The organism is Peribacillus sp. NPDC097675 (genome assembly GCF_050277655.1).
In the GTDB taxonomy this organism is placed as follows: Bacteria; Bacillota; Bacilli; order Bacillales; family DSM-1321; genus Peribacillus.
Genome location: NZ_JBNNSK010000016.1, coordinates 1 through 57,671, shown reverse-complemented (window position 1 = coordinate 57,671; position 57,671 = coordinate 1). Strand labels below are relative to the sequence as shown.

The 57,671-nt window shown below is 41.9% G+C and carries 58 protein-coding genes (1 of these 58 running past the window's edge); 19 read left to right on the top strand and 39 right to left on the bottom strand.

The features are described from left to right. Both ACQKL5_RS19470 and trmB read right to left on the bottom strand, forming a co-directional pair. Positions 1-712, bottom strand: partial view of a YtnP family quorum-quenching lactonase gene (locus tag ACQKL5_RS19470; RefSeq protein ID WP_427610521.1) — the 5' portion only. The gene continues 134 nt to the left of window position 1, outside the view; 712 of the gene's 846 nt are visible here — the first part of the coding sequence; it begins with the start codon at positions 710-712; its stop codon lies beyond the left edge, outside the window. Between the two features lie 148 nt (positions 713-860). Beyond that, positions 861-1,499: a tRNA (guanosine(46)-N7)-methyltransferase TrmB gene (trmB, locus tag ACQKL5_RS19465; protein WP_427610520.1), complete on the bottom strand. Its 639-nt coding sequence runs from the start codon at positions 1,497-1,499 to the stop codon at positions 861-863. 222 nt (positions 1,500-1,721) lie between these two features. Between trmB and ACQKL5_RS19460 the strand changes: the two genes are divergently transcribed. Beyond that, positions 1,722-2,000: a YtzH-like family protein gene (locus ACQKL5_RS19460; protein WP_427610519.1), complete on the top strand. Its 279-nt coding sequence runs from the start codon at positions 1,722-1,724 to the stop codon at positions 1,998-2,000. Here the strand turns inward: ACQKL5_RS19460 and ACQKL5_RS19455 are convergent. From ACQKL5_RS19455 to ACQKL5_RS19420, 8 genes are all read right to left on the bottom strand, one after another. Further along, entirely contained in the window at positions 1,997-2,779 is a 783-nt protein-coding gene (locus ACQKL5_RS19455; RefSeq protein WP_427610518.1) for a phosphotransferase, read from the bottom strand. The genes ACQKL5_RS19460 and ACQKL5_RS19455 overlap by 4 nt on opposite strands. A gap of 310 nt (positions 2,780-3,089) precedes the next feature. Next, the gene (locus tag ACQKL5_RS19450) at positions 3,090-4,025 is read right to left on the bottom strand and encodes a diacylglycerol/lipid kinase family protein (protein ID WP_427610517.1); all 936 of its coding nucleotides are present in this window, start codon (positions 4,023-4,025) and stop codon (positions 3,090-3,092) included. Continuing rightward, positions 4,009-5,019 (bottom strand): NERD domain-containing protein, encoded by a 1,011-nt coding sequence (locus ACQKL5_RS19445; RefSeq protein ID WP_427610516.1) that lies wholly within the window; start codon positions 5,017-5,019, stop codon positions 4,009-4,011. Before ACQKL5_RS19445 ends, ACQKL5_RS19450 begins: the two co-directional genes overlap by 17 nt. Positions 5,020-5,043: 24 nt before the next feature. Further along, positions 5,044-5,598 (bottom strand): RNA 2',3'-cyclic phosphodiesterase, encoded by a 555-nt coding sequence (gene thpR / locus ACQKL5_RS19440; protein WP_427610515.1) that lies wholly within the window; start codon positions 5,596-5,598, stop codon positions 5,044-5,046. Positions 5,599-5,850: 252 nt separating this feature from the next. Beyond that, on the bottom strand, positions 5,851-7,083 hold the full coding sequence (locus ACQKL5_RS19435; protein ID WP_427610514.1) for an Nramp family divalent metal transporter: 1,233 nt from the start codon (positions 7,081-7,083) through the stop codon (positions 5,851-5,853). Positions 7,084-7,286: 203 nt separating this feature from the next. Then, the gene (gene dat / locus ACQKL5_RS19430; RefSeq protein ID WP_427610513.1) at positions 7,287-8,141 is read right to left on the bottom strand and encodes a D-amino-acid transaminase; all 855 of its coding nucleotides are present in this window, start codon (positions 8,139-8,141) and stop codon (positions 7,287-7,289) included. A 21-nt stretch (positions 8,142-8,162) separates the two neighbouring features. Continuing rightward, on the bottom strand, positions 8,163-9,575 hold the full coding sequence (gene pepV, locus ACQKL5_RS19425; RefSeq protein ID WP_427610512.1) for a dipeptidase PepV: 1,413 nt from the start codon (positions 9,573-9,575) through the stop codon (positions 8,163-8,165). Positions 9,576-9,801: 226 nt separating this feature from the next. Next, positions 9,802-10,287 carry a DedA family protein gene (locus ACQKL5_RS19420; protein WP_427610511.1) on the bottom strand — a complete coding sequence of 162 codons (486 nt, stop codon included), beginning with the start codon at positions 10,285-10,287 and terminating at the stop codon, positions 9,802-9,804. Positions 10,288-10,505: 218 nt separating this feature from the next. On the opposite strand from ACQKL5_RS19420, the gene ACQKL5_RS19415 reads away from it, so the two are divergent. Next, positions 10,506-11,198 carry a VOC family protein gene (locus tag ACQKL5_RS19415; protein ID WP_427610510.1) on the top strand — a complete coding sequence of 231 codons (693 nt, stop codon included), beginning with the start codon at positions 10,506-10,508 and terminating at the stop codon, positions 11,196-11,198. A 15-nt stretch (positions 11,199-11,213) separates the two neighbouring features. Here the strand turns inward: ACQKL5_RS19415 and lepB are convergent, their stop codons facing one another. The 6 genes from lepB to ACQKL5_RS19385 all read right to left on the bottom strand — a co-directional run bounded on the left by lepB (position 11,214) and on the right by ACQKL5_RS19385 (position 14,967). Continuing rightward, positions 11,214-11,762, bottom strand: coding sequence for a signal peptidase I (gene lepB / locus ACQKL5_RS19410; RefSeq protein WP_427610509.1), 549 nt, complete (start codon positions 11,760-11,762; stop codon positions 11,214-11,216). A 248-nt stretch (positions 11,763-12,010) separates the two neighbouring features. Beyond that, positions 12,011-12,442 (bottom strand): DUF4064 domain-containing protein, encoded by a 432-nt coding sequence (locus tag ACQKL5_RS19405; protein ID WP_427610508.1) that lies wholly within the window; start codon positions 12,440-12,442, stop codon positions 12,011-12,013. Between the two features lie 90 nt (positions 12,443-12,532). After that, the gene (locus ACQKL5_RS19400) at positions 12,533-12,709 is read right to left on the bottom strand and encodes a DUF4083 domain-containing protein (protein WP_427610507.1); all 177 of its coding nucleotides are present in this window, start codon (positions 12,707-12,709) and stop codon (positions 12,533-12,535) included. Between the two features lie 54 nt (positions 12,710-12,763). Further along, on the bottom strand, positions 12,764-13,579 hold the full coding sequence (locus ACQKL5_RS19395; RefSeq protein ID WP_427610506.1) for a uroporphyrinogen-III synthase: 816 nt from the start codon (positions 13,577-13,579) through the stop codon (positions 12,764-12,766). Between the two features lie 157 nt (positions 13,580-13,736). Next, a complete protein-coding gene (locus ACQKL5_RS19390; RefSeq protein WP_427610505.1) occupies positions 13,737-14,441 on the bottom strand; it encodes a DsbA family oxidoreductase in 705 nt (234 codons plus the stop codon). Between the two features lie 76 nt (positions 14,442-14,517). Further along, positions 14,518-14,967, bottom strand: coding sequence for an Rrf2 family transcriptional regulator (locus ACQKL5_RS19385; protein ID WP_427610504.1), 450 nt, complete (start codon positions 14,965-14,967; stop codon positions 14,518-14,520). 145 nt (positions 14,968-15,112) lie between these two features. Here ACQKL5_RS19385 and ACQKL5_RS19380 point away from each other — a divergent pair, with 145 nt between their 5' ends. Beyond that, positions 15,113-16,003, top strand: coding sequence for an EamA family transporter (locus ACQKL5_RS19380; RefSeq protein ID WP_427610503.1), 891 nt, complete (start codon positions 15,113-15,115; stop codon positions 16,001-16,003). Positions 16,004-16,041: 38 nt separating this feature from the next. Here ACQKL5_RS19380 and ACQKL5_RS19375 read toward each other — a convergent pair whose 3' ends face one another. Further along, entirely contained in the window at positions 16,042-16,431 is a 390-nt protein-coding gene (locus ACQKL5_RS19375) for a ferritin-like domain-containing protein (RefSeq protein WP_427610544.1), read from the bottom strand. A gap of 256 nt (positions 16,432-16,687) precedes the next feature. Between ACQKL5_RS19375 and ACQKL5_RS19370 the strand changes: the two genes are divergently transcribed. From ACQKL5_RS19370 to ACQKL5_RS19355, 4 genes are read left to right on the top strand one after another with little or no spacing between them, the layout of a single operon-like run. After that, on the top strand, positions 16,688-17,440 hold the full coding sequence (locus ACQKL5_RS19370; protein WP_427610502.1) for a carotenoid biosynthesis protein: 753 nt from the start codon (positions 16,688-16,690) through the stop codon (positions 17,438-17,440). Then, a complete protein-coding gene (locus ACQKL5_RS19365; RefSeq protein ID WP_427610501.1) occupies positions 17,437-18,099 on the top strand; it encodes a lysophospholipid acyltransferase family protein in 663 nt (220 codons plus the stop codon). Before ACQKL5_RS19370 ends, ACQKL5_RS19365 begins: the two co-directional genes overlap by 4 nt. Before the next feature lie 11 nt (positions 18,100-18,110). After that, positions 18,111-19,214: a glycosyltransferase gene (locus ACQKL5_RS19360; protein WP_427610500.1), complete on the top strand. Its 1,104-nt coding sequence runs from the start codon at positions 18,111-18,113 to the stop codon at positions 19,212-19,214. Then, positions 19,211-20,686, top strand: a complete 1,476-nt coding sequence (locus ACQKL5_RS19355) for a phytoene desaturase family protein (protein WP_427610543.1) — start codon at positions 19,211-19,213, stop codon at positions 20,684-20,686. The genes ACQKL5_RS19360 and ACQKL5_RS19355 overlap by 4 nt, the downstream gene beginning before the upstream one ends. Before the next feature lie 38 nt (positions 20,687-20,724). On the opposite strand, the gene ACQKL5_RS19350 is transcribed toward ACQKL5_RS19355, so the two are convergent. The 4 genes from ACQKL5_RS19350 to ACQKL5_RS19335 form a co-directional block, all read right to left on the bottom strand. Beyond that, the gene (locus tag ACQKL5_RS19350) at positions 20,725-21,558 is read right to left on the bottom strand and encodes a phytoene/squalene synthase family protein (RefSeq protein WP_427610499.1); all 834 of its coding nucleotides are present in this window, start codon (positions 21,556-21,558) and stop codon (positions 20,725-20,727) included. Continuing rightward, positions 21,551-23,011, bottom strand: a complete 1,461-nt coding sequence (locus ACQKL5_RS19345; protein ID WP_427610498.1) for a phytoene desaturase family protein — start codon at positions 23,009-23,011, stop codon at positions 21,551-21,553. Before ACQKL5_RS19345 ends, ACQKL5_RS19350 begins: the two co-directional genes overlap by 8 nt. Next, on the bottom strand, positions 23,011-24,534 hold the full coding sequence (locus ACQKL5_RS19340) for a phytoene desaturase family protein (protein WP_427610497.1): 1,524 nt from the start codon (positions 24,532-24,534) through the stop codon (positions 23,011-23,013). Before ACQKL5_RS19340 ends, ACQKL5_RS19345 begins: the two co-directional genes overlap by 1 nt. A 332-nt stretch (positions 24,535-24,866) precedes the next feature. Continuing rightward, the gene (locus ACQKL5_RS19335; protein ID WP_427610496.1) at positions 24,867-25,931 is read right to left on the bottom strand and encodes an ABC transporter ATP-binding protein; all 1,065 of its coding nucleotides are present in this window, start codon (positions 25,929-25,931) and stop codon (positions 24,867-24,869) included. 299 nt (positions 25,932-26,230) lie between these two features. Here ACQKL5_RS19335 and ACQKL5_RS19330 point away from each other — a divergent pair, with 299 nt between their 5' ends. Continuing rightward, positions 26,231-27,697: an NAD(P)-binding domain-containing protein gene (locus ACQKL5_RS19330; RefSeq protein WP_427610495.1), complete on the top strand. Its 1,467-nt coding sequence runs from the start codon at positions 26,231-26,233 to the stop codon at positions 27,695-27,697. Positions 27,698-27,862: 165 nt separating this feature from the next. Continuing rightward, entirely contained in the window at positions 27,863-28,363 is a 501-nt protein-coding gene (locus tag ACQKL5_RS19325) for a DinB family protein (protein WP_427610494.1), read from the top strand. A gap of 31 nt (positions 28,364-28,394) precedes the next feature. Here the strand turns inward: ACQKL5_RS19325 and ACQKL5_RS19320 are convergent, their stop codons facing one another. From ACQKL5_RS19320 to ACQKL5_RS19270, 11 genes are all read right to left on the bottom strand, one after another. Beyond that, positions 28,395-29,360: a nucleoside hydrolase gene (locus ACQKL5_RS19320; RefSeq protein WP_427610493.1), complete on the bottom strand. Its 966-nt coding sequence runs from the start codon at positions 29,358-29,360 to the stop codon at positions 28,395-28,397. An 86-nt stretch (positions 29,361-29,446) separates the two neighbouring features. Next, on the bottom strand, positions 29,447-29,779 hold the full coding sequence (locus ACQKL5_RS19315; protein WP_427610542.1) for a zinc ribbon domain-containing protein YjdM: 333 nt from the start codon (positions 29,777-29,779) through the stop codon (positions 29,447-29,449). A gap of 129 nt (positions 29,780-29,908) precedes the next feature. Further along, on the bottom strand, positions 29,909-30,514 hold the full coding sequence (locus ACQKL5_RS19310) for a hypothetical protein (protein WP_427610492.1): 606 nt from the start codon (positions 30,512-30,514) through the stop codon (positions 29,909-29,911). A gap of 259 nt (positions 30,515-30,773) precedes the next feature. Then, positions 30,774-30,965: a hypothetical protein gene (locus ACQKL5_RS19305; protein WP_427610491.1), complete on the bottom strand. Its 192-nt coding sequence runs from the start codon at positions 30,963-30,965 to the stop codon at positions 30,774-30,776. Between the two features lie 75 nt (positions 30,966-31,040). After that, positions 31,041-32,645, bottom strand: a complete 1,605-nt coding sequence (locus ACQKL5_RS19300; protein ID WP_427610490.1) for a glycoside hydrolase family 43 protein — start codon at positions 32,643-32,645, stop codon at positions 31,041-31,043. Between the two features lie 38 nt (positions 32,646-32,683). Next, positions 32,684-33,316 (bottom strand): YesL family protein, encoded by a 633-nt coding sequence (locus ACQKL5_RS19295; protein ID WP_427610489.1) that lies wholly within the window; start codon positions 33,314-33,316, stop codon positions 32,684-32,686. A gap of 60 nt (positions 33,317-33,376) precedes the next feature. Next, on the bottom strand, positions 33,377-34,276 hold the full coding sequence (locus tag ACQKL5_RS19290; protein WP_427610488.1) for a carbohydrate ABC transporter permease: 900 nt from the start codon (positions 34,274-34,276) through the stop codon (positions 33,377-33,379). A 16-nt stretch (positions 34,277-34,292) separates the two neighbouring features. Next, complete coding sequence (locus tag ACQKL5_RS19285) at positions 34,293-35,168, bottom strand: carbohydrate ABC transporter permease (RefSeq protein WP_427610487.1); 876 nt, start codon at positions 35,166-35,168, stop codon at positions 34,293-34,295. A gap of 71 nt (positions 35,169-35,239) precedes the next feature. Beyond that, positions 35,240-36,556 carry an extracellular solute-binding protein gene (locus ACQKL5_RS19280; protein WP_427610486.1) on the bottom strand — a complete coding sequence of 439 codons (1,317 nt, stop codon included), beginning with the start codon at positions 36,554-36,556 and terminating at the stop codon, positions 35,240-35,242. Positions 36,557-36,652: 96 nt separating this feature from the next. Continuing rightward, positions 36,653-37,447 (bottom strand): response regulator transcription factor, encoded by a 795-nt coding sequence (locus ACQKL5_RS19275; RefSeq protein ID WP_427610485.1) that lies wholly within the window; start codon positions 37,445-37,447, stop codon positions 36,653-36,655. A 2-nt stretch (positions 37,448-37,449) separates the two neighbouring features. After that, a complete protein-coding gene (locus tag ACQKL5_RS19270) occupies positions 37,450-39,111 on the bottom strand; it encodes a sensor histidine kinase (protein ID WP_427610484.1) in 1,662 nt (553 codons plus the stop codon). Between the two features lie 355 nt (positions 39,112-39,466). Between ACQKL5_RS19270 and ACQKL5_RS19265 the strand changes: the two genes are divergently transcribed. Together ACQKL5_RS19265 and ACQKL5_RS19260 are read left to right on the top strand one after the other, a co-directional pair. Continuing rightward, entirely contained in the window at positions 39,467-40,870 is a 1,404-nt protein-coding gene (locus ACQKL5_RS19265; RefSeq protein ID WP_427610483.1) for a tetratricopeptide repeat protein, read from the top strand. 59 nt (positions 40,871-40,929) lie between these two features. Further along, positions 40,930-41,067 carry a hypothetical protein gene (locus ACQKL5_RS19260; protein WP_427610482.1) on the top strand — a complete coding sequence of 46 codons (138 nt, stop codon included), beginning with the start codon at positions 40,930-40,932 and terminating at the stop codon, positions 41,065-41,067. 148 nt (positions 41,068-41,215) lie between these two features. On the opposite strand, the gene ACQKL5_RS19255 is transcribed toward ACQKL5_RS19260, so the two are convergent. Together ACQKL5_RS19255 and codB are read right to left on the bottom strand one after the other, a co-directional pair. After that, the gene (locus ACQKL5_RS19255; RefSeq protein ID WP_427610481.1) at positions 41,216-42,496 is read right to left on the bottom strand and encodes a cytosine deaminase; all 1,281 of its coding nucleotides are present in this window, start codon (positions 42,494-42,496) and stop codon (positions 41,216-41,218) included. After that, positions 42,486-43,754, bottom strand: a complete 1,269-nt coding sequence (codB, locus tag ACQKL5_RS19250) for a cytosine permease (RefSeq protein ID WP_427610480.1) — start codon at positions 43,752-43,754, stop codon at positions 42,486-42,488. Before codB ends, ACQKL5_RS19255 begins: the two co-directional genes overlap by 11 nt. A gap of 410 nt (positions 43,755-44,164) precedes the next feature. On the opposite strand from codB, the gene ACQKL5_RS19245 reads away from it, so the two are divergent. From ACQKL5_RS19245 to guaC, 6 genes are all read left to right on the top strand, one after another. Then, positions 44,165-44,854, top strand: a complete 690-nt coding sequence (locus ACQKL5_RS19245) for a response regulator transcription factor (RefSeq protein ID WP_427610479.1) — start codon at positions 44,165-44,167, stop codon at positions 44,852-44,854. Continuing rightward, on the top strand, positions 44,851-45,855 hold the full coding sequence (locus ACQKL5_RS19240) for a sensor histidine kinase (RefSeq protein WP_427610478.1): 1,005 nt from the start codon (positions 44,851-44,853) through the stop codon (positions 45,853-45,855). The genes ACQKL5_RS19245 and ACQKL5_RS19240 overlap by 4 nt, the downstream gene beginning before the upstream one ends. A gap of 101 nt (positions 45,856-45,956) precedes the next feature. Continuing rightward, entirely contained in the window at positions 45,957-46,718 is a 762-nt protein-coding gene (locus ACQKL5_RS19235; RefSeq protein WP_427610477.1) for an ABC transporter ATP-binding protein, read from the top strand. Beyond that, on the top strand, positions 46,708-48,654 hold the full coding sequence (locus ACQKL5_RS19230) for an FtsX-like permease family protein (RefSeq protein WP_427610476.1): 1,947 nt from the start codon (positions 46,708-46,710) through the stop codon (positions 48,652-48,654). The genes ACQKL5_RS19235 and ACQKL5_RS19230 overlap by 11 nt, the downstream gene beginning before the upstream one ends. Positions 48,655-48,700: 46 nt before the next feature. Then, positions 48,701-48,880 (top strand): hypothetical protein, encoded by a 180-nt coding sequence (locus ACQKL5_RS19225; RefSeq protein WP_427610475.1) that lies wholly within the window; start codon positions 48,701-48,703, stop codon positions 48,878-48,880. A gap of 128 nt (positions 48,881-49,008) precedes the next feature. After that, entirely contained in the window at positions 49,009-49,992 is a 984-nt protein-coding gene (guaC, locus tag ACQKL5_RS19220; RefSeq protein ID WP_427610474.1) for a GMP reductase, read from the top strand. Between the two features lie 71 nt (positions 49,993-50,063). Here the strand turns inward: guaC and ACQKL5_RS19215 are convergent, their stop codons facing one another. From ACQKL5_RS19215 to ACQKL5_RS19205, 3 genes are all read right to left on the bottom strand, one after another. Further along, positions 50,064-51,728, bottom strand: a complete 1,665-nt coding sequence (locus tag ACQKL5_RS19215; RefSeq protein WP_427610473.1) for an FAD-binding protein — start codon at positions 51,726-51,728, stop codon at positions 50,064-50,066. A 28-nt stretch (positions 51,729-51,756) separates the two neighbouring features. Beyond that, positions 51,757-52,173 (bottom strand): MarR family winged helix-turn-helix transcriptional regulator, encoded by a 417-nt coding sequence (locus ACQKL5_RS19210; RefSeq protein WP_427610472.1) that lies wholly within the window; start codon positions 52,171-52,173, stop codon positions 51,757-51,759. Between the two features lie 254 nt (positions 52,174-52,427). Next, positions 52,428-52,778 carry a hypothetical protein gene (locus tag ACQKL5_RS19205; RefSeq protein WP_427610471.1) on the bottom strand — a complete coding sequence of 117 codons (351 nt, stop codon included), beginning with the start codon at positions 52,776-52,778 and terminating at the stop codon, positions 52,428-52,430. 563 nt (positions 52,779-53,341) lie between these two features. Here ACQKL5_RS19205 and ACQKL5_RS19200 point away from each other — a divergent pair. Then, positions 53,342-53,563: a DeoR family transcriptional regulator gene (locus ACQKL5_RS19200; protein ID WP_402874705.1), complete on the top strand. Its 222-nt coding sequence runs from the start codon at positions 53,342-53,344 to the stop codon at positions 53,561-53,563. 83 nt (positions 53,564-53,646) lie between these two features. On the opposite strand, the gene ACQKL5_RS19195 is transcribed toward ACQKL5_RS19200, so the two are convergent. Together ACQKL5_RS19195 and ACQKL5_RS19190 are read right to left on the bottom strand one after the other, a co-directional pair. Then, the gene (locus tag ACQKL5_RS19195; RefSeq protein ID WP_427610470.1) at positions 53,647-54,369 is read right to left on the bottom strand and encodes a pseudouridine synthase; all 723 of its coding nucleotides are present in this window, start codon (positions 54,367-54,369) and stop codon (positions 53,647-53,649) included. A gap of 122 nt (positions 54,370-54,491) precedes the next feature. Further along, on the bottom strand, positions 54,492-56,093 hold the full coding sequence (locus ACQKL5_RS19190) for a putative polysaccharide biosynthesis protein (protein WP_427610469.1): 1,602 nt from the start codon (positions 56,091-56,093) through the stop codon (positions 54,492-54,494). Positions 56,094-56,297: 204 nt separating this feature from the next. Between ACQKL5_RS19190 and ACQKL5_RS19185 the strand changes: the two genes are divergently transcribed. Continuing rightward, complete coding sequence (locus ACQKL5_RS19185; protein ID WP_427610468.1) at positions 56,298-57,563, top strand: NAD(P)/FAD-dependent oxidoreductase; 1,266 nt, start codon at positions 56,298-56,300, stop codon at positions 57,561-57,563. Positions 57,564-57,671: the final 108 nt, after the last annotated feature.

Sequence of the window (57,671 nt, the reverse complement as noted above, 5' to 3'; positions counted from 1 at the left end):
CCGAAATGGAGGTCATCGGGTAATCATCATAAGCTAAGACCCAAAGCACATTCGCATGGGCGTGTGTGGGCATGATGTCTGCCATATGAATCAGTTTGTCTTTACCGTCTTCGATCAAGATGATGGCATGTCCGTCACTATGTCCGCCCGTATGAATCATTTTAATACCTGGCGTGATTTCACATTCCCCTTCAAAGGGGTGTACGAGTTGGGCAATTGCCTCCCAGTTTTCCTTCCAATATGTACTTTTTGAACGGATGTTCGGGTATTGCATTTCATCCCATTCGATTTGAGTCGTGATGATTTCAGCACGTTCGAATACCGGTACCTCTACGTCACCCTCACGCTTCGTTAACCCGCAGGCATGGTCGAAATGCAGGTGGGTCATCAAAATGTAATCGATTTCATTCGGTTCAATTCCAAGTCGAGCCAAATCTTCAATAACCCCGGATTCTTCCGTCACACCAAAATTCCGTTTCTGCTTGTCGTTCATCTTGCCATTGCCAATCCCGGAATCTATCAGCATATTTAACCCGTTCGCTTGAACAAGTATCGGATCTGTCCGCAATTCTATCTGGTTATTTTCATTGACAGGATATTTCCTGGACCAAAGCGGTTTCGGTACAACACCAAACATCGCGCCACCATCCAAGTGAGTCACTCCGCCATTTAGCCAAGTAAGTTTAATTTCCCCTATTTGTAAAGTTTCCATTTTATCCCCTCCCCTTCCAGTTTAACACCTGCTTCCATTTATTGAAATTGATATCATGTAACTCTTTTGCAAGCGCTGTGAGGTGATAACCACCATTCAGTTACTAAGAAAAAAAACCAGGCGCCATCGCCTGGTTTTCTTTGAAATCTTATTGGAATTTGGCTTCCATACGATAAATCACATTGCCTTTACTTGAGAATTTCTCTTCATATTCCGTCATGATATTGCCTTCAAAATCACTGTTATGCAGATCAAGGCTCACATATTTCAGCAGCATGCCATATTCGGAAATGCTTTTCAAGGAAGACTCGAACAGACCCTGATTATCCGTTTTAAAGTGAATTTCTCCCTGATCCGGAAGAATGCTTTCATACGTTTCCAGGAAGGTTTTATACGTTAACCGACGCTTCGCATGACGGGATTTCGGCCATGGATCGGAGAAGTTCAAATACACGCGAGCCACGTCGCCCTTTGCAAAATAATCGGCCAGATTCGCTGCATCAACATTCAACAGCTTTAAATTTGGCACTTCTGCTTCAATAAGCAAATCCAGTGCCGCAACGATGACGCTTCTATATACTTCAATTCCAATGAAATTCACATCAGGATGGGCTTTTGCCATTTCTGTAATAAAACGGCCCTTACCCGTACCTACTTCAATATATAACGGATTATCGTTACCGAATACTTCATGCCATTTACCTTTATGGCTCACTGGCTGCTGAATCACATATTGTGGAAATTCATTCAAACGGTCTTCAGCCCAAGGTTTATTTCTTAAACGCATGATGACACCCCTATTTATATTATAATCGTTCAAACCATAACACGGGAATATGGATTCCCGCAAGTTGATTTTTCGGTTAATGGATGGCACCTTTCCCGATTGTAGAAAAAAAACTGCCGGCCATCCAGGCGGCAGTCTGCGATTATCATGTATAAAACTTTTTGCAACACACACCATAATCATGAGAACCTTTGATTTTACTATTTGAAAGGAGAGATAGCTATGCCACTTTCCCATGAAAACCAATTAAATCTGTTAAAGGATATCCTGTACAACCAAAACACGGACTCCAGTGGTTCCGTTGCTGAATGTGAACAGGTTGAAAGACTGGTCAAATCATTGATGATCAATGCGGATATTGATCAAAATGTAAAAACGATACTGAAAGAAATATACCAATACAGTCAAAGGGGCATCGGATCCCCAGACTTGGAAGCACATATTACTTCCCATCAGGACAACTTGTCCCAATGGGTCGATGACATCGATCAATTTAATTAATCGACCATTAGAAGGGCTTCCAGTTTCGTTAGTAAATCATCTCTTTCTTGATAACGTTCTCTGTCATGATGCCATTGGATGGAAAGCACCAGTTGGGAAACTGTATGCCATTTCATCCTCATCTCCAAGCCTGCATCAAGTTTCTTACCATAGCGGGCTAACCACTGTCCCCACTCACTGCGTGGAACATAAGAATAAAGCAAAATGCCCAGATCGATGGCTGGATCAGCGATTACCGGCCCATCCCAATCAATTAAAAACAAGCCATCGTTTTCGGTCATAAGCCAATTATTATGGTTTACATCACCATGGCACACGACTTTTTCATCGCAGTCAATCAATAGTAGATTGTTCTCTAGAAAATGAACAGCGTGTTTAATAATCAGAAGGTTCATTACTTCTGTAGATAATCCGTCTTCTATGTCTGTAAGTATACTTTCAGGTCGTAAAGGATTTTTACCAAGCCTTTTAAGCATGCTTAATAAAGGGTCGGATTGATGTATTTTCTGAAGCAGTTTGGCAACCCTTTCTTTGGCCATTTCTGCTTGAGTTAGCTCCCTACCTTCCATCCAATGCTGGGCCGTAATTACATCGCCATTTGCGAGGCGTTTTGTCCACACTAATTTCGGAACAATGCCCTCAGCTGAAAGAACAGCTAAAAATGGCGATGAATTTCGTTTCAGGAACAGCTTTTGCCCGTCTTTCTCGGCAATAAAAGCTTCTCCTGTAGCTCCTCCAGCAGGGGATATATCCCACTCCTGACCTAATAAATGTTCCAACTGGCTCACCTTCGATTTCCTCGCTTAATCATACAAATGTAAGTACGTTCACCTAGTGTATGTAATACCACTAACTAATGTTTATTAAAAAGCCCGCCACCTGGCAAAGCTGCATGTATACGTGCATCGGAATCAGATTCCGTAATTAAAAACATCATCTGTTTTATAAGAAAATAAAAAATAGCTATTGAGCAATCTTACAATAGCCATAAATTAAATTTTAGTTGAAAAATGGTTTCTTCGTCAAGTACTATAAAACGATTATACTCATAAAACAAGTACAAAGGAATCATTTCCAAACGCCTAACCATCAGCGACCCTTGAACATGACACAAATTTTCTCCTTCAAGACCCTTACTTCTACCTCATCCATCCCCACATTTTCTCCGTCTGCCTGAACTTTGGCAGCCCGAAAATCCTTAACGGATATCACGTTTCCAGAAAAAGAATCCACATTTTTGATATTGAGGTGACCTCCCCATAAAACAGTCAAAAACACCGTCAATACTTTCAAAAGCGAAAGGTCATGAACTGCGAGTACTTCAAATATGCCATCATCTAGCTTTGACTTTGGGGAAATTTTCATCCCGCCTCCAAAATAAGGCTGGTTTGCGATGACAATGAACCATACTTTTTCGAACCTGCGCCTTTTCCCATCAATCGTCAATTCCATAGGGCCCGGTTTATATGTAAATAATTTTCTAATGAAAATGAATAGATAGATTAATTTACCCGCTTTGAGAAAGTTAAACCATTTTTTAAGAGGGGACCGGTCCACTTCATAGGTAATTTCGGCATCAATCCCTATCCCTATGCTATTCATAAAATATCCGGTATGACCTTTTGTCTTGTACTGTCCGATGTCCAAGCTCTTGCTGACATCACAGAAAAATAGAGAAAGGGCTTCTTCGAGGTCTGTCGTTTTCTGTACCCCTCTTACATAATCATTGCCGGAGCCTCCTGGGATGGAGCCAATGACTGCATGAGGAAATGCTGCCGCGCCATTTATGACTTCGTGTAAGGTTCCATCTCCTCCAACCGCTATAATCCTTGTTTTCTGATTTGTTTGCATGAGAATCTCTTTCGTCCATCTTAGGGCTTGCCCTTTTGCTTCTGTGAAAAAGACCTCATAGGAAACATTTTCGGATATCAGTATGTCTTCGGCTTTTTCCCATATAATCATGCTCCCCTTATTTCCAGCCACTGGATTCACTATGAAATAAATGGTTTCATTTAGGTTCTGCATGCTCATTTCCCTCTGGTTGTTGTTGATCAGCATCCCATTCCGGTCGCATGCTTGAAGTCGTTTGGCAATAATCCAGCAACGCCTGCGCCCCTTTTAATTGTTGCGCCTTAAGCGGAGATGAAATGGACCGCATCTTGTCAAACCATTCTGGGAAACGCCGTTTATCCAAAAGGTCGATGTCATATGGAGTCTCCGGGTAATCCACATAGCCATTCCGGGAAAGGACCACCTTTTTAATCGGCAAATTCACCTCGTATAGCTCAAATAACTGAGTAACGATACTTCCCATCCGGTTAACGGCCAAGAAAGGATTGAGAACTTTTTTGTCCGGATACTTATGATGCCGGCGTAGCCAAAAGCGATCGCTCGATCCAATAAAGGCCGCATCCTCTTCCGCTTCCAAAAAAGTAATGCACCAAGCATCGACCGGCGTTAATAAAATGACGTCGACTTCGATAGGAGCATTTTTCAACAGAAAAATAGGTTTATATAAGACTAGAAATGTGTCGGGAAAACGCTGCAGGAAAAAGCGGAGTTTTTCTTCTAGAAAGAATGACTGGTCCACATATGACTTTTCACGAAGCGTCGAGCTGCCCCATTTCATTTGAAAACGAAGTAACTGGTTTAAGAAATTCTGTTTAAGCTCATCCAAATTGGCTGGATTCGCCGGAACTCTTAGAGAAAAGACATTATGATTGATCACCGGATTCGGGATATGTATGTCTTCGACGGCTTTCTCTTGGTTGTTCGATCGGTTGAATAACCCTTTTACTTTACGGAAGATCCCCTTTGGATCTTCCTCTGCGGTATCATTTTTGAACAGAGTTTGCTCTTCCGCTGGTTGACTGTACAAATTCTCTAGCTCACCTGCGTGATAGGCAGCCTGCAGTTTATCCCACTGCTGTTTTTTTAACTTTGCAAATTGTGACGGATATCGATAAATATCCTGCTCATACCGGGAAATGTAATCCTGTATTTTTATGAGCTGTGCCATTCGACCACCACCCATCTTCCTCTATTATTTAAGATTTATTGTATAGACCGGTTCGTATGAAGGGGACGCTCCAAGATGTGTCTGATAGAGAGCAATTTGGGAAGCTTGAAACCTTTTCTCCTCCGGGTTTACTAGCTGACGGACTTTGTTGATAGAAAAAGTTGGCTCACCCTCGAATTTCCTGGCCAATGTAATATGCGGTTTAAATGGTTTTTTGTCCAGTTCAAAGCCCGCCTGTTTACATGATTCATATATTTTCTTCTGGATGGCGTTTAGCCTTTCCTCCTGCTTGACGCCTGCCCACAAAATACGGGGGCTTTCTTTTTTGCCAAAAACATCGATTCCATCAATATCAAGTTCAAAGGCCTGTTCATTGGCGAGTGAGTGTTTTATTAACTCCAATGCCTCTTCTTTCATTGTAGCTTCGGCATTTCCCAGAAATGCCATTGTAATATGATAATCGGCTGGATGTAACCATTTCTTAAATGGAAACGTGGATTTCAGTTCATCTGTCTGGGTATGTAAATGACGCTTAATAGAATCTGGCAGTACTAAAGCAAAGAAAAAATGAGTATTCATCGGACACAAACATCCCTTTCTATTTTCTATATGATTTTACCATAATTCAAATGCATAAACTTTCCTGTTAGCTTCAAACATCGCACGCGGACCCCCTTCTCATTCTCCCCCCTTCCCTCTTCTTCATGCCATTTTATGACTGAAACAAATCCTATATTATATTCTAATACCCCGCTCTGGGCTTTCATAGAAAGAGCAAAGGGAAGGACCATCAGCTGGTCCTTCCCTTTGCTTTATTCGGTATGAATGGCATTAGCCAAGAAGTGTCTCATATAGCAAGAACAGGTTCAGCCCGATAATAAGGAAAGCGATGATCCAGGCACAGCCCGAAGTCAATTTGTGATTGACTAGATTCCCCATGATTTTCTTATCACTTGTAAACTTGATGAGTGGAATGAGCGCAAAGGCGATACCAAATGATAGTACGACTTGACTCATTACGAGCGCTTTGGACGGATTCACTCCCATCAAAATGATCACTAATGGAGGAATCGTCGTGATCAGCCTTCTCAAATAAATTGGGATATGCCTTTTAATGAATCCCTGCATGACCACATCTCCTGTGAGCATACCGACGGACGAGCTAGATAGACCGGCAAACAATAGGCCGATTCCAAAAAACATGGCAACAGATGGCCCCAGCATCAAGGCAAATTGGTCATAGGCCACATCCAAATCCTCTACAAGCACCCCACTTTTATGAAACAGCGCTGCCGAAACCACTAGCATGGCAGCATTGATGGCACCCGCTATGAGCATGGCAATGACGATATCGATAAACTCAAAACGAAAAATTTGTTTTCGTTCTAATTCGTTCTTCCCAACGATTCGCTTTTGCGTTAGAGAAGAATGTAAGTATATCGCATGTGGCATGACAGTCGCTCCAAGCATCCCAGCTGATAATAAAATGCTATCGACTCCTTCGAATTTGGGGGTTAGAAGGCCCATAAGGAGCTCTGAGGTATCCGGTTTCGCATAAAAGACTTGAGCCCCAAAAGCAAGCACCACAACGAATATCATCCCAGTGATCAACGCTTCGAATGTACGATACCCTCTTCGCTGAAACTCTAAAATGGCAAATGACCCGATTGCTGCAATAATCGCAGAAGTGATCAGCGGAAGATCAAATAGTAAATAAATCCCCAGTGCCGCTCCGATGAACTCGGCTAAATCAGTCGCCATAATGACGATTTCAGCTTGAATCCATAATAAGAACGAAGACTTTTTGGAAAATGTCTCACGGCATAGTTCAGGTAGGTTTTTCCCTGTTGCTATTCCTAATTTTGCAGACAAGGACTGTATCAAGACCGCCATTAAATTGGACGCAAGAATAACCCATAATAACGTATAGCCATATTTCGAACCCGCGGCAATGTTCGTAGCGTAATTCCCTGGATCAATATAAGCCACGGCGGCAATAAAAGCTGGCCCTAAAAAGGGGAGTAGCTTTTTGAATCCTCTTGTATCTCCATGTAAAGAAGACATACACTTCAGCTCCTTTTTTTATACACGACTTAAAAAGTTGCACAAGGTAAACTTTTGATATGAAAAGTATATGCCTGAAGTTTGCAAAATGTCAAAACGAATGCTTAATAAAAATGAATGTATAGGATGCAGGGGTATGTCGCGTATCGAAAATGCACACATAAAAATCCCCCTGACTCCAATCTGGCAGGGGGATTTGGAAGTTATTCAGTTAGACTACCACATTGCCGTTCAATTTCCTCAACAAACAATTTTTGCAGTCGGACTGTGACTTCACCTGATTTTCCATCCGCAATCAATTGACCATCGATTGCGGTAATCGGTGTGACTTCAACGCCTGTACTAGTATACAGAACTTCATCTGCATTCATCATGTCCGAGAGGGTGAAGGGTTCTTCGACATAAGAGATGCCATTATCGTTGCACAGCTTAAGTAGGATCTGGCGGGTAATCCCGTTCAGGATCAGGTTCGTTGCCGGGTGCGTCTTCAGCGTACCCTTCACGATGATCGCCACATTGGATGAACTTCCCTCCGTAACTGTTCCATCCCGATGTTGAATCGCTTCTCCACAGCCCGCTTCAACGGCTTGCTGCTTAGCCAATATATTACCCAGCAAATTCAAGCTCTTGATGTTGCAACGTAACCAACGGATATCCTCGACCGTGACAGCTTTGACCGCTGGCTTACTTCCCGTATAAGGCATATCCTTGGTATAAGCAACAAAGACAGGATCCACTTTACCTACTGGAAATGCGTGATTACGGGGCGAAATGCCTCTCGTCAATTGCATGTAGACGATGCCATACTCCAGATTCTCTGAAGCAATTAGTTCTTTTGTCTTCTCCTTGATTTCTGCCACTGTAAAAGGGACCTTCAGTTGAATCAATTTCGCGCTGTCCATGAGTCGGTTTAGATGCATGTCAGCTGCAAATAGTTTTCCGTTATAAACACGGATGACTTCATAAACACCATCTCCAAACTGGTATCCTCGATCCTCGACATCTATCTGAATGGCAGACCGGTCTTTCATTTCACCGTTAAAAATGATCTTCCCCATGTCTTACTCCTTCTTAAACTCTTATTTGGCTAGTTCATGAATAGCACGGGCATAAATGGCCGTTGCCTTCAGCATATCTTCAATGTCGATATATTCATCCTTTTGGTGCGCGATGTCCTCACTGCCTGGGAATAGGGGACCGAATGCAACACCTTCCTTCAATGAACGGGCATATGTTCCGCCACCGATGGAAAGGAGTTCCGCTTGTTCGCCCGTTTCCGCTTCATACACTTCTTGGAGCGTCTTGATTAAGAAGCTATCGCTATTCACATAGTGAGGCGTTGAAAGCGAATTGGATTCCAAACGTAGATTATATGTGGAAAGCTTTTGTTCTAACGCTTCTTTTTGCTTTTCCCATTCATATGTAACCGGGTAACGCATACTAAAGCCGATGGAGCTATCACCTTGTTTAGAATAGTTGAATGTGCCCGCATTGATTGTCAATTCGCCTGTTTGTTCATCGGTATACGCGACACCCAATTTATTTCCACGGGAATCCTCGAACAGATAATCCTTAATGAAAGTGAAATAGGATTTCGCATGGGGATCTAGTGATAAGTCCGCCAAGAACATAGCTAAATGCAGACCCGCATTGACTCCATTTTTCGGTTCCATCGCATGTGCTGAAACGCCATTCAGTTCGAGAAGAACTTGATTCTTTTGTGGCACGGCCTGTCCGTTCAGCGAATACCTTTTCAAATAGTTCTCGTAGGTTGCCACGATTTCAGCAGGGTTGGCCGCTTCCACAATGGCCGTTGCGAAATCAGGTACCATGTTCGTTCTTCTGCCTGAAGAAAATTCCATTACATTCACCTCTGAATTCGTTCCAGGGCCTGCATCTGCTTGCTGAATGATGGAAAAATCCCAAATCCCTTTTTCCGCACTGATGATGGGGAAATCTGCATCCGGTGCAAAGCCCATGGATGGCATTTCCTCCACTTCGAAATAACGATCGACACAACGCCAATCTGATTCCTCATCCGTACCAATGATCATTCGAACACGCTTGTTCAATGGCTTGCCAAGCTCGCGGACAAGTTTCATGGCATGATAAGCGGCCATCGTCGGCCCTTTATCATCAATCGCCCCACGCGCATAGATGCGTCCATTGCGGATTTCAGCACCAAATGGGTCTGAGCTCCATCCATCTCCTTCAGGAACGACATCGACATGACATAGGATCCCGATTAATTCTTCACCCTCACCCATTTCGATATGTCCGGCAACATTATCGACATTTTTCACGGTGAAACCGTCTTTTTTCGCTAACTGAAGCATATAATCCAATGCTTCTTTGACTCCTTCGCCAAATGGAGCCTCCTCTGTTGCTTGACTCTCATCCAATACACTTTTAATCTTCAACAAGTTCTGTGTATCGACCAAAAGGTCCATTTTTCTTTTTTCCACTTCTTCGCGCCAATTCAATTCACTCAAATTATGACAACTCCCTTTTTCAGATATTTTTCATTTTATCACTATTTCTATATTTATCGCCAAGTGTTGAGACCATTCTTTCTTATTCCCGTAATTTGACGGCCATAAAACAGGTATATGATTCAATGGTTCCACTCATAAAAAATAGATCCGCTTCCATGAACAGAACGGATCTCCATCATCTATAAAAGAACTTCTCTTTCTGTAAGGCAAGGTCCATTATCACTTAAGTTAAAACACCAATGAAATAGCCAACAGCCGTAAACACCAAGCACCAACTGAATGCCCCTACACCTGCAAAGATAAAATATTTCCGTTTACCCATTCCATTCATTCCAGAAAAATAACTGGCAAAATGGCGGATGCCCGGAATGAAATAGGCGATGATAAGGGTCCACGGTCCGTATTTATTAAACCATCTCTCAAGATTCTCGAGCCTTGTGGGCGTCATCCGAATCCATTTCCCATGTTTTCTTAAAAAAGGCTTGCCAATCTTTTTGCCTATGAAATAACTGATGAGCATCCCTGAAATCGAACCTAGAAAACTGACAAAGAAGGCACCTTGTACATTCAAAACAGATATCGACGCCAAATACCCCACAAACGTCATCATAAATTCATCGGGTACCGGCAAACCAATGATCCCCAACGCCAGAAGTCCATATATCGCAAAATAACCATAGTTTGAAATTAACTCTTTTACCATGTCCATTCTTCGTACTCCATCTCAGACGCCCTATGTAAGAAGTAATCCAATTTCGGTACGGGTCTGGGTAACGTGATTACTTCTACCTTATAGAATAACCCAATTTAACCCATATGAGTGGTTTTTCTTAAAAAAACTTCAAAATACGCAGATAAATTTCCTTTTTACGCTTATCCAGCCGAATTGAATTATAATGGGAGGAAAAGGAAAAAGGGTGGGGACTTATGCTTATCAACAAAGTTAAACTCGCTTCGAATTCATTTGCAAAAACAAAAGCTTTTTATCTGAACCGGCTCGGGGCCACTTTGCTTAGGGAGACGCCAGATAGCTTTTCAATAAAGATAGGAGCAAGTGAACTAAGTTTCACTGAAACCAATAGCGGTAGCAAGCCATTCTATCATTTGGCCTTCAACATCCCTTCCAATCAATTTCAGGAAGCGAAGAGATGGATTAAGGCACTCACTCCTTTAAATACGGAAGATGGGGATGACGAGGTATACTTCAGTCATATCAACGCCCATTCGCTTTATTTCACTGACCCTAACGGCAACATTGTCGAGTTGATTGCAAGACACTCCATCTCACCCGAGAGTAATGAGCCCTTTTCCATGGATTCTTTATTGGCCATTGGAGAAATCAATGTAACGACAGGCGATATTGATGGGGTGGGTCAGAAACTGATTGACGTAAATATCCCAATTCGGGATCATGAGGCCCTGAATCCTGATGGCCTTACTTTCATGGGTAGTGATGGGGCGTTCTTGTTATTAGGCAAACCAGGACGACGGTGGTTTTTTTCAGAACAATATGCCGAAATCCACCCGCTCACGATAGAAGTCGATTTCAAGACAGAGATCACCCAAGATGGTACAGGCGACATCCATGTTTCTCCACTAAACGAAAAACGGACTCGATAATCGAGTCCGTTCGTTTTATTCTACCAATTTAAATTCCTTGATAGGCCAATACACCAAATTCGCTTTACCTACTATTTCATCTACGGACACGGGTCCGATTTCACGGCTGTCCAAACTATTCTGGCGGTTGTCGCCCATCACGAACAACTGATCGTCCGGTACCGTCATGCTACCTGATACTTCCTCAAGCTTGAAAGAACCAGTCAGTGGCTCCCCACCCATGTCTTCTTTATATTCATCTAAATAGGGCTCATCATATTTTTTTCCATTAATATAAAGGATGTCATCCTTATATTCAATATGATCACCTGGCAGACCAATCACCCGTTTTATATAATCTTTATCTTCCGTAGCGTGGAAGACGACGATATCAAATCGGTCGATGCTACCAATACTCGTGCCAAACTTAGTCAGTACGATTCTTTCGTGATCTTGTAAAGTCGGCATCATGGATTCCCCATCCACGACTATTGGTGCAAAAATATATGTTCGAATCAGGAATGCCAATATAACTGCAATTCCAATCGCTTTAACCCATGAAAAAACCTCTTTGCTTTTTTCCAATTGAAGTCCCTCTCTCTTGTGTTTTAGTCTAGCCATTATATCATAGTAAAATTATAATCACTTCATATAAATAACCACATTTCCCTAATTATACTTGGAATATTCGTCACTGCGGGTGGATTATCCTTTTTCGTGGTTGAATGATGAAAATTATTTTCTGATTCGCTTCATTACATTCGCCATATTAGTCAAGAAGCGCATTCGATATTTGAAATCGAATGCGCTTCTTAACTGGAGTTGGGTACTCATTATCCGAGCCTATTGTCAGCTTCGACCTCTTCGGTGCTAATGAATCTTGGCTTCCTTGCCAGACACATAATCCCCGGTATGATAAAAAAGATGAGGGGCCACAAATGAAATATTGTAAGAATGCCAGTAATGATGAATAAGATTCCAGCCGCTTTCACGTTGCCTTTTTTCAGTAGAATAATGGCTATCAATCCACCTAGCAAGGCCAATGATAAAGATACAATTCCAACCCATACCAATACATTGAATAGTTGTAACGTCATTTCCATATCAGTGGCCGCCATCTCCATATCTGGACCTAATGAGTCTTCAATCACTTCCGTAAGGTCGACCGTACTGACGTAGACAGTCGTGATGATTCCGATTATTAAAGAAATCATTGCGATAGATACGCCTATAATGCTTAACACAAATTCCCCTGTACGTTTCATAATAAGTCCTCCCAAGAAAAAGTTACTTAAGATTCACTACCCCATTTCGGTAGGGATTAAAGATTGTTAGGCAATTTTAGGCCCTAATTCTTACTCTTTCTCTTTATTTATTCCTCCATTTGATTCTTGCTGCTTCTTTTCTATGTCCGAAATTCCCTTCGTGTGTTTTTGAAAAAAACGAATAAGCTTCACGACCATAACAACCAGCAATACAAGAAGTCCAAGGAAAAATAATTGCCACAACACATCACCAACAGTCCATTCCATGTTAGACTCCCCCATGCCCTTCGGTTAACAGCTCAATAGCTTTCCTCCATCTTCCTACTTCGTTAAATTGCCTTGATAAAACTTCACCAGCTCAACCATCGCACTGCCCATCCGTTGATCTTCTGGATAGATGACCCGGCCGATTCCTTCCTCGATGATGACCTGTGCCGTCACTTTTCCGACAGCAAGGGCCACGACTTCCGAATCAAAGCGATTGATCAAATGACTTTCCACACCTAGGTCACGGGCAAACCTCATTAAATTGCGCGGCTGTGGAGCACTTGTAAACATCACCGCATCTATTTTCCCATCGAGTATTTCCTGAATTAATAGAGTCATCGTTTCTGTTTCCGGTGCAACATGTTCATAGGGCAATATTTCTTTATGCTCGATGTGCTGTTCATCCAACCAGTTCATCAGAAGCGGCGCCGGATCTCCGTGCAGCTGCAATGCAACTTTCACATTTCCGGACAGTTGTCCCTCAAGATTACGCACCAATCCTGCCATACTGCCATCATCGTCACGGACGGCCGATTCCAGCCCAAGCTTCTTAAGCAGATTTTTCGTTTTATACCCCCGAACGGCTATTTTCATCTTTTGCAAAGCTTCGATAAAACGGTCTCCCGCTTCCATTCTTACAGCCGTATTATATAAAAGTTCCGTACCCACTCCCGTCGTGAGAATGATCCAGTCAAACTCTCCTTCCATTAAACGGGTCACATCTTCCTCAAGATGAGAATCATTTAGATACACCGTTCCTTGTGCGGACCGGACAAGCGGGATGCCCCCTAGATTATGAACAATTTTACTGAGTTCTTCCGTTTTCCTTGCTCCCAATAGAGCAATGGTTCTGCCATTAAGCTTACTCATTCATGACCCCTCCATGTATGTTCCACTGTTTTCTCCCCTCATTATACAAATTTTCAATCTATTAAACTATAAAACAATGAGCTTCTGTATCCCTTCTCTTAATCAAACCTAAAAAAGGAGACTCAACATCCCGAGTCTCCTACTGCTTTTCAACTCTTTATTTTTCCGGCACGCCGCAAGAACCATCCGTGCATGCATCCCCTGTACCACTTACCATTTGCAATGGGTTTTCCTCTGCCCAAACCTTCCTCAACGTATCTAGAAACGCCTCAGGAGGCTGAGCACCGGAAATGCCATACTTGCGATTGATCACGTAGAATGGGACACCTGTTATCCCGAGCAAGCTTCCTTCTTGTTCGTTGCCCCTTACTTCTGCCGTGAACGCCGTGCCCGTTAACATACTTTCCACTTCTGACTTTTCCAGACCGACTTCTTCAGCTACATTCGCCAATGTGGCATGGTCACCGATATGCTTACCTTCCGTGAAGTACGCTTTGAAAAGCCGTTCATTCATTTCTTTCCCTTTTCCTTTTGATTCAGCAAAGTGCATCAAGCGGTGGGCATCAAAAGAATTCGTCAAGACGACTTTATCTAAATGATATTCAAGCCCCAACTCTGCAGCTTGTTGAGTCATATTTTGGCTGTTAGCTTCCACTTGGGCCTGCGACATGCCATATTTCTTCGCCAACATTTCATTTTGGCTCATATTGATATCCCGTTCCGCTTCCGGATTTAACTCAAAACTGCGGAATTCAACCTCTACCTGATCCTTATGTTCAAACTGGCTCAAGGCTTCCTCGAACCGACGCTTTCCAATATAACAAAACGGACATTGATAATCCGACCAAATTTCTACCTTCATCTAAAAAACCTCCTCTGAATCAAATGCAATCATAATAAGCACATTATATAGGGAGGGCTACCCTTCTGCAAGGATATTACCCTATATATGCACTTTCGGAAAAATCTATTTTGTACATGAACTGTTCTAACGTGTAGCCTTTTAATAACTTAAGTGTTTCCTGTTCGGCCTCAATCATGATTTCTTCCAAAGCATGATCGAGCTGTTTTCCGACTTCCCCACATTCACTCGTGACCAAACTATCCAGACATTCCGGTCGTACCGCTAGATATACATCCGCCAAGGTCAGCACATCGGCGGGTATATTGAGACTATATCCACCCTCGCGTCCTTCCTTCGTTTCCACTATTCCGGCTACCGCAAGCTGGGCCATCACCCTACGTAGAAATGTAGCATGCGAATCGACCTTAGACGCTATCACCGAACTCGTCAGCAGCTCTCCGCTTTGAGCCAACCAAACGAGAGAATGAATGGCAATGGAAAATCGAGCAGGTCCGATTTTATTATTTTTAGTAATTGAAGACATCCCCATTCCTCCTTACCAAACCGAAGATTTAAGACTAGTATACTATGTTCCTATCTCTGGAACAAATGGCCCTTTTACTCCTTAGCGCTTATATAATATGGTAAAATTATCAGAATAATAGAATTTCATTTACAGGAGAGAATGTATGAGAGGAAAATCCGCTTATCTATTCGTCATAATGGGTGCCATGCTGTGGGGAACGACGGGTACCGCCCAATCATTCTCCCCCGATGGCGCCCATCCCTTTGCCATCGGTTCAGTTCGCCTTGCTTTTGGAGGTATGGTGCTTGTACTGATCGCTTTCTTGCAAAAGAAATTAAAGGTTCATAATTGGCCAGTAAGAGAAACGCTCTTGGCGACACTAGGCATGGCATGTTATCAACCCCTATTTTTCATGGCCGTCAGTCTAACTGGTATCGCCATCGGTACCATCATTACACTGAGCAGCGCTCCCATCATTGCCGGTTTCCTTGAATGGATGGTTGAAAAAAGGCGCCCCACAGCGATCTGGTGGCTGGCAACGGGATTATCGATTGCGGGGTGCCTGCTTCTCTTTTCAAATGAAGGGTCAGGAGCAATCGACCCAATCGGGATCCTATTGGCACTTGGTGCGGGTATGGCCTTTAGCGTGTATACACTCGTCAGTAAAAAGATCCTGGACAGCCAGCCTCCAGAAGCAACGGCTGCCGTCATCTTCACGTTAAGCGCCTTGCTATTGTCCCCTATGCTATTCATCTTTGATAGTAGCTGGATCGTCACCACCAACGGATTGGCCGTCAGCCTTCACCTTGGTCTTTTTGCAACCGCATTAGCTTACTTGCTTTTCAACAAAGGCCTTACATCCGTCCCATCGTCAACCGCGGTTTCCTTGTCTTTGGCCGAACCCTTGGTGGCGGCGCTTCTTGGTGTCTTCCTTGTCGGGGAGAACTTGAGCCTGCTGAACTGGTTTGGTGTTGGATTGCTGTTATGCGGGATCTTTTCCCTGACCTTTTCACCGAAGGCATCTGCTCCCATCGAAAAGAGCACTTTATCCTAATTTGAAAATAGGGGTTTCAAGATACTCTTTCTCGTACATTATTTATTTTTTACGAAGTAATACAAAAACCATACGGCATGGTTTTGCTCATCTGCGGCAGCACGACGGAAAGCTTTTCTTACCGAGCGGTCTGCCGCACCATCTGCTGTTTCCAAATAAAAATCCACGGTTTCCTGTTCATCCTGAATGGCGAACTCCAACCCGTCTTTATATGAATTCGGGCATTCTTCCGTCACTTTAGGTTGGGGTTGAACTCCGGTCAGATTGATATACAGTTGTGAAAACATCTGAAAATGTTTAATCTCATCTTTCCTAATCTCAAGAATCCGCTTCCGCTCTATCTCATTAGGAGCCATCCTAGCTATTTTTTCGTAACATTGGATGGCGCTATACTCCCCATTGATCGCCTTTTCTAGCTTCCGTACCATGGCAGCCTGCTGCCTATCCTCTTCATGATTATTTCCTACATATTCATACATATTTAAGGACCTCCCATTCTTCTTTCAATCATCTTATGACAAATGTAGGAATAGGTGCCCATCTGTGCACTGCCTCTTCACGCTCAAGTAGAGAAAGCGCATCTTCCTTTTCCTTTACTTTGAATAAAACCATTTTCAATATTTGTATAATTATTGTACAATGTTTGTATATTTAATTTTCAACAAGGGAGGGTCTCATACATACATGACATTGGATGAAGTTTTATATAAAGTGTTCCTTTTTTGGTACGCTTGCGGAATCGTTCTGCTTAGCTTTGATTGGATACCATCATGGTTAGAATGGGCAAATGCCATGTTCCTGATATTGGCCGGATCGTTAGCGGTGATATTTTTTTTCAAGAAGTTCAATTGGCAGTACGGCATCTTGATTAGTAGTGTCATATTTTCTTTTTCCTTTCTAATAGAATACCTTGGCTCTGCCTATAATATTTTATTTGGACAGTATGGCTATACGGAAAAATTCGCCCCCAATTTATTCGAGGTCCCAATTGCCATTGGGTTTGCGTGGCTGATGGTGATGGGAACGTCTCATGTATTGGCAAGGAGAATCGTTCCACGGGGCAACCTTTTATATGCCATTGTCGGAGGAGGCATTGCAGTTGTCATCGATTTAATCATCGATCCCGTTTCCTATAAGGTGAAACAATATTGGCTCTGGGAAGAAACGGGCATTTATTACGGGATTCCCTTTAGTAATTTTTTCGGCTGGTTTCTTGTCGCCTTCATCCTTCATCTGTTTCTCTTGTTCGTCATCAAATGGAAGAACGGCACAAACGAAAATATACTATGGGAAAACCGGATGATTACTTTATTCGTACTGATGATCGTGATGTTCATCTTATTGGGCATACTCGGGAAGCTCTGGCTGGCAAGTTCGCTCACCTCTTTATTAGCCTGCTTACTTCTCATATTCGCCTTAAGAAAGACAACTAGATGATACAAGCCAATAAAAGTCGACTATTCCACTCGATGTTTTCCTTTTATCATCAATGTTTATTACGCCGATCCTTTGATCAAGTCTATCTATATTCCAAAGGGAATTTCCCCACAACCCCGGTTATCTATATAGCAAATCATAGTTCTTGGTGGGATGGACTCCTTTATTTTCACCTAGTTCGAACCGTCCTGCCTGAAGACGTCTATATCATGATGCATGAATCGGGGTTAAAGCAATATCCATATTTCAAAAGATTAGGAGCCTTTTCCATAAACCGCTCTAATCCAAAGGATATCTTGCGCTCCCTTCGCTATGCAGAGCAGTTAGTACAAGAAGGAAAGAGTGTCTGGATGTTTCCACAAGGAGAAGAATGCCATTTAGAGAAGCGTCCGCTTGGCTTTCAACCAGGCATTTCGTACATGTTGGAACGCTTGCCCCACATACAGGTCGTCCCGATTAGCTTTTATTATTCATTCGGCCATAAAAAAAAGCCGGAAGTGTACATTGAAGCTGGCCACCCTTTATATCATCATGATTTACCCGGTCGTTCGCGGACCGAAAAAACGGCTGGATTGGAACAAGTCTGCACCGAACAACTGAATGAACTGAAGGAGCTCGTCGTAACGAGGCAACTGAACATGTTTTCGAATTTACTTTAGGAGAGTGTTCCATGTTATTTATCTTGATCCCCTGCTTAACGATTTTTGTCATATGGACGATCCTGAATGCCCTATGCTTGCCAAGGTTACCAAAACAAGCGTCACTAGAAAGAACTCCGCTTGTTTCCGTAATGGTTCCCATGAGAAATGAGGAGCGGAACGCCCTTTCCATCGTCCAATGTTTAAAGTCCCTAACCTATCCGAATCTTGAATTCATTTTATTAGATGATCAGTCAACGGACCAAACATGTTCGATTTTGAAAAAACAAATCGAAGGGGACAGCAGATTTCGCCTCCTATCGGGGGGAAATCTGCCTAACCAATGGGTAGGCAAGGTTCATGCATGTCATCAGCTGCAACAAGAGGCCAATGGGGACTACTTCCTTTTTGTCGACGCGGATGTTCGCTTGAAGCCCCACTGTCTTGAAAAATCCATTTCGCTTATGCAAACAAGCCATGTGCAACTGTTAACGGGATTTTCTGCGTTTGAAGTCCCTTCTTTTCTTAGCAAACTACTAGTTCCGATGCAGCACTTTGTCGTCTTGTTTCATTTGCCCCTCATGATTGCCAACCGAACGAATATCCTAGCCACCACCGCTGCCCATGGAGGATTTATGCTGTTTGAACGAGTGGCATATAGGAAGATGGGGGGACACGAGACGGTTCGCTCATCTTTAGTCGAAGATGTCCATATTGCACGGAGGATGAAAGAAAAGGGGTTTAATGTATTGCTTGCCAACATTACCGATGAAGTGTCATGCCGGATGTATGAGACAAACCGGGAAGTATGGGAAGGGTTTTTAAAAAACATCTACAACGGCTTAGGACGATCTTTTCCCTTAGTCGTTTTATTGACAATTTTTTATGGTTTCTTTTACATAGGGCCACTTCTCTTGCTTGTGTTCGGGATTTTTCAGTTAGAGCCAATTTATTTCATTCCCTATATTCTCGTGACCTGCCAGCGTTACATTGTAGACCGAGTGACGAATCAACGAGGTTATCTATCACTCTTGATGCCCTTATCCGCTGCTTCATTCATTTGCATTATGCATGCCTCCATGTGGAGATCATGGTCCAAACAATCCTACGAATGGAAAGGACGGTTCTATTCATGAAAAAAGTGGCCATCATTGGCGGCGGTCTCGGTGGTTTATCTTCGGCCATCACCCTTGCTAACAAGGGATTTCACGTTGAACTATTCGAAAAGAATCAACATTTTGGTGGAAAATTAATGCCGATTCAACTTAGTGATTACTCGTTTGACTTCGGTCCCAATACCATCACGATGCCTTCTGTATTTAAGCGAGTGATCGAACAAACGGGTTCACGGTCTGAAGATTATTTTGAGATGATTAAATTGGATAATCATACACGCAACATATTTCCGGATGGAACCCAGTTCGATTTTTCAAGCAATCAGCAAGTAATGCTTTCGCAACTTCAGGAACTTGATCCTACCGGAGCAGGAAATTATCACTCTTTCCTTAAGGAAATCACTAGATTATTCAAGCTATCTGAACAATACTTCTTACCAAGAACGTTTCGTTCGTGGCGTGATTATGTCTCACCATCCTTAGGGGCGGCGATGTTGCGGGTACGGCCACTGCAAACATTGGATTCCTTTTTCCAATCTTACTTTTCCAACCCCCGTATCATCGAAGCTTATAATCGATATGCGACATATATCGGCTCATCACCATTCCAGGCGCCTGCGACGTTTGCAATGATTGCTTATCTAGAAATGGTCGAAGGGGTGTACTATGTAAAAGGCGGCAATGTGAAAATCGCCGAAAGTTTCGCTTCTCTTGCCATGAAGCTGGGTGTTGGTCTTCATAGTGAATCGGAAGTAAAGAGGGTCCTCGTGTCCGGTAAAAAAGCAACGGGAATTGAGTTACAAAGCGGGGAAAAAGTGATGGCTGACTATGTGATCATGAACGCAGATTTATTGAAAGCCTACCCGGAACTCGTACCCGAAAAGGAACGTCCTTCTTTCAAAAATGAAAAGGTGGATAAATTGGAACCGTCCATTTCGGCATTCGTTGTCATGGTGGGTATCAATAAACGGTTTCCTCAGTTGAAACATCATACCGTTTATTTTTCCGATGATTATCGACAAGAGTTTAACGACATCTTCATTCATAAAACATACAGCGACAAGCCGACCATCTATATTTGCAACTCATCCCATACGGACCCTGACCGCTCGCCAAAAGGGGATAATTTGTTCATCCTGGTGAACGCCCCTGCTCTTCCTCTTGATGGGAATCTGCAAATCGACCCTGTTGCCTATAAAGAACTGATTTTTGAAACGCTGTCTTCTCGTGGTCTCGATCTTACTGATCATATCGTGGAAGAGAAAATCATCACTCCTTCCGATATTGCCTCGCAATTCGGTGCCTATCGCGGGGCCTTATATGGAGTATCTGCCAATCGAAAAAAAGATGCCTTTCTACGCCCGCAAAACACCAGTAAAGATATCAAACACCTATTTTTTGTAGGCGGCAGCACTCACCCTGGCGGTGGCTCTCCAATGGTCACGATTAGTGGACTAAATGTAGCCCACGCTATCATTGAACTGGAGCAATAAAAAACAGGTCACTTCCAGTGAGAAGTGGCCTGTTTTTTCTACATATTGACGAGTAACTGTTGTTTTGTCCTATCAGACACAAAATGCTTTTCATGAAAGACTTGGTGTTGCTTCGAACGAATGACCGTTAGAATTTCACGGTATAAATAGGCGGCGCTTTTGACTGGTATCCGTGAATACAGGGGATATTCGTCCATCGTTTGAAGAGCTTCTTGATAAAAACCTTCAGCCTGCTTTGCTAAATCCTCCCACACCTCTACAAAAGGAGCATCCACACGTTCCGACCATAGCCCATCTTTTCTCAAACCATGATTCTCCATCACATCTTCGGGCAAGTATACCCGATTCCGTTCCAAGTCCTCTCCTATATCTCTCAATATATTAGTGAGCTGCATGGCCAATCCTAATGAAACGGCCCCGGCTTTTAGAACGGCCACTTTCCTCGGCGCAAGAATTGGCAGCAACATCAGGCCTACGGTACTCGCTACATGATAACAGTAATCCAACAGTTGATTCATCGTTTCATAACGGTTGATCGTTAAATCCATTTCCTGGCCTTTGATTAATTCACGGAAATGCTGCTCATCCATCTCATAACGTCGGAAAACATCATGGAGTGCCACCCACATGGGATTGGATACATCGTACATCCCACCCAGAAAATGCTCGAATTCACTTTTGAATCTGGCAAGTTCCGCTGTAGGATTCTCCCCTTCATCCACAATGTCATCCACCGTCCGGCAGAAGGCATAAACGGCCCATACTGCTTTACGCTCATCCTTTGGCAATATCGAAAAGGCCTTATAAAAGGTTTTTGAATGGTGGGCAATCACCATTTCACAATACTGGTATGCCTCTTTCACATCATACATGGACACTCACTCCTTTTAGAGCTTGATCTTTCAATATTTGATCTGCGAGTAATTTTGCACCTTGCATGACAAGTGGAATCCCCCCGCCCGGATGAATGGATGCTCCAACTGCGTATAGATTTTCGATAGGGTACGGTTTCACTTGTGGACGGAAAACGCCAGATTGCATTAAGGTCGGTGCGACCCCGAAACTTCCACCTTTATATAAGCCAGATTGCTCTGCATCAGTTGGTGTGCGTATTTCCATCCATTCAATGGCTTCCCGCAATCCTGGAAAAGCTGATTTCTCCATACGGTCGATTATTTGATCGATCCATTCCGTTTCATTGGACCAATCGATAGACGAATCGGCAGGAACCGGCACCAACGTGTACATCACACCTTTTCCTTCTGGAGCCAAGCTATCATCGATGATGGACGGATGAAATGTATAAATCGAAGGATTGACAGGCAGGCTCTTTCGATCGAATACGTCTTTCATATGCTCGGAAAAATTATCACCCATGAAATATTGATGCACGTTCGCTTCCCTATAAATCCGGTTTAAACCAAAATACAGAAGGATGCAGCCCGAAGATGGAGTGAACTTCCTTTTCTCCTTTCGATTCAATACTTGCTTGATGTTTGGAAAGTCACCGTTAAACACGACAGAATCATAGGCCGTATACCCGTCTTTTGTCTCTATTCCCGTTACTTTCTGATGTTCAGTACGGATATTCGTTACTTTACTATTAAGGTGAATCGTCACATTGCGCCTTTTCAGCTCTTCTACAAGAACCGGTATGAGGCTTGCGTAGCCACCTTTTAGATAGTGGACACCCTGCTCATGCTCAGCAAATGAAACCAACGAGTACATGGCGGGAACTTGAAATGGATTACCACCAACATATAAAGATTGAAGGGCATAGACTGATTGCAATCTTTCGTCTTTAAAGTATTGAGACATGAGCTTTTGCACCGACTGATAAGGTTTTAGCTTCATCAACGTTTTGAGCTTGCTTGGTGTCCAGAAATCTTTAGGGTTGACGAATGATTCTTCCAGGAACGATTTCTTACCTAATTCAAGTCGGTACCTTCCCTCTTTCATAAAGCGTTTGAAACCCTCCACTTCAGAAGGAAATACGCGCCTGAACTCTTCTACTTGTCGATCAACATCCGGATATTTGGTGAATGTCAATCCATCAGGAAATTGAATGGAATAGAGGGGATCGCATAGAAGGAGTTCATAGTTTTTACGGTCGATGCCCGCTTCGTCTAAAAGTTGCTGAAACATTTCGGGCAGAAGTACGATGGTAGGGCCTTGGTCAATCCGAAAGCCATCTTTTTCGACAAAGGTTAACCTACCTCCAAGCTTCGCCTCTTTTTCGTAAATACTGACATCAATTCCTTGCTTCGATAAAAACAATGCACCCAATAGGCCTCCGACACCGCCGCCAATAATCGCTGCTTTCATCAAAATCCCTCCACAACTGGAAGCGGTAATACCGGGATGGTATCCTGCTTATCTTGTTCTAAAATGCCATTTGCCGTAATCCGTGCAGATTCAAGGATGGTCGGAAGGCCCGATCCAGGATGGGTTCCTCCACCCACAAGCCAACAATGCTTAAGCTCTTCAAACTGGTTATGCGGCCTAAATACCATCATTTGCGAAAGTTGGTGCCCCAGGTTGAAAGTCGCTCCTTTATAAACCAATTTGTCTTCTTCCCAGTTACGAGGAGTGATCATTTTTTCTACCTCTATATACTGTTCAAGGTTTTTAAAACCGGTTTTTTCTTCGACTGTCTTTAAAATGAGTTGTCGGAACGTTTGTTGCTCTTCTTCCCAATCGATTCCACTGAAGTTATTCGGGACTGGTGCCAAAATATAAAGGGTGGACTTGCCTTCAGGAGCTAACGTCGGATCGGTTACACTTGCATTTTGAATATAGATCGACGAGTCTTCAGAGAGGATTTTCAGATTCGTTATTTCCTCGACATTCTTTTGGTAGTCCTTCGAGAAAACGATTGTATGATGAGGCAAGTCGAACTTTTTATTCAAACCTAGATACAACATAAAGGTGGAGCAAGAATATTTTTTCTTCGCCAGCTTTTCAGGCGTATACTTCTTTAATTGGCCTTTACCGACCAGGTTGGTCATTACGTGGGCAAAATCACCGTTGATGATGACTTCATCCGCTTCCACTCTTTCACCACTTTCAAGGTCTACCCCTTTTACCGTTTTACCTTCAATCCAAAGACTTTTCACCCCGCTATTCGTGTGGATTTCCCCTCCATGTTCACGGACGACTTTTGCCATCGATTTGGATAGCTCATTCACTCCGCCGATTGGATGAAAGACACCATACGCATGTTCCATATATGACAGGATGGAAAAGGCACCTGGACATTCCCACGGCGACATCCCTAAGTACTTGGACTGAAACGTGAATGCCAGCTTCAATTCTTCCTCTGTAAAATAACGCGATAAGACATCATATAGCGTCTTATTCAATTCAAGCTCCGGTAGTGCCCGCAGAACCTTCGGCTGGAAGTAATGCATGAACCGGTCCATCTTCGATTGCAAAATGGGTGATAGGGCTTCCATTTTCTTTGCCGTTTCCTTCAAGAATCTTTCATATCCCTCTCCATTACCTGGATACAACGATTCGATTTCCCGTTTCATCTGCTCTTTATCCCGCGTCATAAGCAATTTCCGTTTTTCAAAAATCAGTTCATACATCGGATTAAGCTCAACGGCATTCAAATAATCATGCAAATTTCTCCCTGCAGCCGTAAATAGTTCTTCGACGATATGAATCATCGATAAGAAAGTTGGTCCCATATCAAACTTATATTCTCCTAAACGAACTTCGGCATTTCGACCACCGATATACGATTGCTTTTCATAGACTTTTACATCGTATCCTTTACTTGCTAAAATCATGGCTGCAGCTAACCCTCCTGGCCCCGCACCAACAATAATCATACGCTTTTTCATGCCATCGCCTCCTATCTGTACATATATTATACAAACATTATACAACGGCTATATGCGAAATACCACAAATTTTATTAGTTCAAGCTTTCCACATGTTAAAACACTTCTAAAAACCCTGTTTTAAAAGCATTTAGCAGAAAAAATTTTATAAACTGAGGCCTTCCATTCATTGTACAAACATTAAACACCGTATACAGACCTTACATGATTCATAGAAAAAGGCAGAAATGTTGATTTCCCAACATTTCTGCCTTTTTTACAAATTAAATAGAGCCTCTGAGTCCTTCCCACTAAATAAGTAATCAGGGTATTATCATGTAAGTCTACCCAGACTAATCAACCAGCACCAGCTTGTCTTTTGGAAAAACCAGAATGATATCCTGCCCCACATGATAAGGATCATTCATTTCCTGATTCACAATAAAATCCCCTATGGGCGTTTCCACATCAAATTGATAGTTTCTTCCCAAATACGTACATAGCTTAATTCTACCCGGTAAACAGTTCTGTAACATACTCTCAGAAGGTCTTTTAGCCATAATAATTAAATCGTCCGGCCTAATCGTGCCTGTTTTCCCTGTCAGGTCATTTTTGTGCGCGTTCTTTTGGATGACAAATGCGTAACCTGATTTAATCAGCACCAGGTACTCTCCATCGTTCTTTCGCTCATCAAATCCAATGAAGTTCCTATACCCGATAAAGTCGGCGACAAATTTGGTTTGGGGGTGTTTATAGATGGTTGCCGGATTACAACACTGCTCAATGCCCCCTTGATTCATGATGGCCACTTGGTCGGATATTGCCAAACATTCTTCTTGGTCATGAGATACATACACCGTGGTAATCCCTAATTTTTGCTGAATCCGGCGGATTTCCGTTCTCATATTCACCCGTAAGTTTGCATCCAGGTTACTCAACGGTTCGTCCATTAAAAGGATATCTGGTTCAGTGACAAGCGCCCGTGCTATCGCGATACGTTGCTTTTGCCCACCGGAAAGCTCTTGCGGATACCTACTCCCAAACCCTGTCATCTTAACGGTTTCCAGCACATCCATGACACGCTTTTCTATCTCCATTTGGGATACCTTTCTTAACCTGAGTCCGAATGCGATATTATTGAAGATCGTCAGATGCGGAAATAAAACATAGTTTTGAAACACAAAGCCAAAGTTTCGCTTGTTAACAGGAATTTTCGTATAATCCCTATCATTAAAAATGAACTTCCCTTTCTTCGCTTTTAGAAATCCGGCAATCAAACGGAGTGTCGTCGTTTTCCCACATCCGCTCGGTCCAAGTAGTGAAACCAGCTCCCCTTTTTCAATTTCAAGATTGAAGTCTTTTAAAATACTTTGTTTTTTGTACGCTACCGATATATCTTGTAAAGCAAACAGGGCCATCCGTCATTCCTCCATCATGAAAATCACAGAAAATCAATCTCTTCATTTTTGTAAATAGTATGGACCTTCTTCGTGAAATACATGTAAAAATACGTTAACTCTGTTCATCAAGACATCGACCTTCCTGATTGAACTAGTGATTATGGCTAATAAAAAAGTGAATTTTTAGGTAAGTTATCTAAAGAGTTTTAGAGGGATGCATGATATTCTAAATATATGTCAGAAAACATAACATAAAATGTAAATAAATAGAACATACGCTATATTTTACTTCGCCCATTGAAAGGATTGATCAGATGATGAGCTTAGAAACTTTAAATGAACAAGTTAGAACAGATTTATCCTACCTTGCCATTGGAGACCACAATCGGGTACCCCCATTGAACCAACCGAAAGGCCATGTCTATGATGCCATTATTGTTGGTGGTGGACAAAGTGGATTGGGTACGGCTTTCGGCCTTTTACGGGAAAAAATATCTAATATCCTTGTCATCGATGAAAATAACGAAGGGTTGGAAGGCCCCTGGAAAACCTATGCACGTATGGTAACATTGCGAACGCCTAAGCATTTGACCACTATTGACCTTGGCATCCCTTCGTTGACTTTCCGGGCATGGTGGGAAGCGCAGTTTGGACAGGAAAGCTGGGAGAGGATGGATAAGATACCACGCGAGGAATGGATGAATTATCTGAAGTGGTACCGGGAGGTTCTCAAACTGCCTGTCATCAACAAGGTAAAACTAAAACTAGTCGAGCCTACGGAAGAAGGGATTCATAAACTCCATATAGAAGGGCAAGGAGCACGCTCAACCTTACTGCTTGCACGCAAAATCATTTTAGCCACTGGAATCCAAGGTGGCGGCGAATGGCATATTCCATCTATGATAACAGAGAACTTGCCTCGTCACCTCTATGCACATACCTCTGAATCCATTGATTTCCCCTCCCTTAAAGGGAAAAAGATCGCTATTTTGGGCGGCGGTGCCTCTGCTTTCGATAATGCCCACTTCGCACTCTCTGAAGGAGTGGCAAAAGCCCATGTCTTTATCCGGCGCCAGGAGATTCCCCGCATTAATCCGATTCGCCACATGGAGGCTTCGGGCATAATCGAGCGGTTCCACACCTTATCGGATGCTGATAAGTATGCCGTGATGACCCATTTCTTTACGCATAATCAACCACCGACCACCGACATGTTTCAACGTGCATCTTCCTGGCCCGGCTTTGGCATGCACTTAGGCTCGCCGTGGCTTCAGGTAAAGAATGTGGACAATCAAGCTGTTGTGACAACACCTAAGGGGACATACACATTCGACTATCTGATTGTTAGTACAGGTCTGGTCACCGATCCCTCCTTACGTCCCGAATTAAAGCTGGTAGAAAGCCATATTGCCCGTTGGAGCGATTGCTATGATGCTCCGGATGAAACAGCTAATCCCATTATCGATGCACACCCTTACCTCAGTCCAGGCTTCGCTTTTCAAAGCCGTGATGAAAAAGGAAAAAGATTGCTTCATGGAATTTTCGCCTTTAATTATTCCGCCTTGATCAGTTGCGGCATTTCAGCCTCAGCGCTTTCAGGATTGCGGTTCAGCATCCCCAAATTGGTAGCCGCTGTGGCTGAACAGCTTTTCACCGACAATCGTTCAGACATTCTCAAAAAGTTCTTTGATTATAATGAGGTAGAGTTTACTGAAGAATGGCCCCGAAAAGAACGACAAACAGACTCTGGATCTCAGACATTCAAATACTCGATCCCCAGTTAAAACTTGTTAGGTTTAACCGCTTCATACGAAAGGCTTGCTGGTTCAATCTAAACAGCAAGCCTTTTAACTGAAGAGAGAAACAATCTCTCAACAATTATTTCCTGCCCTGTTGTACAATTAAGATAACGCTTACAAATTACAAGCATTCGAACACGGGAGGTTCTCATGGGTTTGTTAGAGATTGATCTATTGTTTGAAACAAGGAACCAGTTGATTGATGAAATTTCAGGATTGAACAGTCAAATAATAAATAACAGAACATCTGGTAGTTGGAACATCGCCCAAGTTTGTCATCATCTCTTTCTTACTGAGAAGGTCTTTACAGAAGCTATCATCAGCGGTTTACAAGATAGGGACTATAAACATATCATCCAAAAAAACATCTATTTAACTTCTGATCTCACAAAAAAATTCAAAGCACCTAAAAACGTGTTACCTTCTCAAGAACATTTGAATCCAATTGTATTGTTGGATCAGCTGTTCGAATCAAGAAACCTTTTACTGAATGTAATCTTTGAGCAGGAGGATCGAACCATTTTTCTTAGAAAAAAAGCAAAGCATCCCCTATTCAACGATTTATCTTTAGAGCAATGGGTTGAATTATTATCCTTACATGAGCAAAGGCATACTGAACAAATAAAAGATGCGAAGCTTCATCTCATGTAAAAACCGCACCAAGTAGGAGCGGTTTTGCTTGTTATTTAACCCTAATTCTTTCACCTATAAACTCAACAGCATTCATAAATTCGGAAACAAATCCTTCCCGATTGACGCTATACAATACATGGACATTTGGTGTTTGACCGCTCCGCCTCGTATAATCCACAACCGTAGCACCCGCTGTCAAGCGACCTTCCATCTCAACTTGCACGTAATAATCTTCTCCTATGAATAGTTCTGGCTTTAATACATACATCACGGCACAAAGATCGTGAAAGCGTAACACTTCAGCAAAATGAGATTCGTAAAATGGCGTTTGTTCTGCAATATGTAAATAGAATGTTAGCATTTTGTACACTTTATCCGAAAAGTCTGTACCCATATCTAAAATGAGATGGGCTTCTTCTAGAGTCACATACGCTTTATGTGTCACATCTAATCCGCTCATTACGATCCGCACACCTGAACGGAGGACGATTTCTGCAGCATGTGGGTCGACATATGCGTTAAATTCAGCGTTCGGTGACATATTGCCACCAACTGCAGCACCTCCCATCCAAGATATGCATTCGATTTTCGGCTTTACTTCAGGATGCGCTAACAAAAGAGCCGCCACATTCGTTAACGGTCCTGTAGCCACAATTGTCATTTTTTCCTCACTCGCCAAAATTGTCTCGAGCATCGCCGTTATGGCAGGACGGTCACTAACCGGCAATGTCGGCTCCGGAAATGCAACATTCGCGAAACCACTTTCCCCGTGAACATCCTCAGCCACTTCCAGTTCACGGAAAATGGGTTGATCTAATCCCCTTGCTATTTCCACATCAGCGCCAATATAACTCAGGAAGGTCCGCGCATTGTAATTCGTTTTATCCTGAGAGATATTCCCTGAACAGGTTGTAACTAAACGGACGTCCGACACTTCACTTGCAAACGCAAGTGTCAACATCATGGCATCATCAATCCCTGGATCTGTATCGATAATCATGGGTATTTTACGCATATAGGAAACCACCTTTTAACGTTTCACATACTTCAATAGTATGGGCTTTTCACATCAATTGAAACTCCCCTACCTTTGTTATGTACTTATATTTTCTTTACAAATTCGGATTTTAACTTCATCGCCCCAAAACCATCTATTTTACAATCTATGTCATGGTCGCCTTCGACCAAACGGATACTTTTCACTTTTGTTCCCATTTTCAAGACGGATGAGCTTCCCTTTACTTTAAGATCCTTGATGACCGTTACAGAATCGCCATCGTTCAAAATATTGCCATTGGCATCTTTAATGATCTTTTCATCTTCCTTTTCGAATTCTCTGGACCACTCATGGGCACATTCCGGGCAAACGTAAAGGCTCCCATCTTCGTATGTATATTCGGAATTACATGTTGGGCAATTTGGCAAATCGGACATCTTTTCCATTCCTCCATTCATTAAAGCTCATTCTAATATAATAGCATTTCCCAGACAATGGGAATCGACAAACAGAAGGAAACCATACTCATACGGTCCCTTGTATGTCAACCTTTCACTAGAGTAATCTTATTTAAATTCACCCTTAAGTAAAAAAGCAACATCAAATTCTTTTAACTCATCCATGTTTCTTTTCGGGTCTTCATAAAAATCACTGGACAGGGAAGTGGCACCATTTTCATCAAGTGTATAACAAATACTTGCTAAAACCATTTCACCTTTTAACGGTAGGGGTTCTTCTACTTTTCTCGTAGTAATCGAAGCATTTCCTAACCCCTTCTTCTCCGTCATTAAACTTCTAGAACTCAAAAGATCACTTTCCTCGTCATCCTCAGTCTTTATTCCCGTCGTGAACATAAACTGGTTCTCATCGTCCGGATTTTGGACTCTAGTGAAAATCAATGAACCCTTTCCATAAACCGGAGCAGTAGTGTCATTGATTTTTTCACCAACCAATTTCCCAGATTCATATTTTTCAACCCAAAAATTTACTTCTTGATATGTATCATCTACATCGAAATCGAATACGAAAGCATCATTCGTGATCATTGAAAGAATATCATTTTCCCTATCCGTTAAATCCGCCACGGAAATGGTATTCGTTTCATTACCGCTGCATGCTCCCAAAACAATGACTAGCATCGTCATTAGTGCTGTGTATAAAATCTTCTTCATGCTTTCCCTACCCCTCCGTCAACTAAAAATCGCAAAATCTTCCACATTATATCATTGACTGAATAATAATGCAGTATTTTCACAGGGGTAAACCTTTCTCACAGCACTCGATCTATCGATGGGCCACCCCCTTATTCTTGCTTGCGCACCTGATTCTATAGACAATAAAAAATCTCCCATAAGAAAACAAACGATTACATAAACCGTTTGTTCCTTATGGGAGATGCTCGAATATGCTAGGTTCTTTAGCAATTTTAGTTCAATCCCTAGGCACATCAAGAGCCTGATATGCCTTCTGGTACTTTCCGCCATCAGCGACTTCTGAATGATATAAGGCCTTAAGCGCAAAATTTTTCTCTAAATGATGTTCTTTCATCAACACTTTCAATTGCGTTTGCAATTCCATATTATCTTTCATTAGCTGTTTCATTTGTGTTTTGAAGTATTTCATATGATAGTAACTTCCTTTCAGGAGCTGAGCTCACCCATCAAGTATACCATTCGCTCTACAAACTATTCGCCCATCCTAGCTTTTATAAATAAAGTAATCGAAATCGGCATGTAGGTTTTGGCCTGTTGTGTCTTGACACTGCATACCTACGAACGCTCCCGTGAAAAAGCCTCCACCTTGTATATAGTCGTCCGAAAGTTTATAAGAGTCGAACATCACAGGGATCGTTATCCACTCTTCTCCATCCAGGGAGTATGAGTATTGGTAAACGTTCATTTTCACTTCGACTCGGAGGAAAATATACGTAACCTCATCCGGTATGATGATTTCTTTTCCTTGTAATGGTTGCGAAAAACTATAATTATCACAAGCCACGAGTTCAATCATTCTGCCTTTCTCTTCATTCCAAGTGATTTGGCACGATGACCAGTTTTGAGTATTGTAATAGTTCACCAACCCAGCAGATTGCTGAATCATGGTGGGATTAAAAGCCAATTTGGTCTCGGCAGTAAACGTGAAGTGCTGCCAACGTCTTGCAACCAATGCTTGCGTGAATTTAGAGGTTAAGGATTCTTTTCCGTACAGTCGTAAATGTCCAGGGTTATCCCTTAATGACACAGTATCCTCCCCCAATGGGATGCGTAGATTCTGGAAATGAAGATTCAGAGATTCTGTGTCAAAATCATCTTTCTCCGGAAAATCCCTTCCCCATCGAACCTCTTCCATTTGCGGTCCTTCTATTTCTAGTGAAGGTTCATTTCCACCCAGAACGTAAGGCCAATCATTTTTCCACTCCAGCCTTTGTATCGCCGTTTCCCGTCCAAGCGGACAAAAACCTCGCGGATCTAATAATGCTTGCCCTTCTTTCTGAAGGGGACGTCCTGTTAAATGAACAAGAAACCACTCATCCGTATGCGTATGTACGATAGATGCATGCCCGGCTTTTTGAAGTGGGTTTCTTGGCGCTCCGAATGAAGAGATTAATGGATTATCAGGATGCACTTCATAAGGTCCCCTCAGTTGTCTGGAACGGGCAATCGTTGCCTGATGATCATATCTTGTACCACCTTCAGCGGTTAATAAATAATAATAGCCATTTACCTTGTAAATATGTGGAGCTTCCGTAAGTTTAATATCGGTCCCTTTGAATATGATTTCCATTTTTCCAACTAGCTTTTTCTCTTCGACACTATATTCCTGCAAAGCGATACCTAGGAAATGATGTTGCCCCACGCGATGATCCCACACCATGTTCACCAAGTACTTTTTGCCATCTTCATCATGAAATAAAGATGGGTCGAATCCTGTGCTGTTCAAATAGATTGGCTCCGTCCACTCCCCATCGATTGCATCACAGGTCACGAGATAATTATGACAATCCTTCCACTGCCCATCCACGACCTTGACATCCGTATAAATGAGCCAAAACTGGTTGTCATGATAAGACAAGGCCGGTGCCCAAACTCCTCCAGAATCCGGATTGCCCATCATGTTCAATTTACTTATACGGTTTAAAGGACGCGATACCAGGCGCCAATTCTTCAAGTCCTTCGAATGATAAATCCCTACACCCGGAAACCACTCGAATGTGGAAACGGCGATATAATAATCTTCTTCCACTCGACAAATGCACGGGTCAGGATTAAATCCTGTTAATATTGGATTGGTGATAACAGTCATCTTTACACCCCTATTCTATTTTTTAATAATCAGACCACTTACCTGATTAATTCTTTTACATCATTCATCTTATTTTTCTTGATTTCTATCTGGCGGAAGCTGTACATTCCCCCAAACATCATGACCCATGCAAATGATACGACACTGAAAAACGGAATCAGACTTGGTTGGTACAACAAGACGAATAATATAGCCGCCATACTTCCTATCATCAATAAGCTCATGTGAATATGAAAAACGCCCAATAGGAAAGCTTGCTTCAGATAATCCATCCATTTCAGTTCGTAATGGACATACACGGGAAAAAAATATAGAAGAGTTATCAGGTATAAACATGCCACAATCAGCAATGGCACTGCCACTGCCAATGAAAGCGTTCCACCCATTTTGATTAGATAGGCGGCATCAAGTGTGATGCATGCCCCCACCAAGACAAGAATCGCTCCCAAACCATTCGCCCTCTTGAACTCACTCCTATATACATCCCGGAATGTACGCCAAACGGGAACCTCCCATTCTTTCATCATCCATTTTCGTATAATGGTAAAGAGGGCGACAGTCGCAGGAAAAAAACCAAACACAAGCAATCCTGCCACCGTGAATAGGAACCATAATAGATTGACGTAAGCAAGCCTCATGATCCACTCACATAAAACATACAGCTTCCCCATTGTTCTCTCTAAAACGATGGAAAACACCCCTCTCGATATAACTGACAGGCCCTTGTTGCATTATCCTTTGACCGAACCCGCTGCGATGCCTTCGACAATCCGATTACTTAAAATGAGGAACGCTATCAAAATTGGGAGAATACTAATAACGAGTGTTGCCCCAATCGCCCCCCAATCAGTCGTATATTGTCCAATGAAATTTTGAATCCCGACGGTAATCGTCTTAAAGCGATCAGAACTTATAAACGTATTAACGAAAACGAATTCGTTCCAGTTATAAATCATGTTGATAATTCCTGCCGTTGCCATGACAGGCATTGTCATCGGTAGGGTGATCTTGAAAAAGATATGATGAATCGATGCTCCATCCATGACAGCTGCTTCTTCCACCTCAAGAGGCAAAGCTTCATAAAACCCCAACAAAATCATGATTGTCACGGGAAGATTAAAGGCTGTAAAGGCCAAAATGACCGAAAGAGGATTATCTATAAGGTTTATTTTTGTAAAGGTACTGAATAAAGGAATGAGTGTGGAATGGACAGGGATCATTAACCCTACCATGAACAAACCTAATACCAGTTTACTTCCTTTCCATTTCATCCTCGTCAACGCAAAAGTCACCATGCTCGCCAATAGGACAGTCAAAATAACCGCAACAGCTGTATAGACTACGCTATTAAAGAAATATAAACTGATGTTCCCTTCCGTCCAAACCTTTACATAATTTTCCCATTTCGGAGTTTCTGGAATGGAAAAGGGCGACATATTAAAGACTTCCTGATTATCTTTCAATGAAAAAAGAAAAAGCCAAATGATCGGGAATATCTGAAAAACGGCTACAATGATTAAAAAAAGATACATCATTCCTTTAAGTAGTCGACCAAAAATCGTTCTCGAAACAGGCTTCACTTCTTTTTCCACTACCAAAATGGGTGGCACCGTTGATTTTAAAGACTCCATCTAATCTCCCCTCGCTTTAGTAGATATCATCGTTCGCCGCCGTCAGCCTTCTTATGATATATGTCACCACAAGACAGATCACTAAGAGAAAAAAGCCAACCGCACTTGCATATCCAAAATCGAAGCTTTTAAAAGCTTTTTGATACATATAAGAAGCCATGACTTCGCTCGCTCCATTAGGTCCACCGCCTGTCATTACATAAATGAGATCAAAGTACTTAAGTGAACCCACGACAGCAAGAACGATTGTCACTTTGATCACATTCATGATCAGTGGCAACTTAATTTTCAAGGCGACTTGCAATGAGGTAGCTCCATCGACTTTGGCAGCTTCGATGAGAGATTCCGGGATGTTTTTGAGTGCCGCATAATAAATGAGAATATAAAAACCTGCGTACTGCCAAATGATTGGAATGATGATGGCATATAAGGCTAGATCCGTCTCCGCAAGCCATGCAGGCGGGTTGTCGATTCCGAGAGAGACGAGGAGGGTGTTTAATATCCCATTGGTCGGATGATAGATCTTCAACCATAGCTGGGCAATTGCAACCGACGCAAGAAGCATGGGAATCAAATAAATCTTCCTAAGCAAATCGGCCCCCTTCACTTTACTGGCAAGGATAAAGGAAATGAATAAATAGCCTATCAAGCTAAGCGCTGAAAACAAAGCCAACAAAAAGGAGTGCAAGGCACTTTTCCAAAAAAGTGAATCATTTAGGAGGTTTGCATAATTTTTTAAACCAATAAACTCTTTTTCGCCAATTCCGTTCCATTTCATTAGACCGAAATATCCCGTCTGCACAATCGGAACATAGATGAGGGCAATAATGAGCAAGAGTGCTGGAGCAACGTACAAGGCGATTACTTTCTTATTGGACATGACATTATTCATTTCGTTCAACTCCTTTCCCGATGAAGAAAGAGGACTACCAGCTACCGATATGTCCTCTTTCCATAGATTCTCTAATTATTTCCCTCTTCGGCCTTCAGGGCATCCTCGTGTTGCTTGGCAAAATCTTTCGGTTTCACTTCATTCCCATATAAGGATTGAATCAAGTTCAAATGTGTTTCCGCAACAGAGGCGCTCATTTGGACATCAGCAAATAATGTAAGGTTGCTGGCTTTATTTAATTCATTCAATACATCGATATAAAGCGGCGGCAAGTCTACTGAGGCTGTATCAACCTTTGTTGCTGGAATGATTCCTGCTTTCTCAACAGCTTGCTCTCCCCATTTTTCCACAAAGTATTTCACAAATTTCTTTGATTCTTCCTTGACTTCAGAGTTTTCCGAAACGAACATGCCAACGCCAGGTCCACCTACCCAGCTATCGAGTTCTCCCTTTCCACCTTCATAAACAGGGAATTTAAAGAACCCTATATTGTCACGGAATTCTTGTGGTATTTCTTCATTTGTCGTGAAGTTTGGAAGCTCCCATGTCCCCATTAGATACATGGCTGCATTCCCATTATAAAATTCAGCTTTTCCTTCATCATTAGACATGCCATTGAAACCTTTATTGAATGCATTTGCTTTTACAAGGCTCTGAATCTCTTCGGCAGCAGTGATCAGGGCAGGATCTTCGAAAGAACCTGTGCGATCGATTGCCTTATTCAATACTTCGGTACCACCGATTCTGTCAGCTAAGTACATATACCATAAGGATCCTGTCCAGCGATCCTTGTTACCAAGAGCGATTGGTGCGACACCTTTAGCAGCAAGTGTTTTAACAATTTTTTGGAATTCTTCATACGTTTGGGGCACTTCCAGATTGTACTTTTTAAAAATTTCCTTATTATAATAAATCGGAGCAATGTTCAATTCTAAAGGTAGACCATATGTTTTGCCTTCTAACGCGTACGCTTCAGTAGTACCGCTAACAAAAGAATCTTTTAAACCATCGTCCAACACATCATCCAATTCTGCAAAAAGCCCTCCTTTTACAAAAGGAGTCATATATCCTGCAGCCCAAGTAAACCCAACATCAGGGAGTTCATTGGAAGAGGATAATACTTTCATTTTGTTCTTGTATTGTTCATTTTCAAGCACTTCCACTTTAATCTTTACATCCTTATTTTCCGCTTCGTACTGCTTGATGATATCCGTCACAATCAAATTTTGTTGTTTGGAGCTACCAGCTGGCCACAAGTGCATGAATGTAATCGTTTTGTCTTTGGAATCGCTTTCATTTCCTGCCTTATCAGATCCGCTGCAACCAGCTAAAGCCCCTATAAGGAGAAGAACGAGCACAAGCATTAAAGTATGCGTTTTCTTAACCATCTTAAACCCCCTAATATCTTTGTTTTCCTAACAACTAAAGTTTAGCATCCTGCCATGGTCACGGTAAGGTAACAGTGGTTGGGGAAAATCCCATTATTATTGGTTATTCATTCCATCCAGTTCTGGCATTTTCCTGTATTTACTCGGCGTTACACCCTCATACTCCTTGAAAATTTTAATGAAGTATTTAGCTGTTTGATACCCGGCCTTTTGAGCGATTTCTTCTATTTGAGCGTCCGTGGTCAATAATAGTTTCTTTGAAAGTTGAAGCCTCTTTCGGGTAACGTACTCACTAAATGTTAAACGGGTATGTTCTTTAAAAAGCACACTGAAGTAGCTTGCATTTAAATGGACAGCATCCGCTACCTGCTTCAAGGTTAGAGGATTGCTTACGTTCTGACTAATGAAGGAAATGGCCTCGTTGATGGCTGAGTTCGAATGCCCTATACTCCTATCTATCCTAAGCAGTTGATGATCGGCTACCTTTTCCATATATTCCGCACGCTCCATACTCGCTTCCGTTTCTAAGGCTTGTTCCACAGCCTCGATCAGTTTTTGCTTACTTACCGGTTTTAGAAGATAATTCACCACACTGAGACGAATCGCTTCCTGGGCATACTGAAAATCTGGATGGCCTGAAATGATGATGCCCACAAACCTATATCCCTTGTTCTTCAAGCTTTGTAAAAGCTGCAAACCGGTCATCTCAGGCATACAGATATCCGTAATCAACAAGTGTACTTTAGATAGGTTCATTACTTCGTGAGCTTCGGTCCCATCAGATGCACTAAGAATCTCGTATTGCCCTTTCGACCACTTTTCCAGTGTTTTTTTCAATCCTTGTCTCGTTTTCTCCTCATCATCCACTATTAAAATCGTTTTTGTCTCCACATTCAGTTACCTCCTTTTATTGGAATATTGAATGTTACCTTGGTCCCCCTGCTCCACTCACTATCTAACTTAAGACCCTTTAGCAAATGCCCGTCATAATATAAACGGAGCCTTTTATTGACATTAATAAGGGCGACACCCATTTCCTTAAAGGAAGATATCCCTTCACTTTCAAGAGCTAGATTAAGAGAATGAAGAGTATCCTCGTCCATTCCAAAACCGTTATCCTCCACCGTTACTTCCAAGCTTGATGCTTCTTCCATTTTCCGCACCTTAATAGATACGGTCCCTTGTCTCCTGCTTTTCTCGATTCCATGCAGAATGGCATTTTCAACCAATGGCTGCACGATCAGCTTCGGAACCCTCACTTGTAGGCATTCTGGCGGAACCTCTATTTGCCATAAAAGTCGATCTCCAAGCCTCATTTTCATAACTTGTAAATAACGCTCGATATGATCAAGTTCATCGGAAATGGTCACCCATTCATTACCCTTCATATCTCCTATCGTATAACGAAAAAGCTCCGACATCGCTATGACTATATCAGCCAAATCATCTTGATCCTCTTCTTCCAAAGACCAATAAAGGGCATTTAGCGTATTATAAAGAAAGTGGGGATCTATTTGAGCTTGTAACGCCTTCAACTCGGTTTGACTACGTAGCAACTCCTTTTCATATACTTCCTGAATCAAATGATTCGTATTATCCACCATTTGGTTATATGTATTATTCAACTCGATGATTTCCAAGGAACCTGAGCTTTCATAATTCGTTCTCAATTGATCCATCTTGGCTTTTTTCATTGTTCTAGTCAGTCTTTTAATCGGATTGGTGATCATCGTCGCTAAAAAGACAGATGATACAAGGAAAATGATGAAACCGATGCTCCCCGCAACCAAAGTAACATTCCGAACGGCCGTGATTCGCTCTTGGAGGAAACTTGTAGGTTTTAAAATTACGATGGTCCATCCTAATTTTTCCGATACATGTTTTACCACCATATACTCCGTTCCATCAATCATAACCACTTCGTCCCCATGAGACAGAATATTCCGAATATCTATTCCGTAGTTATCTGAAATCGGACTTTTATCTAAATCAAGTAGCATCATATAATCTCCTTGATCACTGATCCTTTCTTCCATTTGAAAGTAACTATTCGAAATCCTTACCAATAAGTAGCCTCCATTTGAATACATATGGTCCATTAAGCTAACTCTTCTAATGGCATAGGAATAATTTTTGTTATTCGGGTCTTTTCCAATCCAAACCAACCTTCCCTTTTTTGAGTCGGCTAAAGTGACCCACTTCTGATCAATCATGCTAGATATGCTTTTTTCACTAAAAGGGTACATTCTTTTTCCATCAGTCGAATATAGTTCAAACGAGGAAATCCCGTTCGAATAAGCGAGGAAATTATTAATCACCTTAATCAGTTCTGTTTTCTCGGACGATTCCATACCTTCATCATTTTCGACGAACTTTTGAACGGTTCCATTGGTGACTACTTGATTCGAGAGCATATCAATCTGTTGATAAACCGTCTCCATCCTTCCGTTTGCTTCAATGGCCGTTTGCTTAATCAACTTTTCCGTAGCATCTCTCATTAAAGTTCCGACTTGCTTATAAACCAGTAAAGAAACAATACATAGTACAATCATCATGACTGTCAGAAATACAGTCACAATCTGGTTTCTCAATGTATTCAACTTTTTAAAATATGATCTAATGTTAGCTATCGTCATCACCTATTCTATAAAACTATGTTATTCCCAATACATGTATTTTACCAAATTTTCTCATTTTATCACATGATTATTTTCCGGATGAGGGCCCACTAGTAAACTTTCCATTATGTTGCCCCGCGAAAAAGGGGTTTCTAGCTGCAGTGATATGTCTCAGGGCGTCATATGTTATTTTGGTGGGTTCTCTAAAAGAAAATTCACTAGATGCTATGTTATAATGAGTGAATAAGAACCACAATAATTTACATACGATCAAAAAGGGGCTGTGTTACCAATGACTCATGAACTTACCATGCCAGTGGAAATATCCATCAAAGAAAAAAAGAAACTCTCAAAAGGAAAAGTACTGCAAACCATCGTATTCTCGCGATGTAAGATGGTTGAAGTGGAATCATCATTAAACGAAAATTATTATCTCATTTACTATAAAAATACCCTTGTATATGGTGAAAAAGTAGAAAAAGTAGAAAAGAATTCATTCATCGATAAAATACGTAAAATGGGTATTGTCTTAGATTCAGATCATCCATTCCTCTCCGCGATCATCCCCAGCGAAACCGCCACTATTCCAAACAAAAACAAGCTATTCTCCCAACTTCAAAACCAATACTCTCTTCAGGAAGTAGCTTACATCGCTACGACTCTCGACTCATTTTTCACAAAAAAACAACTGACGAATGTCATTTACAAAATCTTTTACCACTTCAGAAGAAATGGTAACTATATGCAGGCCTTTCAAGTCATTCAAATCTTACACAGCTTTGATCCCGATTTGAATTCAGCGAGAGAGATTAAAAATTCACTGGAATTTTACTCCTACATGGAGTTTTACAAATCCTCGGCACTTTCTGCCATTCAACAAAAAGATCCGCTTTATGTTGAATCGTATTGCTTCAAAAACAGGTTCCAAGCTGATGAAGGAAGAATGTTAGTAGATCTATTGAAAAAACAGAATGCTTTCTCGGACATCGTCCTACTCTGGATGGAGAAAATTCAAAAGGGGTCAAATGTGACTTCTGTTGAAACGTACACTAATATGGCCTTACAATTCATAACCATGGAGAAATGGATAGTCACGCTTGATTACCTAAATATCAATCCGTTTCAAGTGTTACCACAAACTAAGACGATGATCGATAACATGCTTTTAGAAGAGCGATATGAAACGGCGGCTCTCTACTTATTAAATTTCCTTAACGCCCTTCCAGAAACCTATGAGGAAATTTTACATACATTATGGGAACATTTAGATACCACATTCATCGCCGATCATCTAGATACGTTTTTGTTAGTGATTTCTCAGCTCGTTCTCTCAGAGGGCGAAGATCAATCGGAACAAAGACTATTACAGCTTATTGGTAAATTACTAGAAACCTATGATCTTAAAGAGGTACATGAAAAGCTGCTCCCTATCCAAACGTCAGCACCACATTCACCAGTATTTAAAAAGATAAATAGAATGCTCGTCTTGCTGGATGATCCCGATCAAATGATGGAATTAGGTCAATATTATGCAGAGTTTAAGCGATATGATGAAGCCATAGAATGCTTCTCATGGGAAATGGAACTGTATCCTGACGACCCTACTCCTGTATCACAATTATCCAAAATGTATCAAAATAAAGGGATGGTTGAAGAAGCGTTTGCTTACCATCAAATTTATGATTCATTGAAATAGTGACAAACTCCCTACCTGCAAAAAAGAATAGGAACCCTACCTTCATTTCCTGCAAATATTTGGATGGATCCCGACTTATAATTATGGCTGTCGCAGATGTGAAGTTCACATCTGCGACAGCCATTTATTTTTCATCCAATATCGTTTTCTCGAATTCAGTCCTTAAAGGAGTCATCGAATCCTACCAGTCAACATGATTTAAGTCATCTGTTCCAAGATTCATCTTTAAGTCCGTATGGAACTTCGGAGTCCCCCCATAACTATAACTATGCACTTCCACAATAACGACAGAATTCCTCCGACAGGCACAAAAAAACTAGACACACTGAGTGCCTAGCTTTTCCATCATTTATTAAAAGTAATGTTCTCTATACCTTGTCCCAAATTAATGGTCGTTTCCCTTGGCTTTGTTTCGGCAATCAATTTCCCATTTCTGAAGGAATAGCGTACCGTGGCCTGTTTACGGACTGCTTCGTATTCATTTTCTGCCGACAAAACGATAAAGTTGGCAGGTTTTCCCGCCTCAATTCCATAGTGGTCTTCAATCTGTAAGGTTTTTGCACTATTGGCGGTAATTAAATCGATGGAATTGACAATTTGCTCGTATCCCATTAGTTGAGAAGCATGAATGCCCATATGCAGCACTTGCAACATGTTCCCTGTTCCTAGTGGATACCATGGGTCGAATATGTCATCGTGACCAAAGCATACGTTCAGTCCTGCTTCCTGTAATTCTTTGACACGGGTTAAGCCTCTTCGTTTTGGATACGTATCGAACCTTCCTTGAAGGTGAATATTCACCAATGGATTGGATACGAAGTTTATGGATGAAAGCTTCAATAAGCGAAACAACTTATATGTATAAGCATCATTATATGAACCCATTGCCGTCGTATGGCTGGCGGTCGTTCGTGTACCTAGTCCCCGCTCGTAAGCTTCGTTTGCGACGACTTCGACAAAACGTGATTGCTCATCATCGATTTCATCACAATGTATATCCACGAGACGGTCGTATTTTTCCGCTAAATCAAACGCAATCTTCATCGATTCCACTCCATATTCGCGAGTGAATTCAAAGTGCGGAATGCCCCCTACAACATCGGCACCCATTTTTAGCGCTTCTTCCAGTAATCCCGTTCCATTTGGATACGACAAGATTCCTTCCTGTGGAAAAGCCACTAACTGTAAATCAACGAAGTCTGACATTTCTTCTTTTACTTCGAGCATGGCTTTTAGAGCCGTAAGATCCGGATCGGTCACATCGATATGTGTCCGAACATGCTGGATTCCTTGAGCGATTTGCCATTTCAAAGCCGTTTTTGCCCTGGTTTTTACATCTTCATTCGTCAAGGACTCTTTTCTCTGGGACCAACGCTGGATTCCTTCAAATAAAGTCCCACTTTGGTTCCACTCTGGCTCTCCTGCCGTCAACGTCGTGTCAAGGTGGATATGCGGTTCAATAAAGGGGGGTAAAACAAGTGACCCCTCCACATCATAAATTGGCTGATTCAACTCGTTATCATCATACTCATTAAGTACCTGCTCAACTGAGTCTATCATTCCTTCTCTGACAACAATATTCCAAAGACCTTCTTTTCCTCTTAATTTAGCATGTTTAATAAGCATCAGATTGTACACCTCTTCTTAGATTATCGTGATTTTTATTAGTAGGTACAAGTTTCATCAAGGCAACATAGAGGACGACGGTCCCGATCAGGGCATTAATTGGCACGATGCCAGGTGCTAACTGGGCCAAAGTGACACCTCCTGCCCAAGCTATCATCGATAACCAATTGACCTTTTCAAAAAACATCTCTTCCAACTTTTCATATTTCCTGCGTTTCACGATAAAGTAGTCTGCTAAAATAATGGCCCCGATCGACGGGACTGCTGCTCCTAGTACATTCAAAAAACTGACGAAGTTATTATAAAGCCACATCGCTAACAATGTGCCAATAATTCCATTAACAACGACAAGCTTCTTCTTGGAAATTTTCGTAACATTGGCAAACCCCAATCCCGAAGCGTATAGGGCATTATCATTCGTTGTCCAAATATTCAGTCCTAATACGATAATCGCCGGCAAAATCAGCTCTTGCAAGAACATGATTTCCGAAATATCCGAAACGCCGTACGTCATTGCCCCAATCGCCCCGAATATGAACATCAATGAATTGCCTAGAAAAAAGGCTATCACAGTTGCGACAACAGCTGACCGAGTCGTCTTGGCAAAGCGGGCAAAGTCGGGCGTCAAGGTACCCCCGCTGATGAATGAACCAATGCAGATGGTTAAGGCAGCACCCACTCCCATCATTTCAGAAGGTTGATAGTTTAGCAACCCCTGAACCCCACCAATTGTTTCGGTTGCCTCAAATACCGAGTAGCTACCCAGAATGGCAATGGCCGGGACAGCAACGAATCCTAACAGCACGAGCGCTTTAATACCATAGATAGCTGATATCGTCATCATCAAGCCAAAACTTAAAATTAATAGATAGACATTAATCCCTGTTGCCTTTTCGACAGGAACCGCGAACATCGCCACCCCTACTCCAAACCAGCCTACTTGCGTTAGCCCCAGCAATAAAGAAGGCACATAAGAGCCTTTATCACCAAAGGCATACTTTGCAAGCAGATGTGTAGAAAGACCGGTCTTGGCGGCAATATGGGCCAACGCCCCCGTATAGATGCCGAGTACACAATTCCCCGCTAATACGATAAGAAGGAATTGAACCAATGTTAATCCTGTTCCCAATTCCCCTCCCGACCACATGCTTGCCGAGAAGAAAGTGAACCCCAGCATAATGGACAGAACTTTCCAAAAATTATTGCGACTTCCTTGCGGTACAGCTTGCCATGAAAACTCTGCATCTACTTTTTCCATAACGTCTCCTCCATTTTAAACTGATACCCACAAAGAAAAAAGAGGTCTATAGTCATCAACCGACAATAAACCTCTTCTGCATTATGACGAATGGTAGCCAGGCAAAAAAATGCATGGACATCTCCTACATCATAAAAATCCGTTGTCCTTGTCAGCCTCACGGGACTGAATTAAAGATACCAATATTTAATTATTAACATTATTCCAAAAAAAAGATGGTAAGTCAATACTAAGATGGCACCACAAATCAAAAAGGACTACACGTAGAGACTACGATGAAATTCAAACGTATTGTTTCTCAAGAAAATGATAGCGCCTTTGATGCCATCCAAAATCGCTTCCTCCTCTAGAACCTAAAAAGAATTTACTATATACTTTCATTAAAATGATAAAAAGCGTGGTGACCTTACTTGTTCAAACTCTTGTTAATTGAAGATGATACGACGTTATACAACGAGATTAAAAATAGATTGGCACAATGGTCCTATGATGTGCATGGCATTGAGGATTTTAGTAAGGTGATGCAGGAGTTCACAGCCATTAAGCCCGACTTGGTCATCATCGATATCCAGTTGCCTAAATTCGACGGGTTTCATTGGTGCAGGATGATTCGGAACCACTCGAATGTACCCATTCTCTTTTTATCATCACGTGACCATCCTACCGACATCGTGATGTCCATGCAGTTTGGCGCAGATGATTTCATCCAAAAACCCTTTCATTTTGATGTACTGATCGCCAAGATACAAGCGACGCTTCGCCGTGTCTATAATTACAATACAGAAAAAATCGAGCTCAAAACCTGGTGCGGCGCCACCTTGGATTATGAAAAGAATACAGTCACGAATGAAACAGGCACAATCGAGCTGACAAAGAATGAAGTGTTCATTTTAAAAAGACTGATTGAGCAGAAGAATAAGATTGTAAGCCGCGATGATTTAATCAATAGTTTATGGAATGATAAGCGTTTTATCAGCGATAATACACTGACCGTCAATGTAAACCGATTGAGAAAAAGACTCGATGAACTTGGTTTGGGGCAGTTCATCGAAACGAAAGTCGGACAAGGCTATATAGCGGTCGAAGAGGATATCGGATGATTAAGAATTTTATAATCGAACGGCTTAGCTGGATTGCTTTCTACACTTTCTTTCATTTATTTATCATTTTTGTCGCCTATGTTGATTCGGCAATCCCCTTAACCCCTGTTCTCTATATGGTCTTTTTATCATTCATCATGTTCTTCATTTTTTTGACCGTCCGCTACAAAAAGGAAACCAAATTCTATCGAAGCTTAGTGGAACGGGAAGATAATTTGGATTTGTCCAATATAGCGGAACCGGAAAGCCCTTTTGAACAAATCATTGAAAGAAGTATCAGCAATCAAATTGACTACTTGCAACAGACGGCTTCACAAGGACAAATGACATTGGAGCAAGAAAAAGACGAATTATTAGCTTGGATTCATGAAGTGAAAACGCCTTTGACGGCTCTACATTTAATGATGGATCGCATACAAGATGAAGAACTCAAATCTCATATGACGTATGAATGGCTCCGTATCCACCTTTTGCTTGATCAGCAATTACATCAACGGCGCCTGCCCTTCATGGAAAATGATTTATATATCGGTCACACGGATTTGGAATCGATCATTTTCGATGAGATTAAGACCTTACAGTCATGGTGCATACAAAAAGGAATTGGATTCGATATCCAATTGGAAAAGGCCGAGTGCTTGAGCGATAGTAAATGGATCTCATTTATCATCCGGCAACTTTTGACCAACAGCATCAAATATAGTGAAGAATCCGATATTTTGATACAGAGCCATGAATCCAATGGACAAACAATCCTCGAAGTGAAGGATGCTGGCCGCGGGATCGACCCAAGGGACCTTCCCCGCATTTTTGATAAGGGCTTCACATCAACGATCAATCATCAAGACCACGGGGCGACGGGGATGGGATTATATTTAACCAAAAAAGTCGCCGATTCTTTATTAATTGATATAAGCGTACAATCCACTCTCGGTGAAGGAACCACCTTCACCTTGACCTTTCCGAAACGAAATCAATTCGTAAAATTCCTTAGCATGTGACAAAGATGTCACATGCTTTTGTTCTTTGTTCGGCCAATCGAAGGAAATGAGAGGCCAAGACTTTTATAATGAAGATATCGAAATTAAGGGAGTGTATTGGAATGAATATACTAGAAGCGAAGAAAATCCATAAAAGCTACGGCAATAAATTTAATAAACAAGAAGTCTTGAAAGGGTTGGATATCAACATACACGAAGGAGAATTCGTGAGTATCATGGGAGCATCCGGTTCAGGAAAAACCACGCTGCTGAATGTCCTCTCCTCGATTGATAAGATTAGCACAGGAACCATTATTATCGAAGGAAAAGAAATTTCCAGTATGAAGGAAAAGAAGTTGGCTGCATTTCGCAAGAATCATCTAGGCTTCATCTTCCAGGACTATAACTTATTGGACACACTGACGGTCAAGGAAAATATCCTTTTACCTTTATCCATTACGAAAACACCGAGAAAAGAAGCCGAGCAAAAATTCGAAACACTCGCAAATGAACTTGGCATATATGAGATCAAGGACAAATATCCCAATGAGATTTCCGGCGGTCAAAAGCAACGCACCTCTGCTGCACGGGCCTTCATCCATGAACCAAGCATCATTTTCGCCGATGAGCCGACAGGCGCCCTTGATTCAAAGGCCGCTTCCGACTTATTGAACAAGATGAGTGATTTAAATAAAAAACGTAAAGCCACCATCATCATGGTTACGCATGACTCTGTGGCAGCCAGTTACTGTAGTCGCGTCATCTTCATTAAAGATGGACAGATTTATTCCCAGTTGAATAAAGGAGAAGAAACGAGACAAACCTTCTTCAAAGACATCATGAAAACCCAAGCTGTACTAGGTGGGGTGCAAAATGAGCATTAATCAACTCATCTTTCGCAGTCTGAAAAAGAACCTAAAGAATTATTATCTGTACGTTTTTGCTTTAATCTTCAGTGCCTCCCTTTATTTTGCTTTTGTCACCCTGCAATATGATCCATCGATGGACGAAGCAAGTGGCACGATTAAGGGGGGAGCTGCCATTCGAGCAGCCTCCATCTTATTGATTGCTATCGTTTCCATCTTTCTTTTATATGCCAATAGCATCTTCATCAAACGGCGCAGTAAGGAAATCGGCTTGTTTCAATTGATAGGCATGACCAAAAACAGGATCTTCCGAATCCTGAGCGTTGAAAACTTCATCCTGTATTTCTGTTCTGTATTCCTTGGGATATTTGTAGGCTTTGCGGCTTCAAAATTGATTATCATGATATTGTACAAAGTGACGGGCGTCCAGGCAATCGCTGCGCTTCACTTTACCATCCAACCATTCATACAGACTCTGATCGTGTTTAGTATCATCTATCTATTCATCATGTTGATGAACTATGTATTCATTAAGAGACAGACCATATTAGCGCTATTTAGGGTAACTTCAAGCACAGAAGGCAAGGTGAAGAAGGTCTCGATTCTTGAAATGATCCTTGGTATGGCTGGAATCATCCTTATCATTGCCGGCTATTATGTGTCAACGAAGTTATTCGATGGATCTTTCACCCAAACGAACTCGCTATTAATAGCCATGCTATTCATTTTGGGATCCGTCATCATCGGAACCTACCTATTTTATAAGGGATCTGTCTCTTTTATCTTTAATATGATCCGCAAGAAGAAAAATGGATACCTGAACATCAATGAAGTGTTATCGATTTCATCCATCATGTTCCGGATGAAATCCAATTCCGTTTTACTGACCATCATCACGACCGTTTCCGCTCTTGCAATCGGATTATTATCCTTAACCTATATCTCTTATTACTCATCGGAGAAGATGGCCAAATCCTATATACCTTCTGACTTTGCCCTGGCCAATGGAGAGGATTCAAACAAACTAAAAGAAGCTTTGGCAACTAAATCAATCGGATTTGACGAAAATAAGATAGAGGTCATTTGGGCAGAAGTCAATATAGAAGATATACTGGAGAGTGCCCTAGAAGAAGCGAATTTCGACCCGAATATCATGAGCCTAGCGATTGTGAGTGACCGGTCGGTGAAGAGCATCGACGTCACACCGAAAGAGACCATCTTTAGCGGGTATAGTGCGGCACTACAGAGTTTCACATCACTCAGTGATTCCGGGAAAATTGAATTGAAGGGGAGAAATGTTAGCATTCCCCAAAACTATTTAGGACCAAAAGACGATTCCATCCTCCCCTCCTATTTAACGAATGGCGGATTGCCAGTCGCCATTGTCGATCAAACAGTCTTTGACCGTTTGAAAAAGGACGTAGACCCTGAAAGGCAAATGAAAAATTCCGTTTATTATGGAATTGATCTAAAGAATAAAGATGATATTGAAAAAGCAAATGATGTTTTCGATACAATCGCTTTCAAAAATAAAGAGTATAGTGCTTCACAATTCCAAGAACTGCAAAGTATAAAAATGAATATGGGTCTTACGATGTTCATCGTCGGCTTTTTAGGATTAACGTTCTTAATCACATCAGGATGTATCCTCTATTTTAAACAAATGGATGAGAGCGAAAATGAAAAGGCGAACTATACCATATTGCGAAAACTTGGTTTTACACAAAGTGATTTGTTAAAAGGAATTCAGGCCAAACAGGTCTTCAACTTTGGAATTCCGTTATTCGTCGGGTTATTCCACAGCTACTTTGCCGTTAAATCCGGCTGGTTCTTCTTCGGTACGGAAATTTGGACACCTATGATCATCGTCATGGTCCTCTACACCATATTGTACTCAATTTTTGGTATCCTTTCCGTTTTCCATTACAAAAAGGTGATTAAGGATTCCCTTTAAACCTAACCAAAAGCTCCAGGTCCAAAAGAGACCTGGAGCTTTTGGCATGTCTTATCTATCACATCATCACCTGTTGAACGATTTCCCTATTACGTTTTTTAAAGAGGCATCAGGCTTGAATGAACTATTTTGCTTTATTCACGGCATTGGCGGCATTCCATTGATACAGAAAAACGGACATGATCCATGGCAGAATCATGTCCGTTTTTCCTATGGTACAGCATGATTGTTGAATTTGAATGAATATTTACAAAATAAAATCTTTGACTTACTAATGAAAATGATGTAAATTACCAATGGGCGAACAATTTTTATAATAAAATAATATAATATTCGTATATAGAGGTGTTAATGTTGGAAAATGTATTTGATTACGAAGATATTCAATTAATTCCCGCAAAATGTATAGTTGATAGCCGCTCGGAATGTGATACAACGGTAAGATTGGGTAAACATGCATTTAAGTTACCTGTGGTACCTGCCAATATGCAAACGATAATAGACGAAAAGATTGCTACTTACTTAGCGGAAAATGGTTATTTCTATATCATGCATCGATTTGAACCAGAAAAGCGAAAATCCTTTATTAGAGATATGCATGCTCGTGAATTGATCTCTTCCATTAGTGTAGGCGTCAAAGAAGAAGAATATGGATTCATCCAAGAACTTGCAGAAGAACAGCTTGTTCCCGATTACATTACAATAGATATTGCCCATGGTCATTCCAATGCAGTAATCAAGATGATTCAGCATATTAAGCAATATTTACCGGAGAGTTTCGTCATTGCAGGAAATGTTGGGACGCCTGAAGCAGTAAGAGAATTAGAACATGCCGGTGCTGATGCTACCAAGGTCGGAATCGGACCAGGTAAGGTATGCATTACGAAAATCAAAACCGGATTCGGTACGGGCGGTTGGCAATTGGCCGCATTACGCCTATGTGCAAAAGCTGCAAGCAAACCCATTATTGCTGACGGTGGAATTCGTACACATGGTGATATCGCGAAGTCCGTTAGATTCGGTGCGACCATGGTGATGATTGGTTCTTTATTTGCAGGTCATGATGAATCTCCAGGGGAAACTGTCGAAAAAGATGGAAAGGCCTTTAAAGAGTATTTTGGGTCGGCTTCAGAGTTCCAAAAAGGTGAAAAGAAAAATGTTGAAGGCAAGAAAATGTTTGTCGAGCACAAAGGTGCTTTACAAGATACATTGAAAGAAATGGAACAAGATCTTCAATCTTCTATTTCTTATGCTGGTGGTAACAAGCTCGAAGCGATTCGTACCGTTGACTATGTGATTGTGAAGAATTCAATCTTCAATGGTGACAAAATCTATTGACCCCTATCAACCGGGTGAGTAAGCAGCCTAACAAGGTTTTGCTCACCCGGTTGTTTTTATTTTATTGATTCTCACTCACCACGATCAGTAGCCATATGATCCGTAGCGATGTAACTAAATGTCATAGCGGGGCCTATTGTTGCACCTGGACCCGGGTAGGATTCTCCCATTACAGCGGCTGAACAGTTTCCAGCTGCATATAACCCTATAATGGGGCTACCATTTTCATGTAACACCCTTGCATGCTGATCAATCGTCAATCCTCCCTTCGTTCCGATATCACCCGGATAAATCGGGATTGCATAAAAAGGAGCCTTTTCAATGGGAGCAAGATTAGGATTAGGTAAAGTGGGATCTCCGTAATAGTGATCATAGGCACTATCACCACGATGGAAGTCTTCATCTTTTCCTTCCCGCGCAAACCGATTGAACCTATCTAGGGTCGCTGTTAAATTGTCGACCGGCAATCCTGTTTTTTCAGCAATTTCAACAAGGGAATTCCCGACCTTTATGTAACCACTCTCCACCCACCGTTTCGGAAAGCTTTGTCCAGGTAAGAGTCCCATAAACATATAACGGCTTTTGGAAGTCTTGTCGAGTATCAACCATGAAGGAATCGTATGGGCACCCGTTTTATCGTTTTCATACATCCGGTCAACGAACTCATGATAGGGTGCAACTTCATTGAGATACCGTTCCGCTCCGCTATTTACCACAATCATATTGGGAATCCCACGTTCTGCAACTAAGAAGAATGGCTTTTCTCCAGGCGGGATAGCTGAAGGTGCTCCCCATACTTTATCCATCAAATCCAGCTTTGCACCGGCACGAAGGCTTGCTTCAATAATATCGCCAGTTTGCCCTTCGGCAGCGGAAGTCCATTCTGTTGAAGTCGGAGCAGGCAGGTACTTCTCCCTAAGCACTTGGTTATGCGAAAACCCACCAGCACCAAGCACTACACCACGACGGGCTTGTATATTCATCTTCTTTCCTTCACGCTCGACCACTAACCCGTTTACTTTCCCATCTTCGAGCACAAAATCGCAAAAGGCAGTCGATAACCATAACTCCCCGCCTGCTTCTCCTAAAGAGAGTCGTAAACTTCCAACGAGAGCTTCCCCTAATGCCGAAGGACGGTATCCAGTTAATACGCTTCTCATCAAGCGCATGCCGACTCTTAATGCCATCTTCTTACCTGCAAAAACCCGCTTGATCATATTTAATTTATGAAATTCATAAGAGTTCATCACCATTCCATATGTCGGTAAATTTGCTCGTCTCATTTTTTTACGTTCTTCCCCTAATTGACGTAAATCAAAAAGTACCGGTTCCACTGACCTGCCTTTAGAAAAGCCCCCCGGTTTCTCAGGGTAGTAGTCTGAATAGCCAGGCGTATATTCAAACCGTATATGTTTGGTACGTTCATGTAAATAACGAAGCATCTCTGGACCTCGATTTAAATAGGCTTCTTTCAGCTCTGAAGGAACACGATCGCCAACTGTCGCATCCAAATAGGCACGAGCTTCTTCTGTTGAATCGCCCACATTCGCTTCTTCCAAATACTGATTCATCGGAATCCAAACGGCCCCACCCGACAATGCAGTCGAGCCACCATATAACTCGGTCTTTTCCAGCACTAAAGAGGACATTCCTTTCAATTGTGCCGTTAGACCCGCTGTCAATCCCGCTGCTCCTGACCCGACTACCAAAACATCATAACTAGCATCCCAATCCATCTTATTCCTCCTCTATACCGTTTTGTCATTAATCGGAAACGCAGGTGTGTTTGTACAGTTTTTTATTGAACTTCAGCAATTCCTGCATCTTCATCTTAGATAAGGGCTCAAGAAATTTCTCCATTAACTCGATTCTTTGGTTTCTCAAGACTTTAAGTAACTCTCTACCTTGCTCAGTGATTTCAAGGTAAACAATCCTTCGATCCCCTTTATTACGTGTTCTTTGAATAAGCTGATCTCTGACTAATTTATCAGTGATTCCGGTAATCCCTCCCGTCGAAAGAGAGAGGGATACAGCCAAATGAGAAGCCATCAACCTTCCCTCTGCTTCTAACATCTCTAAGGCAAGTGCCTGTGTAACGGAATAGCCATGCTCGCTACTAGAAACCCACTCCTGTGCCCAACGCTTGTTAAGGATCCAAAACAGCTCAAATAGTGTTGACAATTCTTCTTCTCTCATAGTCCATCCCTTTCCACTTCCTTTACACGTAAATCTCTTACTACCAAGAATCTTACAAATAACATATCTATAGTATGACTATGAAGGGAAATGGGTTTTTAGAAGGCTTGCCCTTCTACCTTTCTCGAACAAATGAAACAAAAGAAGGCCATGCCCACTATGCAATGGGCTTGGCCTTCTAAACCTTACAAAACAAAAAACGGTGCGCATATGGATAAGAGCACCGTTTATTCTTTTTCTCAATTTACAAAGAGATATAACCTTTTATGGTCATCCTCAAATGCCTGCTGGTTCTTTTCCGTGAGATCCATCCATTTCACTTTTTTACATCTTTCTTCTAGCCGTGCGCTTAACTCATCTTCAATTTCATGCATGAAGCGAATAATCTCCTCATACGTCATATTAAAGTGTCGGGCTGCAAGACGCGGAGGAGAATGCTTCACCAATAATCTCATAAATTGATCGACCGTATCCGCTTTTGAAGCTAGGTAGTCTTCTTCATACACGATAAACTCATACACTTTTCGCTTCATGCCAGTAAGCCTGGACACTTCGTCCCGCAATAGAAATTCCATTAATCTCTCGTTCATATGCTATACCTCGTATATGGTTATATTTATTTTTCCTGCAAAATCGCCTTGATATCAGGGACATTTACTTACTAGTAATTATGACACCGGAAACATCAGCCATCAAGCGTATCCTTACTTTATAACGAGATATGATGATGTAAATATAGTATTATATGCTTGTTGCCATGGAGAGGTTATTCGCAGAGAAGAAGTGAAGGTCTTCCCATCGATTTACATCTTACTATGAATAATCCTTCGAAAAATCGATAAAATAATGAGTATACAGGTCGTCTCATAATGCCATTCTACCCTGAAAGTCATTTATTTTGGATGTTAAATGAATATTTTCGCCAAATTCAAGTATAATAAATGTAATATTTAGTTAATTCTAAAATTTGGTATGGAATTTATGTTTGCATAGGGGTAAAATAAAGCAAATGGCATCTTGTTTTTTTCTTCATGTTTCCGAGGAGTTAAAGGGTGGGTATAGTACGTACATAGAGGCAGCTGAAATGCTGTCCGACATATCGGTTGTTTTCATTTGTTCAGAATAACAATGAAAAGAATAGGAGTGATTTTGTTTGAAACCTTCAACAAATCGCATGTTAACCCGTATTAAATCCGTTTATATGTTCATTAGTAACAACGGTACGGTTTCTACTCAAGAGCTTGTAGAAGAATTTGGCATCACTCCTCGAACAGTACAACGCGATTTAAATGTCCTAGAGTACAACGACCTTGTTCAAAGCCCAAGCCGTGGTGTTTGGACAACAACAAGCAAAAAAGTGAAGATGTCATCTTAAAAAAGAAATACCACCCGAACAAAATCGATATGTTAAAGTAAAATGAGGCGGATCAGTAGTCCGCCTCATTTTCTCTGGTTTCATTACTCAGCAGGTTGACCGGCTTTCAGCTGTTCAAGTTCTTCGGCCGTTAACTCCCGGTATTCTCCGAGTTCTAGTTCCTCGTCGAGCTGCAGACTTCCCATCGAAAGACGCTTCAGATACACGACTTTTTTCCCGACAGCTTCAAACATCCGCTTCACCTGATGGAATTTCCCTTCCATAATCGTCAATTCAATATCTGAAGTCAAACCTGACTTTAAGATATTCAACTCACCTGGTTTCGTTTTATATCCATCGTCGAGTGTGACACCGTCACGGAATGCTTCGATATCCCGATCCGTGACTTCGCTGTCAATGACCGCAAAATACGTTTTCGGAATATGTTTCTTCGGGGATAAGAGTTGGTGTGCAAGCTTTCCGTCATTAGTGATCAACAACAGTCCCTCTGTATCTTTATCCAGTCGCCCTACGGGAAATGGTTCGAAGACTGCATCCTCCGGTTCCAAGATATCTATGACCGTCTCTTGGTGTTTGTCTTCCGTTGCGGACAATACACCTGGGGGCTTATTCATCATTAAATAAATGAATTCTCTATATTCAACCCGCTCGTCATGAACCGTTACGATTTCCACATCAGGATCCACCTGTTCTTTAGCATCCTTCAATACCCTATCATTGACCTTCACGGCTCCAGATTTCAGGAGCTTTTTCACTTCTTTCCTGCTTCCATACCCTATATTGGATAGTATTTTATCTATTCTCATTGTTTCCTCCTAAAGCCTTTTCAGTAAAAAGCCTTGCCCATTTTCATGACAGGCAAGGCCAATATATTTAAATCAGGGGATACTATACCTTTACCCTGATTTTTACATATTAAACATGTATTTCATAAACCGAGTTTTTTCCTTAATCTGTCGATACGTGTCCCGAATAAACGGTGAGCCAGTTTGCTTTTCAAGGAAAGAGCCGCATAGATGAGTGCTCCAAAAATTGCACATACAGCTGTAATCAGTATGGCCTGAAAGCGCCCTTCAGAGGTTAACCATAGAGTTAACAAGCTATGAAGACCCCACACGCCAAATCCCATGATTGCGGAAAACGTCGTCATCAAGATGGTCCTTCTAATAGTAAGACTGTAACGATATCCCGTGAAATAAGTGATGACGTACAAATTCAATAGAACGGCCGCTAAATAGCCCAATGCTGTCGCATAAACCGACCCTTCCGTTTCAAACAGTTTGATGAACGGGATATTCAAGCTAAGCTTGACCAAAAACCCGACAAGCAAACTGAGCACTGTATATTTCTGCTGATTGATTCCTTGTAATACAGCGGCAGAAACCGAAAAGAGTGCAAAGAGAACCGAAACTGGTGCATAGGCTTTCAGCACGCTAATCCCTAGCAAGTCGTGGCTGTAGAAGGCACTATAAATGGGATCTGCAAGCACCGACATGCCGACAACCGCCGGAATCGTAATAAATAATAAAATTTGAAAAGCCTGATCGAGCTGACGGGTGAATTCAGTTTGATCCTCACTTACATACGCCTTCGTCACCGATGGCAACAGCGCCATGGAAAACCCAGTAGCAAGCGTCATCGGTATGACGACAAGTTTTTGGGCATAGACGTTAAGTACCCCAAGTGCCTCTTCTGCCACATGCAACAATCCAATTGAGGACATCGCCCGATTAAAAGTCATCGTATCCACAATTTGGAACAACGGCATCGCAATCCCGACAAAGATGAATGGAATCGATGACAAGAAAATTTCTTTATAAATCTGGATGATAGAGATGGACATCGTTCCCCGGTCTCTCTCCATCAAGCTGTCCAAATACGGTTTTTGTTTCTTCCAATACCAAAACAAGACGACCAAACCGCCAAGTGCGCCGACAGTCGCCGCGAAAGTTGCCATTTGAATGGCTCTCACCAATTCACCATCAAGGACATGCAGGACAACATACACACCAGCTAGTAAAAAAACAATCCGGACGATTTGCTCGACCACTTGTGAAATCGCAGTTGGCTCCATCGCTTCATGTCCTTGGAAATAACCACGGATGATACTCATGAACGGTACAAGAATCAAGGCGAAACTGATCGCCCGGATGACTGCCGTAACATCACTGGCACTATCTTGATTAGCACCAAATAAAATTGTTAGCACCGGTGCCAATGAATAAAGAATCACAAAGGCAAGGAGACCAGTAATAGCCATTAATTTCAAACTCGATTTGAACAGCTTTTCTCCTACTGCATATTCTTCGAGCGCATTATACTTCGATATAAATTTAGAAACAGCAAGCGGCATACCTGCCGTGGCGAAACTAATGAATATCGTATAGGGAACATACCCATATTGATAAAGTGTAGCCCCTTTATTTCCAACCATATGTTCGAATGGGATGACGTAAAATAAACCAAGAATCTTGGAAATTATCGCTCCCAGGGTTAATATAAAAGCCCCTTTTAAAAACTTAGACGACATTTTATCCCTTCCTGCCTCTTTCAGTTACGTTTCACACGCTCTTTATCTTAACATAATAAAGGATTTTTTCTATAGAAAACTACACTCAAGTTTATCGTTTTCGTCGATAATATACAAACATATCATTCCTTTTTATTGTAGTTCGCATTCTAACGAGGTATTGCTATATAATGAAGAGACTGAAAAGATAAAGGCGTGATACTTTTGAAATATGATGTAATAGTAATTGGCGGGGGACCCTCCGGTTTAATGGCAGCCATTGCAGCTGGCGAAAAAGGTTCCCACGTATTATTAGTGGATAAAGGCGAGAAGTTAGGTAGAAAACTAGCGATTTCGGGCGGTGGGCGTTGCAATGTGACGAACCGACTCTCCATCGATGAAATCATTCAGCATATCCCTGGAAACGGGCGATTTTTATATAGTGCTTTCTCGGAATTCAACAATGAAGACATTATACAATTCTTCGAAAAGTTAGGCGTGGCCCTAAAAGAAGAAGATCATGGCAGGATGTTCCCGGTCAACGATAAAGCTCAAAGTGTCGTCGATGCCCTGTTGACGCGCTTGGCTGATTTAAAGGTGAAAATCTATAAGAATTCACCGGTTGCCGAAGTTCTCTATGATCATGGTAAAACGAGTGGTGTCCGGTTAAAAGATGGACAAATCTTTGAAACTGATGCCGTCGTGATAGCTGTCGGAGGGAAATCCGTCCCGCAAACCGGCTCAACCGGTGATGGCTATGCATGGGCACGCAAGGCCGGACATACGATTACCGATTTGTTCCCGACGGAAGTGCCGGTCCTAAGTAATGAGACATTCATTAAGGAAAAAACACTGCAAGGTCTCGCCCTTCGTGATGTTTCATTGAGTGTGTTAAACCCTAAAGGAAAAACGTTGATTACGCATAAAATGGACATGCTGTTTACCCACTTCGGTGTTTCAGGTCCAGCCGTTCTTCGATGCAGCCAGTTCGTCGTCAAGGCCATGAAAAAATGGAACCTTCCCGAAGTAACGATGAAAATCGATGCCCTTCCAGATCGAAACAAAGATGAAGTTTTCCAGGATATCTTGAAGGAAATCAAGGCCGAACCAAAAAAAGCCATCAAAAACACGTTAAAAGGTCTGGTACCGGAACGTTATCTCCACTTCTTGCTGGAACGGAGCGGAATCGACCTTCAAGAACAAGGTGCGACGATTTCGAATGAAAAAATACGCCGTTTCGCCGAACTATGCAAAGACTTCCAATTCGGAGTCCATGGCACCCAGTCAATTGAAAAAGCATTCGTTACCGGCGGCGGTGTATCCGTCAAAGAAATCCAACCTAAGGAAATGGCCTCCAAATTAATGGACGGATTGTATTTCTGTGGGGAAATTTTGGATATTCACGGATATACGGGCGGCTATAATATCACCTCAGCTTTAGTAACCGGCCGTCTAGCCGGCATGAATGCTGCGCTATATGCTCGTTCATAAAACCTTAAGAAGCGGCTGTCCCAAAAGTCAGGAAAATGACTTTTGAGGGCAGCCCTTTTTCTATTGAAAAAAGCATACAAAAAAACCGTCTTTTCTTGTAAAATGAAA

Coding starts and splice junctions, on each gene's coding strand:
- trmB (WP_427610520.1), bottom strand. CDS start 1,499: ATGCGTTTAAGAAATAAACCTTGGGCTGAAGACCGTTTGAATGAATTT.
- ACQKL5_RS19460 (WP_427610519.1), top strand. CDS start 1,722: ATGCCACTTTCCCATGAAAACCAATTAAATCTGTTAAAGGATATCCTG.
- ACQKL5_RS19450 (WP_427610517.1), bottom strand. CDS start 4,025: ATGCAGAACCTAAATGAAACCATTTATTTCATAGTGAATCCAGTGGCT.
- ACQKL5_RS19445 (WP_427610516.1), bottom strand. CDS start 5,019: ATGGCACAGCTCATAAAAATACAGGATTACATTTCCCGGTATGAGCAG.
- thpR (WP_427610515.1), bottom strand. CDS start 5,598: ATGAATACTCATTTTTTCTTTGCTTTAGTACTGCCAGATTCTATTAAG.
- ACQKL5_RS19435 (WP_427610514.1), bottom strand. CDS start 7,083: ATGTCTTCTTTACATGGAGATACAAGAGGATTCAAAAAGCTACTCCCC.
- dat (WP_427610513.1), bottom strand. CDS start 8,141: ATGGGGAAGATCATTTTTAACGGTGAAATGAAAGACCGGTCTGCCATT.
- ACQKL5_RS19420 (WP_427610511.1), bottom strand. CDS start 10,287: ATGGACATGGTAAAAGAGTTAATTTCAAACTATGGTTATTTTGCGATA.
- ACQKL5_RS19415 (WP_427610510.1), top strand. CDS start 10,506: ATGCTTATCAACAAAGTTAAACTCGCTTCGAATTCATTTGCAAAAACA.
- ACQKL5_RS19405 (WP_427610508.1), bottom strand. CDS start 12,442: ATGAAACGTACAGGGGAATTTGTGTTAAGCATTATAGGCGTATCTATC.
- ACQKL5_RS19400 (WP_427610507.1), bottom strand. CDS start 12,709: ATGGAATGGACTGTTGGTGATGTGTTGTGGCAATTATTTTTCCTTGGA.
- ACQKL5_RS19395 (WP_427610506.1), bottom strand. CDS start 13,579: ATGAGTAAGCTTAATGGCAGAACCATTGCTCTATTGGGAGCAAGGAAA.
- ACQKL5_RS19390 (WP_427610505.1), bottom strand. CDS start 14,441: ATGAAGGTAGAAATTTGGTCGGATTATCAATGTCCGTTTTGTTATATT.
- ACQKL5_RS19385 (WP_427610504.1), bottom strand. CDS start 14,967: ATGTCTTCAATTACTAAAAATAATAAAATCGGACCTGCTCGATTTTCC.
- ACQKL5_RS19380 (WP_427610503.1), top strand. CDS start 15,113: ATGAGAGGAAAATCCGCTTATCTATTCGTCATAATGGGTGCCATGCTG.
- ACQKL5_RS19375 (WP_427610544.1), bottom strand. CDS start 16,431: ATGGTACGGAAGCTAGAAAAGGCGATCAATGGGGAGTATAGCGCCATC.
- ACQKL5_RS19370 (WP_427610502.1), top strand. CDS start 16,688: ATGACATTGGATGAAGTTTTATATAAAGTGTTCCTTTTTTGGTACGCT.
- ACQKL5_RS19365 (WP_427610501.1), top strand. CDS start 17,437: ATGATACAAGCCAATAAAAGTCGACTATTCCACTCGATGTTTTCCTTT.
- ACQKL5_RS19360 (WP_427610500.1), top strand. CDS start 18,111: ATGTTATTTATCTTGATCCCCTGCTTAACGATTTTTGTCATATGGACG.
- ACQKL5_RS19355 (WP_427610543.1), top strand. CDS start 19,211: ATGAAAAAAGTGGCCATCATTGGCGGCGGTCTCGGTGGTTTATCTTCG.
- ACQKL5_RS19350 (WP_427610499.1), bottom strand. CDS start 21,558: ATGTATGATGTGAAAGAGGCATACCAGTATTGTGAAATGGTGATTGCC.
- ACQKL5_RS19345 (WP_427610498.1), bottom strand. CDS start 23,011: ATGAAAGCAGCGATTATTGGCGGCGGTGTCGGAGGCCTATTGGGTGCA.
- ACQKL5_RS19340 (WP_427610497.1), bottom strand. CDS start 24,534: ATGAAAAAGCGTATGATTATTGTTGGTGCGGGGCCAGGAGGGTTAGCT.
- ACQKL5_RS19335 (WP_427610496.1), bottom strand. CDS start 25,931: ATGGCCCTGTTTGCTTTACAAGATATATCGGTAGCGTACAAAAAACAA.
- ACQKL5_RS19330 (WP_427610495.1), top strand. CDS start 26,231: ATGAGCTTAGAAACTTTAAATGAACAAGTTAGAACAGATTTATCCTAC.
- ACQKL5_RS19325 (WP_427610494.1), top strand. CDS start 27,863: ATGGGTTTGTTAGAGATTGATCTATTGTTTGAAACAAGGAACCAGTTG.
- ACQKL5_RS19320 (WP_427610493.1), bottom strand. CDS start 29,360: ATGCGTAAAATACCCATGATTATCGATACAGATCCAGGGATTGATGAT.
- ACQKL5_RS19315 (WP_427610542.1), bottom strand. CDS start 29,779: ATGTCCGATTTGCCAAATTGCCCAACATGTAATTCCGAATATACATAC.
- ACQKL5_RS19310 (WP_427610492.1), bottom strand. CDS start 30,514: ATGAAGAAGATTTTATACACAGCACTAATGACGATGCTAGTCATTGTT.
- ACQKL5_RS19305 (WP_427610491.1), bottom strand. CDS start 30,965: ATGAAATACTTCAAAACACAAATGAAACAGCTAATGAAAGATAATATG.
- ACQKL5_RS19300 (WP_427610490.1), bottom strand. CDS start 32,645: ATGACTGTTATCACCAATCCAATATTAACAGGATTTAATCCTGACCCG.
- ACQKL5_RS19295 (WP_427610489.1), bottom strand. CDS start 33,316: ATGGGGAAGCTGTATGTTTTATGTGAGTGGATCATGAGGCTTGCTTAC.
- ACQKL5_RS19290 (WP_427610488.1), bottom strand. CDS start 34,276: ATGGAGTCTTTAAAATCAACGGTGCCACCCATTTTGGTAGTGGAAAAA.
- ACQKL5_RS19285 (WP_427610487.1), bottom strand. CDS start 35,168: ATGAATAATGTCATGTCCAATAAGAAAGTAATCGCCTTGTACGTTGCT.
- ACQKL5_RS19280 (WP_427610486.1), bottom strand. CDS start 36,556: ATGGTTAAGAAAACGCATACTTTAATGCTTGTGCTCGTTCTTCTCCTT.
- ACQKL5_RS19270 (WP_427610484.1), bottom strand. CDS start 39,111: ATGATGATTGTACTATGTATTGTTTCTTTACTGGTTTATAAGCAAGTC.
- ACQKL5_RS19265 (WP_427610483.1), top strand. CDS start 39,467: ATGACTCATGAACTTACCATGCCAGTGGAAATATCCATCAAAGAAAAA.
- ACQKL5_RS19255 (WP_427610481.1), bottom strand. CDS start 42,496: ATGCTTATTAAACATGCTAAATTAAGAGGAAAAGAAGGTCTTTGGAAT.
- codB (WP_427610480.1), bottom strand. CDS start 43,754: ATGGAAAAAGTAGATGCAGAGTTTTCATGGCAAGCTGTACCGCAAGGA.
- ACQKL5_RS19240 (WP_427610478.1), top strand. CDS start 44,851: ATGATTAAGAATTTTATAATCGAACGGCTTAGCTGGATTGCTTTCTAC.
- ACQKL5_RS19235 (WP_427610477.1), top strand. CDS start 45,957: ATGAATATACTAGAAGCGAAGAAAATCCATAAAAGCTACGGCAATAAA.
- ACQKL5_RS19230 (WP_427610476.1), top strand. CDS start 46,708: ATGAGCATTAATCAACTCATCTTTCGCAGTCTGAAAAAGAACCTAAAG.
- ACQKL5_RS19225 (WP_427610475.1), top strand. CDS start 48,701: ATGTCTTATCTATCACATCATCACCTGTTGAACGATTTCCCTATTACG.
- ACQKL5_RS19215 (WP_427610473.1), bottom strand. CDS start 51,728: ATGGATTGGGATGCTAGTTATGATGTTTTGGTAGTCGGGTCAGGAGCA.
- ACQKL5_RS19205 (WP_427610471.1), bottom strand. CDS start 52,778: ATGAACGAGAGATTAATGGAATTTCTATTGCGGGACGAAGTGTCCAGG.
- ACQKL5_RS19195 (WP_427610470.1), bottom strand. CDS start 54,369: ATGAGAATAGATAAAATACTATCCAATATAGGGTATGGAAGCAGGAAA.
- ACQKL5_RS19190 (WP_427610469.1), bottom strand. CDS start 56,093: ATGTCGTCTAAGTTTTTAAAAGGGGCTTTTATATTAACCCTGGGAGCG.